General features: G+C 58.8%; 42 protein-coding genes and 3 pseudogenes (1 of these 45 only partly in view). 20 read left to right on the forward strand and 25 right to left on the reverse strand.

The genetic code is table 11. The features are described 5' to 3' along the window. Positions 1–2183, reverse strand: a pseudogene (locus FHT29_RS27315) (DUF5801 repeats-in-toxin domain-containing protein); the annotation flags it as partial. 410 nt (positions 2184–2593) lie between these two features. Here FHT29_RS27315 and FHT29_RS27320 point away from each other — a divergent pair. Together FHT29_RS27320 and FHT29_RS27325 are read left to right on the forward strand one after the other, a co-directional pair. Further along, positions 2594–3631 carry a hypothetical protein gene (locus FHT29_RS27320; protein ID WP_168600557.1) on the forward strand — a complete coding sequence of 346 codons (1038 nt, stop codon included), beginning with the start codon at positions 2594–2596 and terminating at the stop codon, positions 3629–3631. Positions 3632–3973: 342 nt separating this feature from the next. After that, positions 3974–4840, forward strand: coding sequence for a transglutaminase-like cysteine peptidase (locus FHT29_RS27325; protein ID WP_246703149.1), 867 nt, complete (start codon positions 3974–3976; stop codon positions 4838–4840). A gap of 59 nt (positions 4841–4899) precedes the next feature. On the opposite strand, the gene FHT29_RS27330 is transcribed toward FHT29_RS27325, so the two are convergent. The 4 genes from FHT29_RS27330 to FHT29_RS27345 are packed head-to-tail and all read right to left on the reverse strand — an operon-like array spanning position 4900 to position 10461. Continuing rightward, a complete protein-coding gene (locus FHT29_RS27330) occupies positions 4900–5520 on the reverse strand; it encodes a ribbon-helix-helix domain-containing protein (protein WP_234903929.1) in 621 nt (206 codons plus the stop codon). A gap of 41 nt (positions 5521–5561) precedes the next feature. Next, on the reverse strand, positions 5562–6863 hold the full coding sequence (locus FHT29_RS27335) for an HlyD family type I secretion periplasmic adaptor subunit (protein WP_168600559.1): 1302 nt from the start codon (positions 6861–6863) through the stop codon (positions 5562–5564). Then, entirely contained in the window at positions 6863–9016 is a 2154-nt protein-coding gene (locus tag FHT29_RS27340; RefSeq protein WP_037198133.1) for a type I secretion system permease/ATPase, read from the reverse strand. Before FHT29_RS27340 ends, FHT29_RS27335 begins: the two co-directional genes overlap by 1 nt. A gap of 29 nt (positions 9017–9045) precedes the next feature. Continuing rightward, positions 9046–10461, reverse strand: coding sequence for a TolC family outer membrane protein (locus FHT29_RS27345; RefSeq protein ID WP_092574556.1), 1416 nt, complete (start codon positions 10459–10461; stop codon positions 9046–9048). Positions 10462–11416: 955 nt separating this feature from the next. Here FHT29_RS27345 and FHT29_RS27350 point away from each other — a divergent pair. From FHT29_RS27350 to FHT29_RS27375, 5 genes are all read left to right on the forward strand, one after another. Beyond that, entirely contained in the window at positions 11417–12052 is a 636-nt protein-coding gene (locus FHT29_RS27350; RefSeq protein ID WP_168600560.1) for a DUF1684 domain-containing protein, read from the forward strand. Positions 12053–12076: 24 nt separating this feature from the next. Beyond that, positions 12077–12280 carry a hypothetical protein gene (locus FHT29_RS27355; RefSeq protein ID WP_168600561.1) on the forward strand — a complete coding sequence of 68 codons (204 nt, stop codon included), beginning with the start codon at positions 12077–12079 and terminating at the stop codon, positions 12278–12280. 360 nt (positions 12281–12640) lie between these two features. Beyond that, complete coding sequence (locus FHT29_RS34725; RefSeq protein ID WP_246703151.1) at positions 12641–12871, forward strand: DUF4167 domain-containing protein; 231 nt, start codon at positions 12641–12643, stop codon at positions 12869–12871. Continuing rightward, positions 12871–13908: a fatty acid desaturase gene (locus FHT29_RS27365; RefSeq protein ID WP_168600563.1), complete on the forward strand. Its 1038-nt coding sequence runs from the start codon at positions 12871–12873 to the stop codon at positions 13906–13908. Before FHT29_RS34725 ends, FHT29_RS27365 begins: the two co-directional genes overlap by 1 nt. Before the next feature lie 801 nt (positions 13909–14709). Then, complete coding sequence (locus FHT29_RS27375; protein WP_168600565.1) at positions 14710–15795, forward strand: PAS domain S-box protein; 1086 nt, start codon at positions 14710–14712, stop codon at positions 15793–15795. Positions 15796–15999: 204 nt separating this feature from the next. Here FHT29_RS27375 and FHT29_RS27380 read toward each other — a convergent pair whose 3' ends face one another. The 3 genes from FHT29_RS27380 to FHT29_RS27390 form a co-directional block, all read right to left on the reverse strand. Continuing rightward, positions 16000–16983, reverse strand: a complete 984-nt coding sequence (locus FHT29_RS27380; protein ID WP_168600566.1) for a lysylphosphatidylglycerol synthase transmembrane domain-containing protein — start codon at positions 16981–16983, stop codon at positions 16000–16002. A gap of 274 nt (positions 16984–17257) precedes the next feature. Next, positions 17258–18142: an SDR family oxidoreductase gene (locus tag FHT29_RS27385; protein ID WP_168600567.1), complete on the reverse strand. Its 885-nt coding sequence runs from the start codon at positions 18140–18142 to the stop codon at positions 17258–17260. Positions 18143–18203: 61 nt separating this feature from the next. Then, positions 18204–18755 carry a nitroreductase family protein gene (locus FHT29_RS27390; RefSeq protein ID WP_168600568.1) on the reverse strand — a complete coding sequence of 184 codons (552 nt, stop codon included), beginning with the start codon at positions 18753–18755 and terminating at the stop codon, positions 18204–18206. A gap of 173 nt (positions 18756–18928) precedes the next feature. Here FHT29_RS27390 and FHT29_RS27395 point away from each other — a divergent pair, with 173 nt between their 5' ends. Together FHT29_RS27395 and FHT29_RS27400 are read left to right on the forward strand one after the other, a co-directional pair. Next, a complete protein-coding gene (locus FHT29_RS27395) occupies positions 18929–20497 on the forward strand; it encodes a PLP-dependent aminotransferase family protein (RefSeq protein ID WP_348644899.1) in 1569 nt (522 codons plus the stop codon). A gap of 174 nt (positions 20498–20671) precedes the next feature. Beyond that, positions 20672–20908 carry a hypothetical protein gene (locus FHT29_RS27400; protein WP_037198109.1) on the forward strand — a complete coding sequence of 79 codons (237 nt, stop codon included), beginning with the start codon at positions 20672–20674 and terminating at the stop codon, positions 20906–20908. Positions 20909–21473: 565 nt separating this feature from the next. Here the strand turns inward: FHT29_RS27400 and FHT29_RS27405 are convergent. The 9 genes from FHT29_RS27405 to FHT29_RS27445 form a co-directional block, all read right to left on the reverse strand. Continuing rightward, positions 21474–21971 carry a GNAT family N-acetyltransferase gene (locus FHT29_RS27405; protein ID WP_168600569.1) on the reverse strand — a complete coding sequence of 166 codons (498 nt, stop codon included), beginning with the start codon at positions 21969–21971 and terminating at the stop codon, positions 21474–21476. Continuing rightward, positions 21968–22264 carry a DUF1778 domain-containing protein gene (locus tag FHT29_RS27410; protein ID WP_037198104.1) on the reverse strand — a complete coding sequence of 99 codons (297 nt, stop codon included), beginning with the start codon at positions 22262–22264 and terminating at the stop codon, positions 21968–21970. Before FHT29_RS27410 ends, FHT29_RS27405 begins: the two co-directional genes overlap by 4 nt. Before the next feature lie 306 nt (positions 22265–22570). Next, on the reverse strand, positions 22571–22789 hold the full coding sequence (locus tag FHT29_RS27415) for a DUF6500 family protein (RefSeq protein ID WP_037198180.1): 219 nt from the start codon (positions 22787–22789) through the stop codon (positions 22571–22573). Positions 22790–23050: 261 nt separating this feature from the next. Next, positions 23051–23596 carry a TetR/AcrR family transcriptional regulator gene (locus FHT29_RS27420; RefSeq protein WP_245297505.1) on the reverse strand — a complete coding sequence of 182 codons (546 nt, stop codon included), beginning with the start codon at positions 23594–23596 and terminating at the stop codon, positions 23051–23053. Between the two features lie 44 nt (positions 23597–23640). Then, positions 23641–24177 (reverse strand): dihydrofolate reductase family protein, encoded by a 537-nt coding sequence (locus FHT29_RS27425; RefSeq protein WP_037198100.1) that lies wholly within the window; start codon positions 24175–24177, stop codon positions 23641–23643. A 214-nt stretch (positions 24178–24391) separates the two neighbouring features. After that, positions 24392–25105: an SDR family oxidoreductase gene (locus tag FHT29_RS27430; protein WP_037198098.1), complete on the reverse strand. Its 714-nt coding sequence runs from the start codon at positions 25103–25105 to the stop codon at positions 24392–24394. A 55-nt stretch (positions 25106–25160) separates the two neighbouring features. Continuing rightward, positions 25161–25838 carry a peroxiredoxin-like family protein gene (locus tag FHT29_RS27435; protein ID WP_092574559.1) on the reverse strand — a complete coding sequence of 226 codons (678 nt, stop codon included), beginning with the start codon at positions 25836–25838 and terminating at the stop codon, positions 25161–25163. Between the two features lie 83 nt (positions 25839–25921). Continuing rightward, the gene (locus tag FHT29_RS27440; RefSeq protein WP_168600570.1) at positions 25922–26692 is read right to left on the reverse strand and encodes an enoyl-CoA hydratase/isomerase family protein; all 771 of its coding nucleotides are present in this window, start codon (positions 26690–26692) and stop codon (positions 25922–25924) included. Positions 26693–26761: 69 nt separating this feature from the next. Then, positions 26762–27394: a glutathione S-transferase family protein gene (locus FHT29_RS27445; RefSeq protein WP_037198179.1), complete on the reverse strand. Its 633-nt coding sequence runs from the start codon at positions 27392–27394 to the stop codon at positions 26762–26764. Positions 27395–27500: 106 nt separating this feature from the next. Here FHT29_RS27445 and FHT29_RS27450 point away from each other — a divergent pair, with 106 nt between their 5' ends. Together FHT29_RS27450 and FHT29_RS27455 are read left to right on the forward strand one after the other, a co-directional pair. Continuing rightward, the gene (locus FHT29_RS27450; RefSeq protein WP_037198089.1) at positions 27501–28376 is read left to right on the forward strand and encodes a LysR family transcriptional regulator; all 876 of its coding nucleotides are present in this window, start codon (positions 27501–27503) and stop codon (positions 28374–28376) included. A gap of 70 nt (positions 28377–28446) precedes the next feature. Further along, positions 28447–28931 (forward strand): annotated as a pseudogene (locus FHT29_RS27455) (DDE-type integrase/transposase/recombinase); the annotation flags it as partial. A gap of 97 nt (positions 28932–29028) precedes the next feature. On the opposite strand, the gene FHT29_RS27460 reads toward FHT29_RS27455, so the two are convergent. The 8 genes and pseudogenes from FHT29_RS27460 to FHT29_RS27495 form a co-directional block, all read right to left on the reverse strand. Next, positions 29029–29514: an Imm26 family immunity protein gene (locus FHT29_RS27460; protein WP_052212772.1), complete on the reverse strand. Its 486-nt coding sequence runs from the start codon at positions 29512–29514 to the stop codon at positions 29029–29031. Continuing rightward, entirely contained in the window at positions 29502–42899 is a 13398-nt protein-coding gene (locus tag FHT29_RS27465) for a hemagglutinin repeat-containing protein (RefSeq protein WP_168600571.1), read from the reverse strand. Before FHT29_RS27465 ends, FHT29_RS27460 begins: the two co-directional genes overlap by 13 nt. Before the next feature lie 88 nt (positions 42900–42987). After that, positions 42988–43593: a hypothetical protein gene (locus tag FHT29_RS27470; protein WP_051963754.1), complete on the reverse strand. Its 606-nt coding sequence runs from the start codon at positions 43591–43593 to the stop codon at positions 42988–42990. Positions 43594–43598: 5 nt separating this feature from the next. Next, entirely contained in the window at positions 43599–45377 is a 1779-nt protein-coding gene (locus FHT29_RS27475; RefSeq protein WP_168600572.1) for a ShlB/FhaC/HecB family hemolysin secretion/activation protein, read from the reverse strand. A 20-nt stretch (positions 45378–45397) separates the two neighbouring features. Continuing rightward, positions 45398–46075: an invasion associated locus B family protein gene (locus tag FHT29_RS27480; RefSeq protein ID WP_168600573.1), complete on the reverse strand. Its 678-nt coding sequence runs from the start codon at positions 46073–46075 to the stop codon at positions 45398–45400. 420 nt (positions 46076–46495) lie between these two features. Beyond that, a pseudogene (locus FHT29_RS27485) lies at positions 46496–46672 on the reverse strand (DUF1778 domain-containing protein); the annotation flags it as partial. A gap of 52 nt (positions 46673–46724) precedes the next feature. Then, the gene (locus FHT29_RS27490) at positions 46725–47933 is read right to left on the reverse strand and encodes an MFS transporter (RefSeq protein ID WP_047563200.1); all 1209 of its coding nucleotides are present in this window, start codon (positions 47931–47933) and stop codon (positions 46725–46727) included. A gap of 58 nt (positions 47934–47991) precedes the next feature. Beyond that, on the reverse strand, positions 47992–48981 hold the full coding sequence (locus tag FHT29_RS27495) for an AraC family transcriptional regulator (RefSeq protein ID WP_210255561.1): 990 nt from the start codon (positions 48979–48981) through the stop codon (positions 47992–47994). A 577-nt stretch (positions 48982–49558) separates the two neighbouring features. Here FHT29_RS27495 and FHT29_RS27500 point away from each other — a divergent pair. The 9 genes from FHT29_RS27500 to dhaM form a co-directional block, all read left to right on the forward strand. Beyond that, positions 49559–50884, forward strand: coding sequence for an ABC transporter substrate-binding protein (locus tag FHT29_RS27500; RefSeq protein WP_037198074.1), 1326 nt, complete (start codon positions 49559–49561; stop codon positions 50882–50884). Between the two features lie 101 nt (positions 50885–50985). Continuing rightward, complete coding sequence (locus FHT29_RS27505) at positions 50986–51954, forward strand: sugar ABC transporter permease (RefSeq protein WP_210255552.1); 969 nt, start codon at positions 50986–50988, stop codon at positions 51952–51954. Continuing rightward, positions 51951–52904 carry a carbohydrate ABC transporter permease gene (locus FHT29_RS27510; protein WP_037198072.1) on the forward strand — a complete coding sequence of 318 codons (954 nt, stop codon included), beginning with the start codon at positions 51951–51953 and terminating at the stop codon, positions 52902–52904. The genes FHT29_RS27505 and FHT29_RS27510 overlap by 4 nt, the downstream gene beginning before the upstream one ends. Then, a complete protein-coding gene (locus FHT29_RS27515; RefSeq protein WP_168597191.1) occupies positions 52901–53113 on the forward strand; it encodes a hypothetical protein in 213 nt (70 codons plus the stop codon). The genes FHT29_RS27510 and FHT29_RS27515 overlap by 4 nt, the downstream gene beginning before the upstream one ends. A 3-nt stretch (positions 53114–53116) precedes the next feature. Beyond that, complete coding sequence (locus FHT29_RS27520) at positions 53117–54205, forward strand: ABC transporter ATP-binding protein (protein ID WP_037198065.1); 1089 nt, start codon at positions 53117–53119, stop codon at positions 54203–54205. Between the two features lies 1 nt (position 54206). Further along, a complete protein-coding gene (locus tag FHT29_RS27525) occupies positions 54207–55214 on the forward strand; it encodes an ABC transporter ATP-binding protein (RefSeq protein ID WP_037198063.1) in 1008 nt (335 codons plus the stop codon). A 48-nt stretch (positions 55215–55262) separates the two neighbouring features. Beyond that, positions 55263–56900: a dihydroxyacetone kinase subunit DhaK gene (locus FHT29_RS27530; protein ID WP_168600575.1), complete on the forward strand. Its 1638-nt coding sequence runs from the start codon at positions 55263–55265 to the stop codon at positions 56898–56900. Positions 56901–56927: 27 nt separating this feature from the next. Beyond that, on the forward strand, positions 56928–57542 hold the full coding sequence (gene dhaL, locus FHT29_RS27535) for a dihydroxyacetone kinase subunit DhaL (protein WP_037198059.1): 615 nt from the start codon (positions 56928–56930) through the stop codon (positions 57540–57542). Then, positions 57539–57671: the 5' end (the start) of a dihydroxyacetone kinase phosphoryl donor subunit DhaM gene (gene dhaM / locus FHT29_RS27540; protein WP_037198058.1), read on the forward strand. It continues 266 nt past the right edge of the window; only the first 133 of its 399 coding nucleotides appear in the window; its start codon is at positions 57539–57541; the stop codon falls past the right edge of the window. Before dhaL ends, dhaM begins: the two co-directional genes overlap by 4 nt.

Raw genomic sequence — 57671 nt, forward strand, 5'->3', positions numbered from 1 at the left:
AGCGAGCCGGTGGCGACGGCGTCGGTCCCGACATGCGGGTTCTCGTTGCCGCTTGCCAACGCGCCTTCCGTGACCGAGCCTGCATCGCCGGTTGCGGCGACAGGCTTGTCGTCGGCGACAGTGACAGTGAAGGTGTTCGTGGCGCTATCGCCGTCAGAATCCGTTGCTGTGTAACCGAAAGTCAGCTTGATGGCGTCCGAGCCCTTGGCGTCGTCGAGCGACTGCACGAGGGTGAAGTTGTAGTGGCCGTTGTCGGTGTCCGACACCGTCGCGTAGAAGACGACGTTGGATGCGGAGGTCGCCGTCGGGGCGGCCTCACCAGTGTAACCAACCAGAGTGCCGTCGGCCAGCAGCGCCGTATGGACGGCAAGACCATGCGAGCTCAGCGCTTCACCGTCCTGGCCCTGCGCCGCGACCGTTGCACTGGTGAAGGCAACCGAACGATCGCCGGCGCCCGACTGGTCGGTGTTGGCATTGTCGGCACCCCAGGAGATGTTGAGCGAGCCGGTGGCGACGGCGTCGGTCCCGACATGCGGGTTCTCGTTGCCGCTTGCCAACGCGCCTTCCGTGACCGAGCCTGCATCGCCGGTTGCCGCGACAGGCTTGTCGTCGGCGACAGTGACGGTGAAGGTGTTCGTGGCGCTATCGCCGTCAGAATCCGTTGCTGTGTAACCGAAAGTCAGCTTGATGGCGTCCGAGCCCTTGGCGTCGTCGAGCGACTGCACGAGGGTGAAGTTGTAGTGGCCGTTGTCGGTGTCCGACACCGTCGCGTAGAAGACGACGTTGGATGCGGAGGTCGCCGTCGGAGCGGCCTCGCCGGTGTAACCAACCAGAGTGCCGTCGGCCAGCAGCGCCGTATGGACGGCAAGACCATGCGAGCTCAGCGCTTCACCGTCCTGGCCCTGCGCCGCGACCGCTGCACTGGTGAAGGCAACCGAACGATCGCCGAGGCCTGCCTGGTTGCTATTTGAGCTGTCTGCGCCCCAGGAAATGTTAAGCGAGCCGGTGGCCGCCGCTGCGCCTGTGTCATGGCTTAGGGCTGCGTTGCCAGAAGCCAGGGCCGCCTCGGTGACCGAACCCGCAGTCCCTGCGGCCGCAACCGGCACGCTGTCTGTAATGTCGACACTCGCGACTGACGCAACGGTATGGCCGCTCGTGTCGGAGACCGTGTACCGGAATTGAAGCTGAAGCACATCGCTCGACGCATTGGCACCCCGGGGATGGTCCAGGGCAGCGAGCTGGGTAAAAGTATAGTCGCCGGTCGAAGCGTTGAATACCAGCGTGAAGACGGTGAGGCCATTGGCGACGCCGGTGACGGTCTGTCCGCTCTGGGTGACGACAACGGGAATGCCGCCGGAGGTTAGACCCGACAGCTGCTGCGTGCCGCTGCCGGTGATTTCTGCCTCTCCGACCAGCGTGACGGTCGTGATCGCGGCATTATTGCCGCCGAAGCCGAAGCGGCCGGTACTGCTGGTCGTAAGGAAGGCGCCAGTGCTGCTGCCGCTTTCGATCAGCGAAGCCGTTTCGGTCGCCTGCTGATCGATGAACGGAACACGAGTCTGGGTGCCGGACAGATTGGCGCCGTTACCGCCGCCGATTATGTCGCCGGGACCGAGAAGGCCAATCAGGTTAAGCGGCGTACGGGCATTCCCAGCCTGGCTGTCCGTGAACTGGTGGCCGGAATCCGTGCTATTGCCGGCGTGAACCGAACCGTCGGGACCTTCAGCAACGTTGATACCCTGCTGCTGCAGTGCGGCGACGACGGCCTGCTGCGGCAGTGTGACTTCACCGATCAGGAAGGTTGGAACGTGCAGCGCTCCATTGATAATGATAATGCGCGTACCGTCAGCCTGGACGAGAACAAGATTACGTCCCTCGACATGAATGTCGTCGATGGAGGTATTCGGCGGCAGATGGACCACATTGCCATTGTCGGGCACGATCTGGACCGGCTGACGAGCGACGGCGTTTTGTGGGTCGTTGGCGCTCAGGCGCCCCGTCTTGCCATTCGCCTGCTGCTCCTCGGTTTGTGCCACCTCGAACGCAGCGACATCAGCATTCTGCGACAACGGCAGCAAATGATCGGAGCTGATATCGGCTGCAACGCTCGCATCCCGGCCACCTGATGCGAAATCATGCGAAGCAGCTTCGTGGTCTACGGTCGAAATGCGCAAGTCGTCCATGGATCTGGTTCCCGGTGTTTCGTAATGTGCCGCAATCAATTACGGGAACCGGTTGATTGCAATACTTCGTTAACCTCGCTGATATAGCCGGTTATGCACCGTCGCAGAATTATTTTACCGATGGTTAACTCACCTAAAGAACACCTTGTTAAGTGTACTGCTTGACTTTACGTCAGCCGCGGTGTGCTAATGCGACGTTATAGGCTGTTGCAGTCTGACGTTGAGAATCGGGGGGAGTAGTTGTGCCGTTTGCGATCAGCCTTTCGTTAAGTTTTTTGTCCGAGTGGCTGCAGCGAAGACCGCATGGGCGACCAGCACGCAGTGCAACCTTCATCCTCTGTGCCGGCCTCGCCGGCTGTCAGATGGACGGCGTCGGATTGGAGAACAACGGCAAGAAGGACGAGATAAAAATGCCGTCCACTGCCATTGAAGAGACCTATGGCGGCGACAGCGGCGCGGAAATCACGCTATTGCTGCGCAAGGGTGCCGCCGGTCTCTATGAAGGTCCGGCCCGCGATGTTCGCGACGGGGCAGTGCTTGGCGTCGGTGAACTCGGCAACAATCAAGTTCGGCTGCGCGTTAAGAATGTCGGCCCGGGACTTGCCGGCGTTGTCGCACAGGTCACGGCGGCCAAGGGTCGGAATGCAGCCCTGATCGTCAGTTATCTGCCGCCGGCCGAGACGGCTTCCATCGCTGCCATTCCACCCGCCCAGCGTCCCCCATTGCTTAACCTTGCGAGTGCAGCAACCGGCGGAGACGTCTTCAATTTGGCCTCGGATGAAATCGACAGCGCGACGGAGGGCGTGAAGGCGGCAGCACCTGCAGGCCACAAAAAGGTTTCGGCGCTGGTGCCTGCTGATTTTTCCCAATCCGACGCTACGAGATTGGGCAACGCCCTCTGGAACAGTGGCAACACCTTCATGGGCCTTGGCCGTTACGGCGCAAGTGATCAGTCCGCCGATATCTTCACCAAGAATCGACCGCTCATTCAGTCGGCCGAAATCGTGGTCATTCTCGGCAACACCCCGGAAATCGGCGCGGTGGCAAGCGCCGCGCGCAGCGCAGCCATTCCCGGCCAGGCGCTGGTCGGTACCAACAACTGGCCGCAATCGGTCTATGCGACGCCGGCTGTGACCGGCGCCTTTATCGCGACGGACGACACGCAAAGCAGCGGGCTCATCGCCGAGCGCTACCAGCGCCATTTCAATCGCCCGCTGACGACCTACGGCTCCTATGGTTACGACGCCATGGCGATCGCCTCGGGCCTCATCCGTTCCCAGGGGCCGCAAGCCATCACCGCAGGCAATTTGAGGAACAAGGTCGGCTTCCGTGGCACGACCGGGCTCTTCCGCTTCAATGCCACCGGTCAGGTGGAGCGCAGAATGGTGATCAATTCGATCAACGATGGCAAGCTGAAGGTTTCCACACAACCCTCACAGTCGTTCTGAAGCAGACAGGCTTCATTGAGCATAATAGATACTGAGACCCGCTGTCACCATGACGGCAGAGCTGCGTTATCCACTCTTGCGTCAGGGTGGATCACTTCGTTACCCCTGTCGAGATCATGCTTAATGATTTTCCATTGCATTCCGTACAATTTTATACTTATTTGATCCCTTAATTTATACTTAATTTATCCATGTATTCGAACGTCATATTCAGGAATATCGCGCAATATTCTCTCAATCAGGGAGAGTTGAGCGCTAATGGCACGCAAGAACAGGAAAAATATACTTTCAGTACTTACCGCAGCTTCCTTTGCCTTCGGTCTTTCGTCACCGACCATTAGCATGGCAGCGACCGACGATACCGTCAGCCCTGTTGTCAAGCTTTTCCAGGACCCGCTGGTCGATACTGCCATCGATCTCTTCGCGCCAACCTTCAGAAACGCGGCAAAGGCCATCAGCGGCATCGACGCCGCGGCATTGAACAAGAGCCTCGCGGTTGCGCCGGGCGGCCTTCCGCACAATGACCGGACTGCGTCTGAGCCGGTACCTCCCACAAAGCCGAGCAACGCTCCTTTGGGCAACTCAGTGTTCGGCACCGTCGCCATTCCGTTCAAACATCTTGCCGCGCTTGACAATTTCGCCGGCCCGCTTGCCGAAATCCGGTCCGGCAAGTCGCTCGATTGCGCTGCAGGTGGATGCAATGCAGCCGAAAGCGCCATCGCTGAGGCTGAAACAAGGATTGCCGGCGCGTCGATCCGCGACAAGATTAATACCGTCAATTACACGGTTAACCATGCCATCCGCTACGCCAGCGACATGGACACCTATCATATGGCAGATTACTGGGCGAAACCAAGTGAAGCACTGTCGCATCAGCAGGGCGACTGCGAGGACTACGCTATCTTGAAGATGGCCGCACTCTATGAGGCTGGCGTCGATCTCGACCAAATGACACTGGTCGTCCTATTCGACCAGCAGCGGCATTTCTACCACGCCGTCCTGTCGGTCTCCGTCAGCGGTAATAATCTTATCCTCGACAACATGCGCGACGAGGTCTTGTCCGACAAACGGATTGCAGGATATCTGCCTCTCTATTCGATCGTTACCGGTCGCGGCTATCTGCACGGCTCGCGCGATCCTCGTGCACAAGGGGTTGTCGCCGCAGTGCCGCTCACCAAGGTGGTCCCCGGCGAAGGCGAGGTTCACTAGCCGAACACGCTTCCAGGCCTTCCGAAGCAAGCTTCGCGCATAACAAAGCGATGGCATTCTCAGTAGACGGAAAGATAGCCGATCAGCATCAACGCCTCGTGCGTCGGCGCCAACGCCAGACTGATCTGGCCCTTCAGCGATTGCGAACCGAAGCCGATCTTGAAGCCGGTGTTCACCGTCTTGCCACGATTGACCGATAGGATGGAAAGGACCTCTTGGATCTGGGTGTCAATCGACAGGCGTAGCGTGCGCGCCGTCTGCTGAACATCATCGATCAGCGGCAGGCGATGACGCAGCATCTTCAAGAAGGCATCGTTGAAGAGCTTGATCCCTCGCTCTTGCGTCAGTACCACTGCGGGTGTCGGCGACGCCTGAAGGACGGCGTTGAGATTGGTTAGCGATGCGATATCTTCGACGGCATTGAGGCGACTTAACGCCCATTTAAAGCTCAGCACCCGCAGTAAGGACGTGAGATTGCCAGTCTCTGGCATTTCTGCCGCCGTGTTGGAAACCAGGTCACCGATGCTGATGCCGCCGGCCTCCGACATTCGTCCGAGGCCATCCCAATAGATTCCCTCCAGTCGAATGCCACGACGCTCGCCGCCACCGGTTATGGCGCGGAAGCGTGGCTCCAGTTCATCACCGTCGACCGATGGAAGGGCTTCCTCCCGGACTATCATAGCAGCGTCTTCCTTCCCGCCTCCTTTGCGCATGACTGTCCTCACCGTTCCGTCAGCGCTTCGGAGCGCGCCTTGTTAATCGGCTTCATCAGATAGGCCAGGATCGTTTTGCGGCCGGTCATGATCTCGGCCGAAGCCACCATGCCTGGGATAATCGGATAGTGCTTGCCGTCGCGTTCCAGCGCCGATTTGTCGGTCTTGATGCGCACGAGGTAATAGGTTTCGTTCTTGTCCTTTTCGACAAGGCTATCGGCGGAGATGTTGACGACCTTACCGTCCAGAGCGCCGAAGATCGAGAAATCATAGGCCGAGATCTTGATGACCGCCGGCTGGCCGATGCGCACGAAAGCAACGTCGCGTGGCGAAATCTTCGCCTCGATCAACAGAATGTCGGCTGTCGGGACGACGCCGGCGATGACCTTGCCGGCGTCGACATATGCGCCGATCGTGTTGACCTCCAACGTATTGACGATGCCGTCGACCGGAGAACGGATATCCGTATGCTTGACCCGATCGGACGCCCCGCGGATTGTCTCGTCGACGACGGAAAGTTCCGACAGTGCTTGTCCCTTGTCGGTAAGGGCCTGCTGTCGTAACTGCAACCCTAGATCGGCGACCTGTAATGTCGCCTCATTTATGGCCGCATGCAGACGATCGAGACTTTCGACATAGACTTTAAGCTGCCCTTGCAGGTCGACAAGGTCTCGCTGGACCTTGAGGACCTCCGTTTGAGCAACGAGCTTTTTCTCACCGAGCGGCCTCAGCAGATCATATTGCTTTTGGGCGCCGACAATATTCTGCGTCAAGCGGTCTATGTTGGCGCGGGCTTCGTCCAGCTCGTTCTGATGTTGCTTCAGACGCTGATGGAGAACATCAAGCTTGTTCTTGTAGGAAGCGCGATCTGCCTCGAAGAGCTTTTCTTCGTTATCGCAGACGGTTTTTGCGGTAGCAAGAATATCGGCCGGGCAGACGAACTGTGCGTCGAAGGCACCCGCCTCCTCCAGGGCCAGGCGCTCTACTTTGGCGCCAAGCGAGCGAGCCTTGGCAACCGATTCGCCGAGTGTCGATGCCGTCGTTGTATTGTCGAGCTGGACCAGCATATCGCCCTTGTGGACGACCTGTCCGAGATTGACATTGATCTGTTGGACGATACCGGGCTCAGAGGATTGTATAATCTGCGTCTTCGATACCGGTATCACCTTCCCCTCGCCGCGCGCGATCTCGTCGATGTCGGCAAAGGCCGCCCAGGCAACGAAAGCGACGATCATCAAGGCACAGAGGCCAAGGATCAGACGGGCAAAGAATGGGGGATTGTCATGGATATTGCGGGGAGAGGCACGCATCATTGCACTGCCTTGCGCTGCATCGCCTCGATGACTGCATTTTTGGGCCCATCGGCGATGATGCGGCCCTTGTCGATGACGATCAGCCTGTCGACCAGCTCCAACATGCTATGACGATGGGTCGCAACTAGCAGCGTCGTTTGCGGGCCGAACGCATTGCTCAGCTTGCTGATAAGGTGGCGTTCGCTCGCTAAGTCCATCGCGCCCGACGGCTCATCCAGGAAGACGATCCTCGGGCGGGTCAGGAGCAGGCGCGCGATAGTCAATGCCTGCTTCTGGCCGTTCGACAGGTTTGCACCGCGCTCGCCAACAGGCATATCGAAACCGCGGGGGTGTACGGAGACGAACTCCTCAACGCCGGTCATTCGTGATACCGCCAGAAGCTCGTCATCGGTGGCATCGGCCCGGCCGAGCAGCAGGTTCTCCTTTACGGTGCCGGAGAACAGGTCCGACGACTGGCCAGCGACAGCGACGGCGGCACGCACCTCCGCCACATGATATTGGCGTATATCGACCCCATCGATCAGCACGCGGCCGCTGACCGGCTGAAAAAGACCGTCAAGGAGCCTGCCCAGGGTCGTCTTGCCCGAACCGATGCGGCCAATGATCCCGATCTTTTCGCCAGGTGCAACCGTGAAGGACAGCTGGTTGAGGACCGCCTGGTCAGAGCCCGGATATTGGAAGGAAACATTCTGGAAGCTGAATCCGCCGCTACTGATCTGCCGGTTGACAAAGCCGGCGGTCGACGGACGGTCATCAGGCTGCTCCATGATCTTGTCGAGAATGCGCAGCGACATGGTGGCCTGGCGGAAGCGCGCCAGCGTCATGGCGATCTGCCCGAAGGGCGCGCCGGCGCGACTCGCCAGCATGACGGTTGCAACGATCGCGCCCATGGCGATTTTTCCGTCGGCAAATTCATACGTACCCGCAATGACGATAAACACACTGACCATTTGTTGCAAAAACATCGTCATGTTCATGGCATTCGACGAGATGTGCTTAATATCCTCGCTGGTCCGGCTCGAATATTTCGTCAGCTCCTGCCAGCGGCGCAGCATCGTCGCCTCGGCGCGGAGGCTCTTCAATGTCTCGATCGTCGAAATCGTCTCCACAAGCAGCGACTGGCGGCGTGAGGCTTCGTTCGTTGCCGTTGCCATGCGCTTGCCAATTTGGGCCTGTGCCACGAGACCGATTGCCACCGAAAGGATGAAAGCAACGGCCGGAATGATCACGAGCCAGCCGGCGATCAAATAGATGACGACAAGGAAGATCACGACGAAGAGGCTATCGATCAACACCCCGATCGTGTTCGAGGTGAAGAACTCGCGCACGAATTCATATTGCGTTACGCGATTGGCATATTCTCCGGTCGACAGCGGGCGGGACGCCAGCGTCGAGTTGAGAATCTTGTCGAAGATCAACTGCGACAGCCGCAGATCCGCCTTGCGGCCTGCATAGTCGATCAGCGACGCTCGGGCTGTCTTCAGCAGAAAATCGAAAAGATAGGCCAATGAGATGCCGGCGGTCAGGACCCAGAGCGTTGGAAATGCCTTGTTCGGCAGGACCCGGTCATAGACATTCATGGTGAAAAGCGGCGATGCCAGTGCGATGACGTTGATGAACAGTGCCGCTAACATGACGCGGGCATAGGTGCGCCAATAAGGTACCAGCGCCGTTGCCAACCAGTGCCGTTTCTCGATCTCCATAGCGTGGCCGACGCGCGCATCGTCCGAAGAGTTCTGATAGTAGAGTGTGAAGGCGAATGCCGATCGCGGGTTGAGCGCCGTGAGTTCGTCCTGCGTCAGGCAGGTCACTGTCCCGACGAGGGGTGTGAGTTCAGTAATGTAAGAACCACTTTCGGTCGTTTCGAGCAACGGCAGAACACCGCCGTCAGCAAAGATGACGATGGCCGGACACTCGAAATTGCCCAGCCGACAATCTCGCTCCGTATGCTTCAGGACCTGCAGACCGACGCGCTCAGACAGCCGTTCGATATCGTCCAAATCCATGGCTTCCAGAATTTCATCCGGGACGCCCGAAAACAGCACAGTATCCGAGTTCGGACGACCGTAAAATGCAGCGACAGATTTAAATGCCGATTTGAACGTCAGCAGCGATACGCTCGCAGATACGCCAGGTGCTACGTTCAACATGACGTACTATCCAATGCGGATTGTAACAATTAACGAATCGGCTCGAGCAGATCCATCGGCAGGCCGGGCTTCTGGTGCGAGTCGTATTTGGGATATCCAGGATCGGCCGTATTCGACGAAACAGCGAACTGATCACGGGCATAAGGCGTCGCCTGATCGACCGGCTTCAGCTTCATCGTCGACAGCAGGCTGCCCGATGCGGCAAGGATCTTGTATTCTGCAAAGAGTGACGCCACTTCCGCTGTCTTGGCCAAAACCTCGGTGTTGAAGCGGGTGTTCTGGGCATCCAGTAGATCAAGCAGCGAGCGCTGACCGACCTTGAATTGCTCGCGATAGGACGTGACGAGCTGAGCGTTTGTCTTTTCCTGCCCATCCAGGATATGCGCCAGCTGACCTTGGTTGGTACGCTCGTTCCAAGCGGAGCGGACGGACTCGTCGACCTCGCGGTAGGTCTGGCTCAGCGCAAAACGCTGTTCGGAGGCGCGACGAACCAGCTCCTGTTGATGGGCCGTATCTATGCCACCATGATACAGGTTCCATTTGGCCACGACCCCCACCTGGACGTCGCTTGTGTTACCTTTGTTGCCGTCGACATCGTCACCAATACGGGCGCTGCCGACAAGGTCCAGCCGCGGCAGGAATGCGGACTTGGAACCGCGCACGTCGGCGTCCGCAGCATTGACATCAGCTTTGGCCGATGAGATCTGTGGATTGTTCTTTTGAGCGATGAAGACCGCGTCATCCAACGTCTTGGGCAGGTATCGCGCGACGGAAGCCGGGCGATCCGCATTGCTGATCGACTCGCCGACAACCTGGAGAAAACGGATCTTCGTCGCGTCGAGCTCCTTCTTTGCTTCCTGAAGGCGAGCATCAGCTGCCTGCAGGCGTTCACGGCCCTGAAGACGATCGGCGTCGGTGAGGGCCCCGCCCTTGATGCTATCCTCGATATTGCCGACCATCTGCTTGTGGAAGGCGACGTTCTTTGCAGCAGCCGCGACGATCTCCGTCTGCAGCAGATATTCAAGATAATCCTGAGTTACTTCCAGCGCCAAAGCTTCCGACCGCTGTTGGACGCGGAAGGATGCACCGTCGACACGGGCCGCCTGCTTGTCCTTCTGCGCCTTGCGGTCGCCGCCGTCAAATAAAGTCTGCGTAATAGTTAAGCTTACGTCAGCAGGATTCAGGTACTCATTGGTGCGCGACAAAGCTCCTGATGTGACATCCGACAGTCTCCTCCGACCATAACCGGACTCGAGATCGACAGACGGCAAGTAAAGCCCCCTTGCCTGACGTAATTGAAACTCGGTTGCTTCCCGATTCTGCGCCGCTTGCATGATTTGTGGATTGGTTTTCATTGTCTTTTCAATTGCCTGCTGCAATGTCATAGCGCCAGCAGAACCACTTGATAAAGAAGTCACGGCCATCGAAATCCCGATTGCCGCCATCAATCGCATCTTATAAGCCAAAACCACGCCCTTCCCCAAATTATACTTCAAAGATACATTTTATAAATCTTATTCACCTACAAGCGTAGACGACATCACATCTACTTGTAAAATAGATTTCGATGCAATCTCCTGAAACAGTTAATGTCGGGGAGTGCAAGCCTTGATGGCATCAATCTATTGACTATTTTTGGTTATTAACACTGTTAACGCAATGTGTCGCATGATCGCAACAATACTAATATTCAGCCATACAGAGAATGTACATGGTTTCTAGCCAGCGATACGCGCGAAAAATCAATTTAAAACGATCTTAAGACTGGAAATATTAGAAACCGCTCATCGGCGCGCGAATGCTCCCAGGAGTTGGGATGTTCTGACGATTGTTACTTCGGGTCTCTCGCATCACTCGCTGCATGGTACGGTTCTGCAACCAGACCGCAACCGCAGACCGTCTACAGAGGGCCGAGGCGGGTCGATAAAGGGTAAATGGCAGCGCCAATAGATTCTTCTTGAGCTAATTTAGGCTTGAGCGAAGGATCGCCATGGCTTTTCAAAGCTGCAAATTCATCGTCCGTGTACCGGCTCTGAAAAATGACCCCGTCAAGGTCCCCCGCAACAATTTGAAATTATTAGGAAAATCGGAACATCCATGGCGCGATGGGCGAGGCCGATATGACCGCTAAATTCCGCAAGAACAAAATATTTTTCAATGGCTTAAATCCGGTATCCACGGGGTCACCCTTGGATGCTTTTTCACAGCCGTGGCCATCGTCGTTGAAGATATGGCCGAACTCGCCTTCAATATGCCGGAAGATTTTTAGCTGTGGTCTGGTCCTTGCTGACATGCCGCCCCAAATACGCGTCGTAAGTAGCCACAACAAACCGGCAAATAAATAGTTACGCCGAGATGGTCGGGCGTGCGCTTCGATAAACGAGCGACGTAATTTCCGACATGGGAGGAAATGATTTGAACGAGACACTACAACTGTGGGAGTGGCGCGAGAAGATCGCAAATCTCTACTACGAGGTCCGTTCCAGCCCAGACGCGGCTGCTGCCTGGCGGCTTTGGTGTGACACACGTTCGACCATGTTTCGCGACCATCCTCAGTCGCCAATTGAATCGGCGGACCGCAAGACGTTCGAAGGGCCCACTATATTTCCTTATGATCCCTCGTTGCGCCTGACGGTTCAGCTCGTTCCGGTAACGCCGGAACGGATAACCGTCGCAACAGGAGACGACGGTGACCTCTCGATGTATACGTTCGCCCGTACGAGCGGGCTGGGGGCCAGATTGGGCGGAGAATTGACGCTTTACTGGATTGAGGGGTACGGCGGTGGCGTGTTCCTGCCGTTTGCCGACGCGACCTCCGGGACCGAGACCTATGGCGGTGGCCGATATCTCCTCGACACCATCAAGGGAGCGGATCTCGGAGTTGTCGGTCCAGACGGCACACTAGTGCTCGATTTCAACTTTTGCTATTTTCCTTCGTGTGCCTATTCGTCCCGCTATGTCTGCCCATTGGCGCCATCGGGCAATCGACTGAAAGGCGCAGTCAGAGCCGGGGAACGGCTTCCTATCTCGACATGATAGGTGTCAGGGCCAGGAGCCTGAATGTTCGTATTCGGCCATTCCGAGGTCGCGAAGGAAGCCGGTGATTTTGGTAAGGGACGAAATCCACACCCCCGAACGGACGCGATTGATTTTCCCCTGGTGATCGGCAAGCGCCAGGTCAATGTTCTTCCAACATGCATGGAGGAAACAATCCGCGCATGTCCAGACCGACTGACCTTGCCCCCAAGTTTTATCCATTTTTGAGTTCGCTCCAGCGGTTTTGGGTTGCTGTATTCAGAGCGGTAGCGGCGGGTTGCGGTGCGGAGCCATTCCGGCTGCGCAGCACCGCATCGCGTCGCGCATCATCGATCAGGTTCCGAAGCAATAGCCGTTCCTGGTTGCCTGCGGCATTTGCGAGCAACCATCTTCGGCCCCACACCTCTCACGCGGATAGCTGCCTAGCGTGACTTGAAACGGCTCACCTGGCGACTTATGTATAATACAGGGCCGCGACGTCGCGCCACAGGCGGCGATATCATTGGCGAAAGCCGGCATCAGTCGCTGTCAATCCTTCCCGATTTACGACCTTTGAGGAGCAAGCCTTATCGAGGCTTGAACTGTTACTTGAATTCACCACGCTATAATTCCCGCGGCCCAGGACATAAGCCGGCCCGCGCGGTTGCCGCTCCCGCAGCGCACACGATCTCCGGGGATCTCAAACGCCGATATGAGCAATATATGCTCCTGGCGCGCGAAAGCGCCCAGGCCGGCGACCGGATCGAGGCCGAGAACCTCTACCAGCACGCCGAACATTACTACCGCGTGGCTGCCGCGCAGAAGGCAGGTCGCGGATAATGAGCACACCGTTATTACCCCAGTCTGCCGACGGTTCGGACGAAAAAGCCTGGCTGAAAATCCTCGCGAAATACCGCACGCCGCATACAGGCCGCAGCACCTTCGAACTGCTGATAACTGCCGTTCCCTTCGTCGCCTTCTGGATGCTGACCTGGTTGGCAGTGCATTATGACTTCTGGTGGGGCCTGATCCTGATTGTTCCTGCCGCAGCATTTTTGCTGCGCCTGTTCATGATCCAGCACGATTGTGGCCATGGCTCCTTCTTCGCGCGCCGTCGCTTCGACGATTGGACGGGGCGTGTTCTTGGCGTCCTCACTCTCACCCCTTACGATTACTGGCGCAAGGCACATGCAGCGCATCATGCCTCCGCCGGCAATCTCGACGAGCGCGGCGTCGGCGACATAACCACGCTCACCGTGGGCGAATACAACGCACGCTCCCGATGGGGGCGGATTCGATATCGTCTCTATCGACATCCCTTGGTGATGTTCGGCATTGGACCCGCCTGGCTCTTCCTGTTCCAACAACGCCTGCCAGTCGGTATGATGCGCGACGGTGTCCTCCCCTGGATGTCGACCATGGCCACCAACGTCGCAGTGGCGGCGATCGCAGCCCTGATGATCTGGGCAATCGGCCTCTGGTCCTTTCTCCTCATCCACCTGCCGATCGTTCTGTTGGCTGCGGCTGTCGGGATCTGGCTCTTCTACGTGCAACATCAGTTCGAGGAGACGCACTGGTCGAAAGAACCGGAATGGCAGTTTCCGAAAGCTGCCTTGCATGGCGCCTCCCACTATGATCTCCCGCTCATCCTTCGCTGGTTAACCGGCAATATCGGCATTCACCATGTGCACCATCTCTCCAGCCGGATCCCCTATTATCGGCTGCCGGAAGTCTTGCGAAACCATCCGGAACTCGGCGACATCGGCAGGATCACGCTGTGGCAAAGCCTGCGCTGCGTGAAGCTGGTTCTATGGGACGACCGCAGTCGAAGGCTGGTTTCATTTCGCGAGGCTGCCAGGATCACAGGCGCGGGTTAGCGACCTGCTTTCAAGATCAATGGACATTGGTGAACGACTTGGTTCGCTGAAAACGCGAAAAGGTTATGGAGATCAGCTTCACCAACGGATGGCGCACAGTGTTCCCTGATGGCGGTCGCAACAGTCGTTGGGCCTCATGCGGTGGGTCGATGAACGGTTATGCAGGTCACAGGGCATCGATGGGCGATCTTTGTCGACACGCTGCCAAGAATGAATTGCGAAAGGCTGGAGAGACCTCTTGCGCCGCAAACGACGACGTGGGGTCTCATCCTCAACTTCCTGTTGGTCGGGAGCTTCGCTACCTTACCCTCGGCTTGATTCGAAAAATCCGCCTTCGCGCCAGACAACTGCTCAACAACAAAGCGGAGGTACAGAAGGCAGCTCATTCCTGACTGCTACTCGTTTTCAAGCGGTCCTCGTCGTAGCGAAAAGGTGCCATCCCAGCCCGGCTAACGCCAAGCCGACCACTCCAGCCGGCACCCGTTAAATATAGTGCACTTGCACGCGGATTAGATTGATCTCCATCAATGCTGGTTTTCGGCAAATAAAAAATATCTCTTTCAGTTTGTGATTGTTTTGTGCGTAGCAAGACATCTTAACGTGGTCGCTGCGGGGATCGTCAAACGCCGGGATTAACGAGCTACGCTTCAGAGCAAAATATAGTCGAACACAGGCTCAACGCCCTATCCCATAGCCGGGGCCTCGAGAGGTGCTCAAGGCTTTCAGGCTGACTTCCAATCGATAGTCATGTTCTCGTGCCCGCTTGGGATTTCGGGGATCCAGAAAACGAGACGGAGAATCATGGGCGAAAAAGACACCCTTGGAGCTACGGAACCGCAAGTTGAACCAGATGTCACAGAGAGCAGCCTGGCGACTACCGGGTCCGGCAGGGAAGCCGCTCAGTATTCGGAGCCGACCACACTCGTGGCAAGAGCTATATTCGAGCACGCGCCGGCCGCGATGCTCATGGTCGATCAGGCCGGGAAGATACGCCACGTCAACAGCGCTGCTGAACAATTGTTCGGTTACACGAAAGAGACGTTGGTTGGCGAGCCGATCGAGATACTGGTGCCAAGGGATATCAGACAGCGCCACGAACGGCTCAGAATGGATTTCATGTCACATGCCAGGTCGCGCCCAATGGCAGAAGGACGAAGGCTGACCGCGCGAAAGCGCGATGGCACCGACGTATTGGTCGACATTGCGCTAAGTCCGATTTCGCTAGAAACATCTGAAACCGCCGTCCTCGTTTCGATCTTAGAAAATCCCGCCCGTTCACGGGCGGAGGTTGCCGAGCTTTTCGTCAACGAACTGACGCATCGCGCCAGGAACATGTTCGCGATTATCGGGGCCATTTCTCGCCAGATCGCCAAAAACACTGTTTCTGTTGCCGATTTCCAGGCATCTTTGGAGCGACGTCTTCGTTGCCTGTCTATATCATATCAGGTTTTCGAGAAGGAGAAGTGGAAGGCGGCCCTGATAAACGACCTCGTTCGATCTCAAATTTCATTCGTGGTAAGACAGGATACGCCTCAAATAGAGATTGCCGGCCCGGATGTCCGGCTGCAACCGGCGCCGGCTGAATATCTCGCATTGGCAATCCATGAACTTGCGACAAATGCGGTCAAACATGGAGCGCTTACTGTGCCGACCGGGAAGGTCTATATCCATTGGTCAGTGGACGAAGCGGCAGAGCTTTTTCAGTTCCATTGGGCCGAGCGCAACGGGCCGCCGGTCGCTCCGTCGGAGCGGCAGGGCTTCGGCTCCGTCATTCTCAAATCGATCGTTCCCGCAGCTTGCGGTGGGACTGCGGATCTCGCCTTCACTCCGATCGGCATGTCCTGGAACCTGAATGCCCCATCTTCTATTCTCTCTCACCCCGAATGAAGCACTTAAGTTGAGCTGGCCTCCGCATTCGGTTATTTATGCGATCAGGCATGGCGCTATTTCTTTCGATCGCGCAGCTCGGGCTCCACCGGATAACATATGCAGCAGCCGGAACGCCCACTCACTGAACGCGAAGTTGCGTTGCTGCATACCGCCGTCGAACGTCTTCGTTGATAGACGCTTTTAATGATTTGTTCCTGGGCTTTAGCCAATGGTCTGGACATGCGGTTCAGACGCCAACTTTGCCTCGTGTCGCATGAACCACAGGCCCGGCAGCATCGGGAGCCAGAGCGTGAAGCCGCGCAGGACCAGCGTGGCGGCGAGGCTAGCTTCGACCGTGCCGCCGAGAAAATGCAGCATTGCCGTGCAAGTCGCCTCAAAGGTTCCCAGCCCCATCGGCACAGGCGAGAGGGTTGATACGACCGAGCCCATCATGAAACTGATAAAGACTTTTGGCGGCTCGATGGAAAGACTGACCGCTTTCGCCGCACACCAGAGGGTGGCCGCATCGAGCAGGAATATCGCGGTCTGCAATGCGATGGTTTCGAAGATTAGGCGACCGTCGTAGAAAATGTCGGCGCGTATATTGACGAACATTGCCACCATCCGCGCCACCGGCTTCCATCCCAGCGCAGCCTTAGGGATGAAGCGGCCGCGCGATCGCGTCAACGCGATCACCGCGCCAGCCAACAGGATGATGACGCCGAGGAATATGGCGGAGATCGACATCAAGGCACGGCTGAGGTCGGCCATGTTCCACAGCAGCACAAAGGCGAGCAAACCGACGAGCAGATAGGCCGCGTAGTAGGAAAGCGCCGCAACCAGCAGGGCAGTAACGGCGACTGAGGATGCCACGCCACGATGGATCAGGCCACGAACGACGATAATGCTGCCGCTGAGGCCGCCTGTGGGTATCGCCTGATTGGCGAAAAGTTCGAGCAGCGCTAGTCTCAAGAGGCTTGGCATCCCGATAACAGATCCGGCGCGTTTGAGAACCCGCGCCCAAACGGCTGCGGCAGAGATGTAGGTCAGGACCTGACACAGGGCGGCGGCAACAAGCCAGATCGGGTCGGCGGCCATCAGCGTGGTTGTGAAGGCCCTGAAGTCGCTGAAATGAAGAACAAAGAGGATGAGCCCGCCCAGCGCCAGAAAACCGAGCCCCCAGCCGGTGAGGACGCCGAATTTCATACTTGCTCCGGGCGTCGCAGCCTTCAAAAGCTCGGCGGGTAATGAATCTTCCTTGATCGTCGATAATGACGCTTCCGCGCCTTTCGTGTCATCCATCCGATAAACCACCAACAAAGACACAGGCTCCATCTCGTGGGAGGCTGCCGTCATCCTTAAATTCATGGACGTTTATAAAAGCCGTCCAAAGAACCCCGGATCGGATTTGCTCTGATAAACCGGCAAGCAGCATCCGTAAGATCGAGAAACTCGCAGTCCGCTGCCACCTTCATCGGTTTCATCCTTTTGGGGTTGATGGTGCCCGGAATACGAATTTCCCGCGTAAACCATCATGCGAATGATGGAGATCCAACGTGCCGGCAGGCGCCTCACGGAGCGACGGCGGTACGTTCGTGAGGCCTTTGGCTGGCGTCACGCCGCCGTCGGCCAACCACAGTGCACCGGTGACGTAGCTTGCCTCTTCGGATACCAGAAAGGCGAAGATGTTCGCCATTTCTTCCGGCGTACCGCGGCGGCCGAGCGGTATTCCCATGCCGATCCCCTCCTGCGCAGTAAGCGGGATCGGGCTATCGGCACCGCGCGTCCAGGCAGTATCGATCGCGCCCGGGCAGACGCAATTGGCACGCACGCCGTAAGCCGCCTGTTCGAGCGCCACCCCCTTCGCAAAGGCATGCAGAAACCCCTTGCTGCCGCCATAGGGCGTGAAGTTCGGCGAACCGTTGAACCCCGCCTCGGAGCCGGTGAAGACGATGTTGCCGCGCGTCTTCTGCAGATGCGGCAGCGCGAACTTGGTTATCAGGAAGGCGGTACGGATGTTGTTTTTGTAGGTTCGGTCGAAATCCTCGATCCGATAGGCGTCGGTCTCGGCATTGGCAATGAAGACCCCGGCATTGTTGATGAGGATATCGAGCCGGCCATAGGTCTCAACGGCGAGAGCGACGCAAGCCGCCGCCTCGTCGGTTTCGGAAAGGTCGCCGAGATAGCTGACGGCCGAGCCGCCGTGTCCGACGATCGCCGCGGCGACGTCTTCCACCGGATCGCCCGGCAGGCCGGCGATGAAGAGTTTTGCGCCCTCGTGCGCGAACTTATGGCAAATGGCTTCGCCGATGCCCGTTCCGCCGCCGGTGACGATGGCAATCTTGTCCTTCAGGCGCATGGGCATGTCCCTTCCTGCTATTGCGACGATCGAACGCCCATCGTACCGATGGAGCGCAGGTTTGGTATCAATCCAGCCAGCGCACGTGTGCGGGACTGCGTGGCACCGGAGGCACAGGCGCGGCCGGATGGCCGACGATGATGGGCGCAACGGGCACGAAAGCCTCCGGCACCCCGATAGCTCTCTGGCCCTCCTCCGTCTCCAGCCAGCGCTGGGCAAAGCCGATCCAGCAGGAGCCGAGACCCTGGGCATAGGCCGCCAGCATCAGGTTTTCTGCCGCGAGTGCTGCATCTTCTACAGCCCAGTCGCGACTTCCGGCGGAAATGACGATCAGCGCCGGGGCCTGATAGAAGATATGAAACCCGGGATCTTCGAGGTGCTGGCGCAGATGGGACGGAATAGCGTCCCTTTTCTTCAGCGCATGAGCCTTGGCCGCGACCGAAATCCGGTCGAGCAGCGGCTTGTTGCGGACGACTGTAAAATCCCACGGCTGCTCGTTGATGGCGCTTGGCGCCTGGATAGCAGCTTCAACTAGTCGTTCGAGCACCGGCCTGTCGACCGGTTCCGCCGTGAAGGCTCGTGTGGCGCGCCGGCCAAAGATCGCTTCCATCAGTTCCATCGGGGTCGCTCCTACTGTTTGCCCATGGATCGCAGAGCTTGATGAGGACAGCATTGATTTGAGTCATCTTGGAACGAGCGCCCCAGACAACAGGCCGAGCCTTGTCGCGTGGATCCAGGCGGCCACCATGGGCGAACTTGTCGCCCCCAGCTTTCCATAGATTTACCGCTGAGGTGAAGGGATCTTGTCGATCGTGGAGCGACAGTATTGGGTACAAACGGGTCCGGAAACGCTTCAGAGCTTTGCTTGGGATCTGCCGCCGCCTGCGACATTTCGCGCGAGTTCCCGAATTAGGCTTCATTTTCGAATGTATGGATGGTATGCGAAATGTATGGATATACAGCCATACAATATCGGTTAGGTTTATGTGGAAAGCGCGAATTGTCGGCGGTGGCCGAATGAAATATATCGGCTTGGCGGATGCTCTGGAACAGGACATCCAGGCTGGTATCATTGCTGCGGGTGACCGGTTGCCACCGCAGCGATCCATTGCCGAAGCGCTTGGCGTCGACCTGACAACGGTGACCCGGGCCTTCAATGAAGCGCACCGCCGCGGGCTTATTGAAGCGCAAATCGGCAGGGGTACCTTCGTGAGGGACTATTCGAGCGAGCGTACCTCGAAGGCTCGCCCCGCGGCACTCGATCTCAGCATGAACATTCCATGCCAGCCGGAGGGCGTCGATTTTCGGCAGTTGATGCCCAAAGGGGTTGCTGCGGTGCTCGCGAACGGCAAGGGGCTGCTGAACTTGCACTATCAGGATAGCGCTGGTGCAGAGCCGGATAGGCAAGCGGCGACCCGATGGCTCAAGCAACGTATCGAGAACGCCGATTTCGATCGTATCGTTGTTGCGGCTGGCGCCCAGAGTGCACTTTTTTCCATTTGCGAGCTTTTGCTGTCTCGAGGTGACGTCATCGCCGCCGGCGAATTTACCTATCCCGGTTTGAAGGCTGTCGCAGCTCAAATGCGCTTGGTAATCGATCCAATCGCAATGGATGGCGAGGGACTGCTACCTGAGGATTTCGAGCGCAGTTGCCGGACCAGGCCGCCAAAGTTTCTGTATGTGATTCCCAATATCGACAACCCGACGGCCGCGACGATGCCCGAACCGCGACGTGCGGCTATTGTGGAAATTGCGCGCCGCTGCGGCGTGATGATCGTGGAGGATGATCCTTACGGTCCGCTGCTTGAGGGGCCGAGCCGCACCTTTGCGGATCTCATGCCGGAGGCGACCTGGCATATTTCGACACTTTCCAAGTGTGCGACACCGGCGTTGCGGGTTGCCTACGTCCTCGTGCCCAAGGCAGCACACGCCCTGCAACTCGCATCTGTTACCAGAGCCATGATATTGATGGCGCCTCCGCTCATGTCAGCACTCGCAAGCAGTTGGATAATAGATGGAACACTGGCGGAAGTGACCGCGGCCATCAGACGCGAAACGCTGACAAGGCAGATACTCGCATCGTCGCTGCTCAGCGCCTTCGATCGCTCCGCTAACATGTTTGGCCACCACCTCTGGCTTCGGTTGCCCAGCGGCCAGCGCGCTGACGACCTGGTTGAGGCTGCGGTACGCGCGGGCCTGCTCATCGTTCCAAGCTCTGCCTTTGCGGTCGGGAAGTGTACGACGGAAGCGGTGCGAATTTCCCTCGGCGTCGCGTCCGACCGCAGTGAGCTCGAGGACGGATTGAACCAACTTGCCGGTCTTGTCACCCAGCCGGCACTGCTTGCTCGGGTGATCGTCTAAACAACCTATCCGGAAACATGGGGCAAGCTGACTTATGCCGCGTGATGGGAGGGTTATGATCGACGTTAGATTCAACGATGGTTTGAACAAAATAACAAAGCTGCTGAAGCAGCAGTTTTGCGGTCGTGCTCCTCACGATAGATAGTGTCAAATAATAGCCTGGAAATATTCAAAATGATGGATTGGTTCCCTATAGTCTTCATTGCGTTCAAGGTTCTCGTGTTAGGCACGGGCATGTTCTTCGCCATCAAGTGGCATCACGATCAAGGGACCTCGTCCAACCCGACTGACATTATCAAAGTCACGTTGGAGTGCGCTTGCTATATCCTGGTGGTGGTGATCGTGTTGGCGCTGATCTACGGCTTACTAGACTATCTCGATTTCCTTCCTGCCGGTTTAAACTTTAATTGAAACGGAAGCAGAAGCTCGGAACCAACGTCATCAATCTCGACCTTTGCCTCTTTCGCAGGGTGAGGTCGACGGCATCTATGACGCGGCAAACATGCCATTGAAGATGTCGCCCGGCTCTGCGTAGTAGCGATCGGCCGCCAGGTTTTAACCTACTCAAGTTCGCACCAAGCGGCTTGCATGTATGCAACGCCTTGATGGGATGCGAACCAACGACCCGGTATTGGTTTATCCTAAGATAGTGAACTCGCTCGGATTTTATCGACACAAGGTCTGGACAGCTGCGAGCCTCGGATTAAGAGCTGCCAATGCGATACGCCGGCCCTTCAACAACCTTTCAGGCGCACGTCGGCTCTTTCGTATTTAAATCACTGCAGTCGCTGACATACAGTCCGAAAGACAAGCTTTGAACGCCCGCGGCCCGAATTCGTTCTCCATCTCGCAGCGCTTCCTTCGCCGGCTAATTGCGGCACATGTGCTGTTCAACCTGCTCCTTCCGCACGGAATGAACGCCACGCCGAACGATAGCGCTTAGCTTCTGCTGAAAACGAACGCTCGATGACACCGTCTACGCGCTCAGCGCGTTGCTGAGATCTTTCAATCCAATCATCAGCATCATCGGGTCGGACAGAGATGGCAGAAATCCAACAGCCTCATAGAAGGCACGTGCGTCATCGGAAATCGCATGCACCAGCACGCCACGGATACCGAGTATTTCGGCGGCATTGAGCAGGCGCAGACCGGCATCACGCACCAACGCCCGACCGATACCGCGGCCCTGATAGGTCCGGTCGATAGCCAGTCGACCAGGTACAGCGACTGGGATCGGATCTGGCATGTTTCGCTTAAAGCGGCCTGGTGCTTCTAGTATCCTCACCGCGCCGAAGGCGAGAGCGTAATAGGCAACTACACGATTTCGCTCGCAGACCACGAAAGTACGAGACGCACCGCCCGCCTGATTGGCTCGCGCTCGTCGACGCAGCCAATCATCCAGTTCTGGAACGCCGGAATCAAACTCGACAAGCTCATGATGCTCGGCCAAAGGAGCAGGGGAAGTGAGGGTCACACCTCATCCCATGGAGCTTTGGTCGACATTGTGCGTTTCAGACGCTCATTCGACTGCGCGGGCGCATCGAGCCGGGCAAGGTATTCGGCATACACCTCGGGGCTTACCGTGATGACGGTACGGTCAAGCAGCACTTCCTCGGCGCGGCGTTCCGAGGCCTCCAGCATGAAATCTGTGCGTGTCTTGCCAAGCAGTTCAGTTGCACGGTCGATAAGATTGCGCGTCGCGGGTTTGATATGGATATTCAGTGGAACGCTTGCGTCCACTTTTTTGCTCGTATGTGACGTCGGCATGGGTAACTCAAATGCGATATTGCTATATAACGTAACGATGGTGTCGTTACGGAGCTGTATGCTGACACGTTACACTGGTAACTGCTCTCGAAAGGATGCGAACCGCTGGCCCCGTTATTACAAAATCCATCTCTTTCAAATTCTCCAGAAGCGGATACCGGCTCGGCCTTGGCGAAATGACCGATCTGGGGCCGGGAGCCGAGGATGAAAAAGGGGCCATAAAGCCTAGGGTAGCCTCAATGACTGCTTCCGACCCCATTGCAGGTGTTTAACGCAGACAGGCACGATCCTGAAAGCGGTCGTCACCTACTGCCCAGATCTAATCATCTCACGAATTTTAGTCGCCTTCTCGAAATGATCGAGAGCATGGGTTTTGATCCACCACTCGGCGGCTTCCATAAGGAGGTCGGGGTCGTCGTTCTTGTTTGCAAAGAATGCATAGAATGACAGGCCAACGCCTTCACCCTTTTTTGCGATTTTGTCGTCGCAGACTGAAATGGCTTTCGCCCTTAGGGTTAGTCTCATGGTGTGCCTCATACTTCGCAACTCACCTTCGAGCTACCATGCCTTTCTCGCTACGGAAATACTGAGACCCGTGGACAGATCGAATTGCGAGAGCAATGCCTGCTCTCGACCCCATTGCGGTCGTTCGTGGCATTTGCGACACCCCTTAAAATCAGTCACCTCGATACAATGGAAAGGTCTGTGGTCTGCGCGCTTTTCGCTAGATAGATCGCCTTCTTTCTGTGCACGCAAAGGGACACCTTAAATGCTGAAAAACTTGATCTACACGCTCGGGTGATCGGAAGAACGCCTGAACGCCTCCAGTAGCTCGTCAAGTCCGCTTTCAAAATCATCCAGCATTGCTCCCCTTGGGGGCCGCCCTATGCTTCCATCCTGGGTAGCCACAGCCAAGGCGGCACCATGAGTGTAGTCAACAAGGATATGCGTCCAACGCAACGAGCGCTGTGAGGAGTGATTGCCTTCGCTCAAGAAGATCATCAACTCACGGGTTATCCTCATGGCGTGATCGGGGAAAACGGCTGGCCGGGCAAAGATCGCCAAGGTCAGAGCGGGATAGAGCACCACCTTGGCGTAGTAGGCTGTGAGGAGACTGCGGGCGCGTGCGTGTGCATCGCCCGTTTCAGGTGCCGCGACGTCCGCATATACCCACTCCGCTAGCGACTTGATCAGCCCATCCCGATCCTTGAAGTGGTGATAGATCGTCATGGGATTGATGCCCACACGTGTTGCCAAAGCGCGCATGCTCAAGCCGTCGAGGCCGTCGGCATTGAGGATGCTCAAAGCCTCGGAAAGAATGCTCTCCGGCAAAACGGCCTTTCCGCCGGCTGGTGGCCGACCTCGCCCCCTCGCTGTCATAGCAAGACTTCATAATGAGATTGGACCAATCCGGAAGGGAAAGACCTTGTGCCCTTGTGCGCAAGCGCCACATCCCGCTGACCGCCGCCAAAAAGAGGGCGGCCAGCACCGAGCAAGATTGGCACCCTCGTGATCACCATGTCGCTGATCATGTCGAGCGCGAGGAAAGATTGAATGATGCGTCCCCCATCCACATAGGCATGTCGTGCTCCCTCGTATTGAAGCGTCGCCATCGCTTGTTCAGGTGACTCTGCCGAAAAGCGCACTTTTCCTTCGAGCTCGGAGGGCACTGCCTGTCGTGCAAGCTGCGCCGACAAAACCAGGACCGGACGGGTATAGAACCAGTCTCCCATGCCTCGGACCGCCTCATAAGTGCCTCGCCCCATTACGATAACGTCGATATCGCTTATGAAATCGTTATACCCATGATCCTCGCCAGTTTGGTCGTGCTTTAGCAACCAATCGATGTCGCCACTTTCGCGGGCGATAAATCCATCAAGGCTTGTTGCGATAAATACGTGTCCGGTGACCATCGTCGCCTCCATAATTATACATCGTATAAATAATGGACCTCTGACCAATGTCAACGCGCTCGACGGTCCACTCTTGCCCGTACCGCCCGGAAAGCTGACCGACGGCTAACCACCCCCGACAACGACATCGCTATGACCTAAATAGAATGGCTCTCCTGGGATAACTCGAAACGCGGGCTGGTCCAGATGAGGCGCTGGACCGATTGCTGCTGCCCTACAGTGAAGACCTACCGATCGACGCCCCGCCATCGACATGCAGCGTCTGCCCAGTGATGAACGCGGCGTCGTCCGACAGCAGAAATTCAATCGCCGCGGCGAGCTCGTCAGGTTGGCCGAACCGCCCCATGGGAACACCGGATAGGTATCGCGCCTCACCTTCGCTGCCGATCGGATTGTTCGCCCGAAACAGTTCCGTTTCGGTCGGCCCGGGCGAGACGGCGTTGACCGTGATGCCGGTCTGGGCGAGTTCAAGCGCCCAGCTTCGCGTAAAGCTGACGAGTGCGGCCTTGGCAGCGGCATAGCTTGTCCGCTGTACGCTGCCGAGAACGGTGAGACTGGAAATATTGACGATGCGGCCCCAGCCGCGTGTGCGCATGCCGGGCAATGCGGACTGTATGGACATAAGAGCAGGATGCAGATTGACGCGCATCACCTCTTCAAGGGTTTCAATGGCGATGTCGCCAAGCGGAGCGGCCCTGACCAGCCCGACATTGTTGACCACGCCATCGACGTTGCTTTCCTTGACGATCCTGGCCAGTTCGCCGTTGGCACTGCGCTCGGAAAGATCGAGAGTATGCAGCGGGCCAGGAAAGGCGTCTGTCGGGTTGCGGGCAATGCCGATGACGGTGTGGCCACGGGTGGCAAGACGATGGGCCAGGGCGAGACCGATGCCCTTGCTGGCGCCGGTGATCAGAAAGGTTCTCTTCATCGGGAAAATCCTCTGACCCTGCCTCAAGGAAGCAGGGTGTCATGGGTCGAATGGATCAGGCGGCGGCGCGGCTGGCTGCGAGGCGGAGCGCCGGCAGCATGTCTTCCGGTTCCGGACGGCGGGTGTAGTCCGGGTTCACCTCCGCGTAGAGGATGACGCCATCTTGGCCGACGACGTAGCGGGCCGGCATCGGCAAGGTCCAGCTCGGATCACCGTTGAAGGCCGGAAGGTCGTTTTTCAGCGACTTGTAGAGCTCGACCAGGTAATCCTGCATTTCGAAGCGCAGGCCGAAGGCGGCGGCCACGTCGTTGTGTGGGTCCGACAGAATCGGGAAGGTCAGGTTGTTCTGGCGCATCGACTTGCGGCTGTTGACATGGTTCTGCGGCGAGATGGCGACGAGTTTCGCGCCGAGCGCCTCGAACTGTGGCAGCGTTTCCTGGAGCGCCTGGAGCTCCATGTTGCAATAAGGACACCAGACGCCGCGGTAGAAAGTGACCACGAGCGGGCCGCGCGCCAGAAGATCGGTCGAGGAAACGGTGTTGCCCTCGGGATCGGCGAGGCTGAAGGCCGGCAGCGTGTCGCCCGCCTTAAGGGCCTGCTCGGCCGCGCCGGAGGCGATTAGTTCGGCGGTGGCGCGGTGCATCGTCTCGATCACCGAATAGGGAACGTTGTAAGGCGGCTTGCCGGCTTCGAAGTCAGCCTTGAAGGCATCAAGCTTGGACTGCAGCGTCATCGTCATTCTCCAATGAGTTCTGAACTTTGAGCGTGCCGAGCTTCAGGGGTCGCCCTGAAGCTCGGCGATGGATGAGGGAGTGATCAGCTATTGGCGGCCACGGAGCGGGCGACCTCGGCAGCACTGATGCCTTCAAGCGCCAGACCATAGCCCGCGCCTTCGTCGATGATCCGGCGCAGCTTCTGCGTCAGGGCGATGCGGGTGTAGCGGCTGGTCAGCGGCGGCAGGGCGGCAAGACCCTCGGCGATCTCATGGGCACGGGCCAGAAGGCGATCGGCAGGAACGATCTCGTTGACTGCACCCCAGTCCTTCGCAGTCTGTGCATCAAGCACCTGGCGGGTGAGGATGAAATGGCGGCCGCGGATACTGCCGATCACTTCCGGCCAGAGCAGGTTGACGCCGTCCCCCGGCACGATGCCGAAGTCGAAATGCGGCTTGTCCTGGAAGACCGTTTCCGGTGTGGCGAGGATGATGTCCGTGAGCAGCGCATATTCCGAATGCAGGAGGACGGGACCGTTCAGCGCGGTGATCATCGGCACCTCGATGTCAAGGATGTTCATGAGGACCTTTTTGCCTTCGCGCAGGATCTTGTCGTAGCCGCGCGGCGAGAAGAAATCGAAGCCATCGGGATTGATCGCATCCATGAAGGCATCGCCCGAGCCGGTCAGGATGACGACGCAGTTGTCGGCGTCGGAACCGACCTGGTGGAAGAGATCGACGAACTGCTCATGGGTGTGGCCGTTGAAGACGAGCTTGCCGCCGTCGGTATGGAAGGCGATTTCGAGGACGCCGCTTGGCGAACGGGTCAGGCGGGCATTCGGGAAGCTGTTCTTGTAGGTGTCGAAACGGGACATGGGGATACTCCTTTGTGTTGGGGTCTTGCGGTCGGGGTTGAAGAAGAAGCGGGACAGGGAGCGCATGGGTCAGGCCACAGAAGTCGGGGCTTCGGCCAGCGCCTCGACGCGGGCTATGGCGCGCTGGACGGCGGGGCGGGCGGCCACGGTCTCGTACCAACGGGAAAGGTTCGGGCGCTCGTCGAGCGTCAGGCCGGGGAATTGCCGGCGCCACAGCCAGCCGAAATGGGCAATGTCGGCGATGGTGAAGGCGTCATCGGCCATGAAAGATTGACCCGCCAGCTTGCGGTCGAGGATGCCGAGGATGCGTTCGGCTTCCTTTGCGAAACGCGCTTCGGCGATCGGCTGCGGTGCCGGCGATGAGCGCATGAAGAAACCGGCATTGCCGAAAGCGGGGCTCAGGGCCGAGGCGTGAAAGAAGAGCTGTTCGAAGACACGGGCGCGGGCCTCGCCGTCGCTTGGCAGCAATTTGCCGGTCTTTTCCGCAAGGTGAACAAGGATCGCGGCGCTCTCCGTCAGCACGAAGCCATCGTCCACCAGAACAGGCACCTTGCCGTTCGGATTGAGCGAGAGAAATGCGTCTTCCTTCTGCTCACCCTTGCGGACATTGACCGCCTTCAGCTCATAGGGAAGGCCGAGTTCCTCAAGCACGATCGGCACCTTGACGCTGTTGGGGGTGGCAAAGGCGTAGACTTCAATCACGTTCGTCTCCATCGGATTGTGTTCGCTGGAGAGAGTTATGACCATTCCTGGATACTTGCGGCAGACTTCTTGAGGCGATAATGCTTATTCCAATGGAGAATGAGTGATGGACAGATTGCAGGCGATGACCGCTTTCGTGCGTGTCGTGGAAACGGGATCGTTCTCACAGGCCGCCCGCCAGATCGGCGTCGGCCAGCCCGCCATCTCGAAGACGATTGCGCAATTGGAGGAGCGACTTCAGGTTCGCCTGCTCATCCGGTCGACGCACGGCCTCTCGCCAACCGACGCCGGAGTTCGCTTCTATGAACGAGCGAAGGCGGCGATCCATGCAGCGGACGAGGCGGAGCTGGAAGCCAAGGGGGCCGGTGCCGGGCTGTCGGGCCGACTTCGCATCTGCGCCGCCACCACGTTTGCGAGGCTCATGGTCATTCCGCGCCTGCCGGAGTTCTTGGCGATGCATCCCGATCTCGACGTGGATATCGTTCTCGACGATCGGGTGATCGATCTCGTGTCCGAAGGCATCGACATCGCGCTGCGCATGGGTGATCTCGCAGACTCGTCGGCCGTAGCCCGCCGTCTGGCGACTGGTCGGCGGTCGGTGGTGGCGACACCTGCCTATCTTGAAAGACATGGCGTACCCCTGGTGCCTGCCGATATCTCCGCGCATCAGGCGGTGGTCTATACTCAGCTCGGCCGTAGCTGGACCTTCCGCAGGGCTGGAACCGAAGCGTCCGTCGCGGTCTCCGGGCGGGTTCAAGTCACCGCAGCCGAAGGTATTCGCGCCGCGGTTAAGGCCGACATGGGGCTCGCCGTCACTTCGGACTGGATGTTCTGGCCCGAACTGCTAAGCGGCGAGGTCGCGCGCGTGCTTGAAGATTGGGAGCTTCCGAACATTCACCTCTGGGCGGTCTTCCCAACGGGACGCCTCGCCAGCGCCAAGGCGCGGGCGTTCGCTGACTTCGTGGAGCAGGTGGTCGGGTAAGTTGAATCCCCATCGGGGCGGATTTGCCGTGCGAACCTTCGCCAACGAGATCCTCCAGCCCTTATCTGGGCGGCTAGGCGACAAATCGCATCTCGACGAAGCCGTCGTTTCGATCCGTGGGAAGAGGCACTGGCCGTGGCACGCCGTTGATCAGGACGGTTTCGTTCTCGATGTTCTGGTGCAAAGCCGCCGCAACGCCAGGGCGGCCAAACGTCTGATGCGCAAGCTGTCGAAGGGGCAAGGCCGTTCGCCACGGGTGATGATCACCGACAAGCTTCGCTCTTATGACGCTGCAAAGACCGAGATCATGCCAGGTGTCGAACACCGATCTCACAAAGGCCTCGACAATCGGCAGAGAATTCTCACCAGCCGGTCCGGCGAGGAGAGCGGACCATGCCGCGCTTCAAGTCACGAGGCAACCTGCAACGCTTCGACTCTACCCACGATCCGATAGCCAACCTGTTCCATATCCCATGCCATGACATCACCTCCAGCCGTCATCGCGAGCTGCGCGCCGGCACAATGGACCTATGGGTTAAAATCACCCCGGCATGATGGACCACAGAAACCCGTCATCCGCTCTTGTCTTGTGACCCTTAAGTTTACGATACCGCTCAAGCGGCAGGGAAATATTAGCTATATGTCTCTGAGACTAAATGTAGTCGCGCTCAACTCGATAATTCTTCTCGATCATCTCAATTAAGAGCGGCGCACTTGGTAATGACGGCCCTCTTGGGTACTTCTTCTCTCCTTTGGTCAACGGGCGGTGCACCTTCCATTGCGTTCCGCCAGCCCAGAAAAACCACATCGTTTCATCACCCTTAAGATTGTTCGTCGACCGAAAGGTTGGAAACGCAGCTAGGTGCTCAGAAACGGCGACGTTCGCAACAAGCTGGAATAACCCTTGCCGAACTGCATCCTGTATCAGAAAGGTCGTAATGAACTGCGGCTCCTTGGCGACAATTTCTGTGAAATCCTTCGGAGGTTTAGGAAAGAATTCCCGAAAAATGGCTACGACGAATTTCCATTTTGGATGTGTGTGAGTCACTTGGCCGTAACAAATTCCTTCGGATGTCAAAATTTGAAATATATCGCCGATCTTTACAGTTTTCCGATTCAACATAGCTATTTCGCCCATTGGTAGTCGACACTATCGAGCAACTCTTTGCCACGAATAAGCGATTGTTCATAGGTTGTTGGGTTTTTCGTCGCGGATATCGAATTGATCTTATTCAGCAACGTTCCACCGTCTTTGCCTAGTCCGTAGTAATTGATCAGGGTTTGCTCAACGGCTCTCGCATCCGAACGCGACAGATTATCGAGGCCATCGATTTGCTCAATGCGGATTCCTTTCGTCCGTAGATGCTCGGCGCCTCTACGGGCTACATCATCGGTAATTCCAACGTACCGCGTGGTTCCGTCAACAACACAGCTATAAACGCAGGTTTTGCCGCCTATCGTTACTGTATTTATGGCATCAGTGCCGATAGACGCTCGCTGTGCGGCGGCAATATCGCGATAGATTTCACCATTTGGACCAACGATGACGACGTTGCCCGCATTGTCGATGACACGAACATATTTTTCAGGCAGGCCAGCGACGCTATCCGGCAAGATGCCCGCAATGTCTCCAATAATGGTCTTGGCATTGCCCCAGCCACCCCAGGCGATGGCGCCGAGCATGATCGGATCGCGAATGATGCTGGCTATTTGAGCTTTCGAACCTGTCAGCAGGGCTTTGGCTGCATCGCTCTTCAGCGTGGACTCTATATCACCGAAGTCCTGACCGTTTTGCGCATCATTGCTGTCTGCGTATTTCCAGGCGTCCAGGAACACCATATGTCGATCGAGAAGCGACATCTCATCGGGCTCGCCATTCCCTGCGAGGGCGGCGTCGAGATACTCGGCCGCAGCTATCCGCAGATCGGTGCGAGCCTTGACGCAGTCGGCCGAGGAATTTCCGACGCAATCGGACAGCTTCTTGTCACGATTAACCGATAGAGTTTGGAGCTCTTCTTTGTGCTTACAAGCTGGAGAGCCAGGATCACCGGACTCCTCACAAGCGGCCAGTGTGCGAGCGAACTCCTCACGCTCTTTATGCGTCAGATAATTGTACTGATACTGTGCAGCCCCATAGGAGGCACCTTCGCCGCCGCCGACAGCGCCTGCCGCCAGGGCAGACAGGCTCTCGCCGAGCAGGGCGGCAAGCGTCTGCTTGTCCTGAGCGGACAAGGTGCTGTCCTTCAGCATGCCCTTGACGAGATCGGCTATAGCCGGTGTCAGCAAGGCTGAGGTTGCAGCACCGGCAGCCCCCTTGAGCGCACCCTCCCAGCCATTGACGCCGCCGAGAATGCCGGCGCCGATCGTGTGCAGCAGCACGCGGCCGGCTCCACCCTCCTTCCAATAATCCATTCCAGCCTGGTCGCGGCCCTCCGCAGCCTGCCGGTAGAATTCACTGGCAATATCGCCCACCAGCCCTGCCATGGTGGCCTGCGCCGCCTGCAGATCGGCCTGGGTCTTGTACTGCTGGCGCAGGATATTCTGCAGATCCGGCAGGCCGGGCAGCGAGGTGTTGGTGTTCTCGGTATCGCGGCGGATCGTGCCGATGTCCTGCGTCTGATGCGCGGGATCGGTAATCGTGATGCCGATATTGCCGCCGATGGCCGAATAGGCCTTGCCGGTCTCCTTCTCGCCGGCCTTGACGGGTGGAGCGATGGTGAGCCCGCCGGTGCCGATTCCGCCGCCATAGGTTTCGGCCTTCCAGGTCGAATGCGTGTCGATATCCGCAACCGTCAGGGTGCCGGTGGAGAAGGAGTTCTTGTCCGCCGTCGCTTGGCTGGTAATCAGCCCGCCGACAAGCGAGGTCTGGCCGCCGACATCGATGTTGAGGCCGCCGGTGCCTGCATGAATGCCTGACTGTTCGGAGACGAGCACCGCGTCGCCCTTGGCCTTCTGCACGGTGCCGGAGGCGCCGGTATTGCCAAACCCGATCTGCCCGGAGACATTGAACTGATCGGCCTCGGCCTTCTGCGTATCCAGCTGGCTTTCGATCGTCAGGTTCTTGACGTCGATCGCAACCGAATTGCCGACAACCGTCGCCCCCTTCAGCGCGAGATCGTTGGTGACGATGGTGACATCGCCAGTGCCATTCACATGCGTGTTCGTATGGCTGGTGCCGGAGGTTTCCGAACCGCCCTTGCCATAGGAAGCGTTGACCCCGATGCCGGTCTCCGCGCAGCCATTTTTTGTAGTGCAGCCGAAGTTGACGCCGACGCCGGCGCTCCAAGATTTGTTCGAGCTGGTCGAATCCGACGTGCCCGTGGCGGCATTGAGGTTGATGTCGCCATTCGCTGCCGACAGGAAGATATCGCCGGTCAGCGGGTCGCCCGAGATCGTCGGGATGCCGTTCTTGTCGTAGCCGGCGAGGATCTGCGCGCCATCGCTGGTGATGGAGCCCTTCTCGGCCTCCATGGTAATGGAGCGACCCGCGCGAATATTCGTCACGACCGGGGTCGAGGACGACGAGGACCAGCTGTTTTCCTGATGGCTGACGCCGGCGTTGATGCCGATGCTGAAGGAAAGACCGGTTCCAACCTTCGGATCCGCGCTGGTAAGCCCCTCATATGCGCCCTTCAGCCCCTTGAAGCCCTCGTAGAAACCGAGGCCGGCAATGGCGGTATTGGTCACCGCATTGACTCCGCCGCTGTCCGAAAGGCGCTCGGCCGAGTTCATGATGCTCTCAGCCGCCTTGCCGATCTGGCTTGTCACCGAGATGGTCACACCGGCAAAGGTCTTCTCATGCACCTCCTCGTAATTGGTGACGTCGTTGGCCGAGAGCAGATTGATATCGTTCTTGGCAAAGAGATTGACGTCGCGCTCGCCAGAAGCGCTGGTCGCCTGCAGGTTAACATTGTTGCCTGCCGAGATGTTGAGATCGCGGCCCGCCACCAATGTCGATACCGCATTGGTATCGGACTGCTGCGCCTTGCTGTCCTTGGTCGACTGCGCGCCAATCCCGATCGAGAAGCCGCCATTGCCGGCGGAAAGTGCAAGACCGAAGCCGGACTTCTTCTGCTGTTCGGACTGTGACGAGCTTTCAGCGCCCGGGGTGACATTGACGTCTCGCGCCGCCGAGAGATTGATGTCGCGATCGGCATTGACCGACGATCCCATGATGTTGAGATCAGTTGCCCTCGCAGTCAGGTTAACGTCCTTCCCGGCCGTAAGCTGTGAGCCGACGTTATCCGTGGAAGATTGCTGGCCCTGCTTTTCGTTCTTGCCGTAGAGCGAGATAAAGCCGCCGCCCGAGCCAACGAAGAGGCCGGAATCCTTGCGCTTACTGTCGGACTGGTGGTTTTCCTGCGCGCCGATGATGCTGACGCTCTCGCCGGAGACATTCAGCGAGCCATCGGCATTGACCTTCGAGCCGACAATGGCTGCCGCCTTGCCGGCATCCAGATTGACATCGCCCGAGGCTGAAAGCTGCGACCCGATGGTCGTCTCGTTATAGCCGTCATAGCTCGAGCTGCCGCTGCGCAGGAAACCCTTGCGCTTGGCGCTATCATGCTCGGTCTCGGTGTCCTTACCAGCGGTGACGATCAGATTGCCGCCGGTCTGGACATTCAGGTCTGCGACATGCGTATCGTCGCCCGCCGTCACCTTCGAGGCGGAGACCGTAGTGTCGCCGCCGGAAATGATCGTCACGCCGTCCTTGCCGGAGAGGGACGAGCCAGCCGCCGTCGTGGTTTCCAGATGGCCGGAGGCATTCTCCTTCGTCGAACCAAAGAACCCGCTCTTCTTGCTGGAGCTCTTGACGTCGAGGGTAGCGCTATCGGTCGCTTCAGCGATCGTGACGTTCTTACCGGCCTGCAAGCCAAGCTTTCCGTCGGCATCCATCGTCGAACCGATGACGTTGATATCGTTCTTGGATTTCGCGACGAGATCGCCACCGGCCGTAATGGTCGAGCCATTATGCGTCAGCTCGGATGAGGCGTTTTTACCGAAGCTCGACTTCGACTGGTCCTGCGATGTGGTGACGTTAATATCACCGTTCGAAGTGAGGCCGACATCACCCTTGGCTGTCAGATCCGAGCCTGAGATCAGAACACCGGTATTGGCATTGACCTGAAGGTTGCCGTCGGCCGAGAGCTGCGACGCCTGCTGATCGGTACCTGATGTCTTGGTGTAGCCGTCATCGGTGCGTCGGGCGACATCGGTGGAGACGATGTTGACCGCGCCATCCGTGGCCTTGACCTTGAGATCGCCGCCCGACTTTGCGGAGGAGCCGATGATGTTGACGTCGTTGTTGGCGGCAATGGTAAGATTGCCGCCGGCGGTGACGCGCGTGCCAGTCGCATTCTGCTGGCCGCCATTGTCGACCTTGACAGCAGCAAGAGTGACATTGTTGCCGGAAAGCTGGGCTGAGCCGCCGGCGGCGATCTTGGCGCCCTGTGAACTCAACGTGCCGCCCGCGGCGATCTGCAGGTTGCCGCCAGCCGACACGCCGGCATTGGTGTTGACGACATTCTGACCGCCGATGGTCATCGTCTGTGCGGCAAGTGTAATGCCATTGGTGGCATTGAGATTCATGTTGCCACCGGCCAGGAAGGTGCCGCCATTGGCTTTGATCTCGGTCGCATTGATGGTCATGCCATCCGCTGCGGCAATCGCACCGGAATTGTTGACGGAGCCGGCATCGATGCTGACGCTGTTGCCGGCGATGACGGCGCCGCCTGCGTTGACCTTCGCCTTATCGGCGGCCGAGAGATAGACGACCGGCACCAGCACCTGCGCGCCGTCGACGATCTCGATTTGGTAGATCACCATCGACTGGGTCAGCGATGCGGCCTGCTCGGGCGTCAGTGCCTGCCCGAGAGCAAGCCCGTTCGCCTCAGCATAGGCAACGCCATTGTCGAGCAGCGTCTTCATCTGGTCGGTGGCGTTGTTGCCGGGGATGAAGGATCCCGCGCCAAGACCATCGCCCACCAGTTGCCGCATCTGCTCGTCGACCATCTGGTTGTCGAAATAGGCGTCGCCGAGGAAGGGAACCTTGGTCTCCGGCGTATAGCCGACACGGTCGATGAAATAACTCGAGCCGTAGAACTTCGATACGTCGAGGAAAGCCGCCCGTGTCTCGAACAGGAAGACCTGGCCCGGCACCGTGCCACCGACACCGCCCGATTGCGGCTTGGCAAGCGAGGCGAGCTCCGCGCCGTTGACCTGCAGCACCTGGGCAAGATTGCCGCTGTTGCCGAGAGCTGCGGTGAGCTTGCCCATCAAGCTGTTCGGGTTGATCACGGCGCCGCCGGTAGTCAGGGTATTCGAGCTGATCGAAGGGCCGCTGGCGAGCGTCACGCCGTTGCCGCTCACCGAAGCGCCGACGGCTGCCGATAAATTATTGCCGCTGATCGACGTGCCGCCACTTGCCGTCAGGCCGTTGCCGTTGATCGTTGGTCCGTTGCCGATAGTTGTGGTGCCATCTGCGATCGCCAGGCCGTTTGCGACGCTGGCACCGCCATTGGCCGCGACCCCCGCCAGCGCGGCATTGACGTCGAACAGGGCGCCGCCCGCCGTCATGCCATTGAGTGCCGAAAGCGGATTCCCAGGATTGCTGAGGGCGGCAAAGCCCGCCCCTCCCGACACCGACCCCGATGCGGAGCTGTTGTTGATTGCACCGAACGCGAGACTGAGTGCACCGGCCGCCTTGATATTGCCCGACGCGCCGCCAATCACCTGCGAACTTGAGACGATCGAGGTGCCATTGGCAATATTGCGCGATGGATCGGCGGAGCCATTGGCATTGTAGGCGGTGCACGCGCTTTCGGCGCTGCAGGTCAGCGTGGTCGTGCGATAAAGCGCAACGCCCTCGTTGGTAAGCGTCGATCCCTTCAGTGTTGCATTACCGCCGGCCTCGATCGAGCTGTAGGAATTCGTGAGGTTCGTGGCATCGATTGTGAGATTGCCGCCGGCCCGGATCACGGCCTCCGCGCTCAGCGGTGCCGTGAACCGATCCTCATATACAGATTGGCTAATATTGGCGCCGCCGTCCCAGCTGTAGGTAGTGCTGGCATCGGAGCCGCCGTTGATTACTTCGTCGACAATGAAATAGCGCGAGGGATTGTTGGGATCGAGAATAGGATTGCCGTTGGCATCCTTGGGTACGCGAGCCTTGATCCAGTCAAAGATCGGCCGCACCTCTGTCGGGCCATTGCCGCTGACCCAGGTCCAGGCGTGATAGGAGGTGCCGTCGGCAAGGGTTGCGACCGAATACAACAGCGGCTGGTAGTCGGAAAACTGCCCCGGATCGACGCCCGCATAGAGCTGGAACATATTCTGATCGGTCGATTCCAGATAGGCGAAGGGCTGGCCGGCGATCGCTGGATTCAGCACGAAGGTGCCGACAACCGCGCCGGAGGAAACCAACTGGCCTGTCACCCAGCTTGGCGTGGCCGACCGCCGGTTGGTGAGATTCGCGGTGAGGATCGACATGTCACCACCGGATTGAATGAGACCGGACACATTGGTGACCGCAGCATTGCGCTGACCGGCGGTGGCTCCCTGGATGGTCAACCCACCATTGGCGACAATAGCGCCCTGGTCGTTGGTGAGTATGCCGCCGACGAAGAGGTTGGCGTTGTTGCCGGCGAAGACGAGGCCGGAAGGGCTGTTGTAGAAATCGCCTGATATGTTGAAGGTAAGGCTGTTGCCGGCAGCGAGCTGACCGGTATTGGCAAGCGACGGCAGGCTGAGCGTCAGGTCGTGCGCGGCAAGTAATGCGGTATTGGCGTTTGTCGTCAAACCTGCGGCGGAGATCGAGATATCGCCGGAACCACCCGCATTGGTAACAGTGCTGACTTGCGCGTTGGAGAGATCGGCACTGCCGGAGAGGTTGAGCGCCAGGCCGCCGAAGACGAGATTGCTGCCCGACAGGTTGGCCGAGGATGCGTTGACGATCAGCGTGCCGCCGCCCGCTATGCGGCTGCCTCTGGTGCCGGACAGATCCAGCGCACCGGTGTTAAGCGTCAGATTGCCGCCGACGCGGGTAGTGCTCGTGTAAGCAATGGCGCCAGGCGCCGTGAGCGTGGCGTTGCCAAGGCTCTGCAGGCTGGAATAGCCGATGTTCTGCGTTGCACTGGCAGCAAGACTGCCACCTGACAGCAACGAGTTGGCGTTGATGCTGCCGTTCGAGGCGGCAAGCGTCATCGTGCCCGAGCGCTGCAGCATCAGGCTTCCGCCAGCCGCGGCATTGGTGGCGGCAAAGTCGACGCCGGAAACCAGCGTATCGATCGTCATCGACCGGGCGGACAGATTGGCATTTCGGCTGGCAAGCGACTGGCCGGTAAGCGTGATCGCATTGCCGGCGGCGATCGTCAGGTCGCCATGGGCGACCGCATTGGCGCTGACATTGTTGGCAGCATTGGCCGTGATGCTGCCGGCCGCCATCAGGCTGTTGACGGCCACGTTGCCGGAGGTGGCTGTGAGAGAGAGATCGCCTGACTGACCGAGGACGATACTACCAGTGGCGGACTGGCTGGTCGCGGCAAAATCGACGCCGCCGACAATGACATTGCCACTGATGCCCGATCCGGTGATCGAGACATTGCTTGCGCCGAGAAGCTGGCCGTTGATCGCAACCGCGCCGGGATTTGCGGACGAGCCGATCGAAACGGCGCCGTGGCCCGTAATATTGCCCGCTGTGAACGCACTTGCCAGCACATCGAGATTGCCGGCGACGATCAAAGTGCTGGCAGTGGCACTTCCTGCATTGATGTCGAGATCGCCGCTTGCTCGAAGGGCGATGGCGCCGTTTGATGATTGCGCGGTGGCAGCAAAGTCGACACCGGCAATGACTTGACCCACCTGGACGGTCTGGCCGGAGATCGAGACGTCGTTGGCGCCGAGGAGCTGGCCCGTGACGTTGACGCTGCTGCTGCCGGCTAGGGTGATATCGCCATGTGCTGTAACGGCGTTGGCTGCGATGGTCGCGGCTTGCGCATCGATGCTGCCGGCAGACAATAGGGTCTGCGTGGCAATTTCTGCAGTGGCGGCAAGGTTCATGCCGCCGGACGATCCGAGCACGATGCTGCCACCGGCGGCATTGGTCGCGGCAAAGTCGATGCCGGAGATCAGGACAGGCGCACTGATGCTGCCGCCGTTTATCGTGAGATTGCCTGCGGCAAGGATCTGATTGTTCACATCGACATTGCCGATAATGCCGACTTTGCCATGCCCAGTGAGGCTGTCAGCCTTCAGACTAGCCGCGCGGATCGCAACATCGCCGGCCGAAAGCATCGTCTGAGAGACGATATTGCCGGAGGCGGTCAGGTTGAGGGCGGCGGTCCGGCCGAGCACGATATTGCCGCCCGCGGCATTGGTGGCGGCAAAGTCGATGCCCGAGATCAGAACAGGTGCGCTGATGCTGGCGCCATTGAGAGTAAGGTCGCCTGCAGCCAGGATCTGGCTCGTCACATCGACGTCGCCGGTAATGCCGACGTTACCGTGACTGGTGATGCTATCGGCCGTGAGATTGGCCGCCTTCGCCGTGACATCGCCCGCCGACAGTATCGTGCCGGCAGTGGTGTTGCCGGAGATGGTGAGATACGTGTCGCCGGAGCTGGCAAGCTTGATATTGCCGCCATTCGCCTCGGTCGCCGCAAAATCAACGCCGGAAACGAGAAGGCCGGCATTGAGGCTGTTTGCGTTGATCGCGAGATCGCCGGCCGAAAGCACCTGGCCGCTGATATCAACTCGACCGCTTGCGCCAGGGCCGCTGGCCTTGAGATCAGTTGCGCCATGGGCGGTCAAGCTGGCCGCCTTGAGATTGGCGCCCTCGGCGGTGAGACCACCGGCCGACAGCAGTGTGCCGACGGTGATATCGCCCGTGGAGATCAGCGAGACGTCACCGCTTACCGTCTGGACGATGTTGCCATTGGCAGCTGCTGTTCTGGCAAAGTCGACACCGGAGACGATGGTGCCGGCGGTGATGCTTTGGCCCGAAATGGCAATATCGTTACCGCCAAGAATCTGGCCGCTCACATCTACGCCGCCGGCATCCGTGCTGGAAAGCGTGATCTTCTTATGGCCGGTGACTGCATCTGCGGCGATCGATGTCCCGCTGGCATTGAGATTGCCGGCCGCCTGCAAGCTTGAAGCCGCCGCACCGCCACTGACTGATACCGTCAAATCGCCAGCCTGACCGAGAACAATATTGCCTCCGGCGGCATTGGTGGCGGCAAAGTCGATGCCGGAGACGACCGTCTGGGCGGACAGGCTCTGACCGGTGATCAGGACATTCCCCGCACCGAGAATTTGACCGGCAACGGTGGTCGCGCCATCGAGCGTGACAGCGCCGTGCGCCGTGACGCTGTCAGCGCTAATAGTCGAACCGGCGGCACTGAGATCGCCAGCCGAGAGCAGCGTGCCAGCATCGACCTTGCCGGAAGAGGTCAACGAAACATTGCCGCTTGTCGTCTGTAAGATGTTGCCGTTGGCTGCGGCTGTTCTTGCAAAATCGACGCCGGAGACGACGGCGCCGGCCTTGATGCTCGAGCCGGAGATGCTGACGTCATTTGCACCGAGAATTTGACCGTCAACTGCGGTGGTGCCGGAAAGTGCAATATTCTTGTGGCCGGAAATGGTGTTGGCAGAGATATTCCCGGCCTTTACATCGATGGCACCAGCTGCCTGCAGGGTCGACGCCGCAACAGCGCCATTGACTGACACAGTCAAGTCGCCGGCCTGGCCGAGAACGATATTGCCACTGGCCGCGTTGGTGGCGTCGAAGTCGATGCCACCAACGACCGTCTGGGCGGACAGGCTCTGGCCCGTGATAAGAACATTCCGGGCCCCAAGGATTTGGCCGCTGACGTTGGTTGCACCATCAAGGCTGACGTCGCCATGGGCCGTGACGCCATCAGCGCTGATGGTCGAACCGGCGGCACTGAGATCGTCGGCCGACAAAAGCGTACCGACGGTAATATTACCCGAAGACGTCAACGAAACATCGCCGCTTGTCGTCTGGACGATGTTGCCGTTGGCGGCGGCCGTGCCGAGGAAATCGACGCCGGAGACGATCGTCCCAGCCTTGATGCTTGGTCCGGAGATGTTGACATCCCCTCCACCAAGGATCTGGCGATCAATTGTCGTGGCACCGGCAAGGGTGACATCCTTATGGCCGGTAATGGCATCGGCAGTGATGGTCGCGCCACTGATATCAATGGCGCCGGCCGCCTGTATGGTCGGCGCCGTAACCGCACCGTTCACTGACACAGTCAGATCCCCGGATTGGCCGAGAACAATATTGCCGTCGGCCCCATTGGTGGCGTCGAAGTCGATGCCGGAGACGATCGTCTGGGCGGACAGGCTTTGACCAGTGATCAGCACATTGCCAGCGCCGAGAATCTGGCCGCTGACATCCACGCGACCGCTTGCGGTCGTCGTGCCGGTCGCACCGTCAAGGGTGACATCGCCATGGGACGTGACAGTGTTGGCGGCCACGGTCGCACCGCTGGCAGAGAGATCGCCAGCCGACAGCAGCGTGCGGGCGTCGATGGATCCGCTTGAAGCAAGTGTCAGATCGCCACTTAACGCCTGAACGATGGTTCCGTTCGCCGCTGCCATTCTGTCGAAATCGACACCGGAGACGATGGTACCGGCCTTGATGCTGGAGCCGGAAACACTGATATCGCCGCCACCAAGGACTTGACTATCGATGTCCACGCCACTGGTTGCGCCGGAAAGGGCAATGTTCTTGTGACCGGTGACCGCGTTGGCGGAGATCGATGCCGCATGGGCGTCGATGATACCGGCTGCCTGTATGGTCGGCACAGCAAGGGCGCCATTGACCGCGATGGTCAAGTCACCGGACTGACCAAGAACGATATTGCCCCCTGCCGCATTGGTGGCATCAAAGTCGAGGCCGGCGACGACCGTCTGGGCCGACAGGCTCTGGCCGCTGATCAACACATTGCCAGCGCCAAGGATCTGGCCACTGACATCCACGCGACCGCTCGCGGTCGTCGTGCCGGAGGCGCCTTTAAGCGTCAGATCACCATGCGACGAGACATTGCCGGCGGTGATGGTCGCGCCGCTGGCATCTAGATTGCCTGCCGACAGCAGCGTGCCGGCGCTGAGCAGGCCAGAGGCGGCGAGCGTCAGATTGCCGGTTCCTGTTGCCGCCGGGCCAAGGGCAATGCGGCCGCCCGCCGCATCGGTGGCAGCGATGTCGACACCCGAGACGATGGCGTCGGCCGCGATAGTCGAGCCGGAGACGCTGACGTTGCCGGCGCCGAGGATCTGGCCGGTAACGGCAGTGGCGCCGGAAAGCGTGATGTTCTTATGGCCGATGATGCTATCGGCGGTGATGGTCTGGCCGGTGGAATTGATCGCGCCGGCCGCCAAGATGGTGCCTGCCTGAATCGCGCCAGCGCTGTCGTTGATCCTCAGATCGCCGCTACTCGCCACCACGATATTGCCGCCAGCCGCCTTGGTCGCTGCAAAGTCAACGCCGGACGCAAGAAGACCGGCACTGACGCCATTGGCGTTGCCGTTGATGGTGATGTTGCCGGCTCCGAGCAATTGGTTGGCGACACGGACGCCACCATCTACGCCGACATTCCCGTGACCTGTCAGAGTGTTTGCCTGTAGCAGTGCTGCCCGAACATTCAGATCACCGGCCGACAGGAGCGTGCCGACGACGATATTGCCGGTCGTGGCGGTCAAATCGAGCGTGCCGACCGGACCGACAGCGAGGGTACCGCCAGCCGCATTGGTGGCGGCGAAGTCAACGCCGGAGGCGATGGCGCTTGCCTGAATGGCAGCCCCAGAGATCAGGATATTGCCGGCGCCGAGGATCTGGCCGCTCGCGTTGGTCGATGCGTTGACAGTGATCGCCCCATGCGACGTGATGTTGCTTGATGTCAGCGAGGCTGCGGTCGCCGTGAAATCACCGGTAGTCTGGATGTTACCGGCCACCATATTGCCGGTCGCACTCGTGTTGAGTCTTTCAGCCGACAGCAGATTACCGGTAGTAATATTGCCGCCCGTCGCCGTCAGGCTGAGATTCCCGGCCGAGCCGAGCACGACATTGCCGCTCGGGTCGGCGCTGGTGGCAGCAATATTGATGCCCGCGACGACCATGCCGGTGGACACCGACCGGCCGCTGGCGCTGACATTGCCTTGCGCCAGTACGTTACCGGCAACAGCAATGTCGAGGCCGGCATTCAAGGCGATCGTCTGGTTGCTTAGCAGCGAAGCAGCCGAGATCGAACCGGCCGTGGCGGTCAGAGTGAGGTCGCCGGTGCTGTTGGCCGCGCCCGCTATCGCGATATCACCGGAGGTGGCGACAAGCGCCGCTGCACCGTTACCAGCCGTCACGCTGCCAGCCGCAATGCCGCCGCCCGAACTCATCTGCACGGTGGTGCCGCTGTTGATGTCGCCTGACACGCTCAAGAGACCAGCACCACTTGTCAGAACAATGTCACTGTCGGCAGCAACTGATTGCAGCGTTATGCCTTGATCGGCCTGGACCGCCGCCTTTTGCTTCGACGTCACCTTGGCAGCAGTAACCATGCGCTTCGAGGTGATGCTCACGCCATCGCGACCGGACGCATTCCCGATCGAGATCTTGCCATCCGCCGATAGCGTCAATTCCCCGGCATTGGCGGCCATGTCGCCGCTCATCTTGACGCCGGCACCCTTCTCGGTGACGACGACCTTGATACGATCTGCCTGCATAGCACCGAGGGCTGAGCCGTCGATCGCATATTCCGGTGTGCCAGAGGTCGCGGTCAGCGCGGTGGCCTCGCCGGTGGCATAGTTATATTGGCTGGCGCCACCCGTCAGCCGGATGGTTTTGCCGTAGATCGGCGCATTCACATGAATGTTGCGCGAGACGACGTCGAAGAGGTCGACAGCACCCGGAGCGGCTGCAAAATTCCCCCCTGCCCCCTCGAACGTTACATCGCCGCCGTTGACGGTAAAGCCGGTCAGGCTGCCATCGGCGCCGATATTGGGGACGCCCGTCGTCAGCGTCGCATGCGGCGTGTTGATGAAGCCGCAGCCGGCGCATGTGATTCCGTTGGGGTTCGCTATGATGACGTCGGCTTTTCCCCCGAAGACTTCGGTGGGGCCGTTCAGCGCCGAGCGATTGCCGCTGGTGACCTCGTTCAGGATCACTGAGGCCGGGTTGGAGTTGTTGAGGTTTGGGTTTCCGGGCGTGGCCCCGCCGAGGTTCGACGTGCCAACTTCACCGTTGAAATTATTTAGGATTAGGCCCGGCGCACCGACATTAAAGTTGTCATACTTGTTGTGCGACAGGCCCGCCGCGTTCGGCGCGACGATATCGACCAGCGGCACGCCATTCGGCGCCGCGCCGACGCTCGGCTGATTGGCTAATGGTGCCGATCCAGCCGCAGAGACAGACTGGGCATTCGCCAGTATCGGCTGGAAGACAAGCAACGCACTCAGCACCGTCGCAAGCGATTGCTGGGTGAGTCTACCCGGTTGATCAATCTTTTTCGACAATCCGTGTCTTCCGTTGCTCATCTTCTCGTCCACTTCCTGGCACTGTGGTCTTGCCCTTATCGGGTGTCCCTTGCGACGACAGAATTTCCTACTTCTGCATGAGCCACGTCTTTACGCTGCTGACGAACTTGTCGGAGAGCTCATGGGCGAGAGCATCCTTCTGCCGGGAAACCTGTGCCGCGTTAATTGCCATGGCGACAAAGACGCCGATGTTCCCTTCGCCACGCACGCCCTTCTCCGAAACATAGACAGTCGTTTCGGCTATGAGACGTCCAGTCTTTGCATCCTGAAGGCGGACTGATCCCGACATACTGCTGTGGTTATCCAGGATGATACGGCCGGCATTGCTGGCGAGATCGACCATGCCCAATGTCACGATAAGCTTCCCGGGTGTTTTTCCACCGGGCAGACCTTTAAGTTCACGATTTAGCGAAGCCTCGAGGGTCTGCACCACTTTCGACAGCTGCGGATCGGGCTTCTTCTTGTCAAAGAATCCGCCCATGTTGACGTCTGGAGCAGTCTCGAGCTGAATCTGCGTGATGGACGAACTCCGCAATGCCGTCACCAGCCGAGGATCCGCGGTCTGGCAGGCGCTGACGATCGCCGCCAGCGCGAAAACCGCAAGCAGCTTCACGTTGTGCACAAACCGCTTTGGGGTATTTTTGAATACAATTATTGACACGTGACTCACCATCTCCTTCACCACCTCACTGACGTACTGACAAACAGAAGCCCGGAGTCGCGGCGGTTAACCGTGCCGCCAAAGACATCCGAATAACCCATATCGAAGTTGACATTGCCGCCGGCGAGCTTGGCGCCGACCGTCCAACCGAACATGTCGCCACCCGCGATCTGGTAGCGAGCTTGCCGTGCGATCCGCCCATAATCGAGACCCAGATAGGGGCGGAACTCGCCGAGGATCTTCGCAAGCTCAGCATTCTCGGAAAAAGGTTGCGTGCGCCAGACGAGATCGTTGCGGACGAAGAAGCCGTTATTGCCGTAAAGCATGGTCTCGCGCGTGCCGCGCACAGAGGAATAGCCACCGACCGAGATCTGCTCGGCCCCGAACATATTATCGGGCGAATATTGCCCGGTGACGATCGAGTTGATCTCGAAGCGCTGGCTGGCGAGCTCGAACGGCCGGGTCATGGTGATCGTGCCGGTGAACTTGGAGAAGCGAGGATCGGCGTCTCCAGCCCCGACATCGCCGGGCGCGACCGCATCAAAGAGATCGAGCCCCTGGCTATAGGAGAGATCGAAGACCCAAAGCCCGCCCAGCATGCGGCGGGAATGGGAGATGCCGAGATCGCCGACCGTGTACTTGCGGCTGCCGACCTCTATTCTGTTGCCGAGCAGGAAATTGTTGGTTTCCTTGTAGGTCAAGCCTGTGTTCAGGGTGGTGATCGAATCCTTGTCACGGAAGATCACGCGATCGGCGCCGATGCCAACCTGTTTGCTGGTACCAGACGTTTTCAGCGGCCCGAAATTGCCGGGAACCGAACTGTCATAGCCATACCAGGAACCATTCAGCGACAATGTCCAGTAGCCATAGGGCACGCTGACATTGCCGGAATAGCTGTTGCTCTTGCCCACGCCATCGTTCCGCCAGGGATAATCCGGGCCGCTATGCTCGTACGAAAAGTTCCATTGATCGTTGATGCCGAACAGATTGTCATAGCCAACCGTGGCCGAGGACTTGGAATACCCCGTTTGTTCCTGCCCGAGATTGCTGTTGCCGAAGGAGAGATGCCACCGGTGGTCCGGCTTGTTCTCGACATTGAGGATCGAGGTGCCGTCGGTCTTGCCCGGCAGCATCGCGGTCTTGGCGTTGTTGGACGAGAGGCGGTTGATCTGGTCGAGACCCTGTTCGATGTCGCGCAGATTGGTGATCGCACCCTTCATGCCGGGAAAGGCCGTTGCCAGCACGCCGGAACCGGGGGCCGGTTTGCCGTTGATGTAGATGTCGGACAGCGTGCCTTCGACGGCGACCAGGCGCAGCGTCTTGGTTTTGGCAATGTCCTGCGCCGGCACGTAGACACGCGAGCTCACGAATCCCTTGTCGAGGTAGAGATGCGTCAGGTCGCGCAGCAGCCCGTTGATCTCACTGAGCCCGACGCAACGGTTCGCATAACCTGCGGTCACCTTGTCGATGGTGGCGGCCGGAAACTGCTTCATCCCCTCGACCTCGACATCGGTGATCTCAAAGCATGGACCGGCCTTCTGGCCGCCTGATGTTGCCGGTTGTTGAGCTTCGGCCTGTGTGGGCCTCGGCGTCATTCGGCCCAAGGTCTCCAACCGCTGTTGTTCGGCTTCCTGCGCCTGACGGCGCGCGAAGTCGTCATTCGGCGATTGCTGCGCGACAGCCCGGGACGAAGCCAGGACTACCGACAGCAATGCGCCGGCAAACGGCACAACGAAAGACGACTTCGAAAAGCCTTGGCCGCTCTGCAGAGGAGACGGCCTTAAAGCCAGTGTCATGAGCGATTCCCGCCGTCCGCTTACTTCGAGGCGGGCTTCTGCAATGCGTCCAACGCCGCAGACAATCCCTTCAACGAGAATTTGATGTTGACCTTCTGGCCATTCATCATCTGCACGTGACCGGTGCCATCAGTCGCTTTGGCAAGTGCTGACACCATCTTGCCGTCCAGCTTCTGTTGCGCCCAACAGCCAGCCTGGTTGCAGTTGCGGTAAGCTAGTTGCACGATCGGCTTGTCACTTGCATCGATACCGATGCCGGCAGGCAGATACATGTTGAGCGGTACAAGCGTCGTCAGAAACAGCTCATTTGGAGGCTGCTTCGCTGTCTTCTTGTCTGCGGCGGCGGGAGCCGGCGCCTTGGCGACCGCCAGCGTCAATATGTTGACGTCCTGGTCGCCCTGCTTGACCGTCGCAATTTGCGCGACTTCGCAGCTCGTCGTTGCCGAGCCGTCCGCAGCTTTTCCATCGATGCAACGATAATACCAGTCGTCGAATTTCTGAACCCGCGCTTGAGGTGCCGGCTGTTGTTCGCTCGCCGCGGCAGCGGTCCCTTCAGCGGAACCAGTACTTGAAGGCGTATTGGCAGCCGCGGGTGTAGGCTGTTCTTGCGCGATTGCGGAAAATGCAAACAGCGGCGAGGAAAGGAACACAACAGATGTCAGGGTCTTGAAGGAGAGGGACTTATTCGCGCGGGACATACAAAACTACCCAAAGTCAAAGCCATTCGCTTGAGCAAGGCGCGCCCTGCTCAATCGGCATGTCGGTCAAAATTCATGAAGATGCACCTGAAAGCGGTGTAGCCGATCATGGGCCTAATCCGCTCAATAGCATATTCCTAAAAAAGTACAGCGAAAAGTAGCGTCCACATAGGCTCTTCACACGCTCGTTTTTCGATATGAGTGTAGAATCTGCAACACGAACGTTCAGTAATTGAATAAATTTGAGTGCGTAATACGCGATGACGCGGCTTCCCCCACACCCGACAAAGGTACGCGACGTGCCACCTGCCCGATTGGTGCGAGCGCGGCGACGCAGCCGGTCATCCAGGTCAGGGACGTTGGAATTGAACTCTGCCAACTCGTGATGACCGGCCAGTGGGATGGGTGCGTTGAGAGGCACGCCTCATCCCACGGCGCTTTGGTTGACATGGTGCGTCTCAAGCGCTCATTGGGCTGCGTGGGCGCATCCAGTCGGGCAAGGTATTCGGCATAGATTTCGGCGCTGACCGTGAATATGGTAGGATTAAGCAGCGCCTCCTCGCTGCGGCGCCCTGAAGCCTCTAGCATGAAGTCCGTTTATCGCATCGACATGCAGATTGACGTCTGGTTTCTCCGCCGGAAGCTAAGCTCAACTGCGGGGTTGTAGCAGCGCCAGCGCTAGGGTCGATGCGCCAAGCGCAGCAGTTAGAGCCAAGGGTCCAGTGGCGCCATAAGTGTCTACGACATAACCGCCGACAACGGCGCCGATGGTGATAGCGACTTGGAAGGAAACGACCATCAGACTGCCCGCTGCTTCCAGCGCATCAGTCGCTGCGCGGGATAAGTTGGTTGGCAGCACCACAGGAGCCATGCCAAAGGCAAAACCCCAAAGCGTAGCGAAGCCGAACGCAACGCCGATGTGGGAACCCCAAAGTACCAATGCGAGCGCCGCAAATGCCATCAATGCGGACGTGACTGCGAGAGCCATGTGGATATTGGCGTCGGCCATGCGACCGCCTGCGATGTTACCGATGACCGCAGCGATGCCAAATCCGAGCAACGCCAGAGCAATTGGGCCAGTTGTGAGGAGGGTCACATGTTCGAGGAAGGGGCGGACATAAACCGAGCCGGCAAAATGCCCTGTCATCAGCACAAGAATAGCAAGCATACCGAGCTGAACCCCACGACGCCGAGTTAGCCTGAAGACATCGGCAAGACTGTTGCTTGTCGTTGCAGGCAAAGTCGGCAGGCTGAGTAGCTGCAGCAGCATGGCAATCGCGGCCAGTCCTGCGGTAATCGCCATGGCACTGCGCCAGCCCAACCAGTCACTGATCAACGCCCCCATCGACGGTGCAGCGATGGTAGCGAGTGAGACGCCGAGGGTGACGATAGCCATGCCCCGACCTGTTGCATTGGCGCCCACCAGTCTCGCGACGACTGCAACTGAAAGTGCCCAGAAAGAGCTGATAGCGATACCCAGCCCCGCTCTGGCCAACAATAGTATCCAGAAATCGGTCGCCACCGTCGCCAGGATATTGGAGCCGATTGCCAGGGCGCTGAGACCAACCAGCACTGTCTTGCGATTCAATCTTCCGATAAGAACATTACTCAACAAGGCCGTCACGGCGCCTACGGAGGCCGTCGCGGTGACGACCTGCCCGGCGGTTCCCTCGCTGATGCCGAGATCGCGTGCCATCGGTGTCAACAGGCCTGCCGGCAGAAATTCGGCTGACACCAGCGCAAAGCTGGTTGCTGCCAGCGAAAGAACCGCGAACCAGGTATTCGCGCTCCATGCGACCGGCGCGATAGCATCAACGTCCTGCGCCGCGCCATCAAGCTGTATTGTTGTATCCGTCATTGAAGATCTCCAAGGTTTGGATACCCTCATAGACCAATCCGTTCGGATGAAATGTATCTTATAATCCGAAATTAATGTCTATTCGTCCGGAATTTGTGCGACGCACAACACCCGGCGAGACGTTCGTGATGCGCTTGAACGCGCGAGCGAAGGATGCTTCGGATTCATAACCCAAACGGGCCGCGACCTCGGCAACCGACATACCATTTTGGCCCAACAACTCACCGGCAAGCTGCATGCGAAGACGCGCGAGATAACGTGCCGGTCCTTCCCCCAATATAGCGCTGAAGCGCTCGGCGAAAATCGAGCGTGATTGACCTGCCAAGCCGGCGAGGCTTTCGAGGGTCCAGTTATGGCCAGGGTCTCGGTGCATGGCCGCGAGGACGCGGCCGATATGAGGGTCGCGGATGGCGGCAAGCCAGCCTGTGGTCGAGGCACCAGTGCAATGGACCCAACAGCGAATGAGCCGGGCTGTCAGCAGGTCGGCCATTCGTGACAAGATAGTGGCACTGCCCATTTGTGGCTGCGCCGCCTCCGCCGTCATAGCCGCTAGCAAGGGTCCCACAATTGGGTCATTGCCGGCCACGTCGCAGCCCTTGATGATCGCTGGCATCAGCGTGATCAGAGGGTTTAGCGCACAAGCTCCTAGGGCCATGGAGCCGCAGAAAAGAGTGCTTGCCGCGCCAGTTCCTTCTCTCACCACTTCGCACACGTTGCTCCCCAGATTGGTCACCTGGCAACCATCGAGCGAGTCCCCGACAACATCCGGCGCACTAGCAAGCCGATGAGCGGTGCCTTGCGGAAGCAGCACCAGATCGCCCTCGCGCAACTCTTGCCAACCCTCTGCTTCGGTATGGATCCAACATGGACCTTGGCTGACAAAGTGAAAGCGAAGAAACGCTTGTTGCGGAAAAGCGATGCTCCACGGATGTCGCAGCTCGCAGCGACCATAGCTGACTCCGCTTAGGCGAAAGTCTTGCAAAACTTCGCTCAGCGCATCCATCGGAATGTGTGAATGTGAAGATGCTTCGGATGAATTGATAGGCATTTCACCAATATATATGCCGAACGTCCGGCAGGCAAGGGAAACAATCACTTTGCACCACCGCCTTGCTGTTGAACTCCATATGAAACTCGTCCGATTTCTGTTTCACGGCAGCCCGTAATTGATTCGAAATAGCGAAACACTTCAGGCGCATTTCTGCCTGCGACCGTCAGCACCAAATGGAAACCCAGCTCCTGACTTCGCAACGTTAAGTTTACGATGCCGAATTCGCTCTTATTCGTCGTTTATCTGGCGCCGGGATGAGAACCGCACCGCTCGATTGTTCTCAGGCGGAGCGTACGGTTGCAGGCGCACGCGCCGGTAGGGCCGGAAGCAATCCAAGCGGGAGAGAGACGCCCCCGGCAACGACAATTGGGATCCGGCCGAAGAAGACGACCGGGTGCGTCCCGTACACATGTGCACTGCAACAACGATTGTCACTTGCAATGTTTATAAAAATGTCTATCACTAAACATATTGCTAAACATGAAGATTGGGGAGCTCATGTAGGCATTCTCTGAAAGTGGTGAGCTTGCACGTCGGCAGGGAACCGGCCGGCCTTTAGTTCTGGGAGGAACTTATGCAAAGGAAATCGAAAGCTCTTATCGGGTTGGCCTCGGCATTCATCATGTCGTCAGCGCTGCCCAATCTCGCAAAAGCCGACCAACTGACACTCTGCTGGGCTGCTTGGGACCCGGCGAACGCGCTTGTCGAACTCTCAAAAGATTTCACTGCCAAGACCGGCACCGAAATGAAATTCGAGTTCGTGCCCTGGACGAGTTACGCGGACCGCTTCCTCAACGAATTGAACTCCCACGGAAAACTCTGCGACCTGATCATCGGTGACAGCCAGTGGATCGGCGGATCAGCGGAAAACGGTCACTACGTCAAGCTCAATGACTTCTTCGACAAGGAAGGCATCAAGATGGATGACTTCGTGCCGGCGACGGTGGTGGGCTACTCAGAATGGCCGAAGAATACGCCGAACTACTGGGCGCTGCCTGCCATGGGCGACGTGGTCGGCTGGACCTACCGCAAGGACTGGTTCGAGCGGCCGGAACTGAAGAAGGAATTCAAGGAAAAGTATGGCTGGGATCTCTCGGCGCCGAAGACCTACGACGAGCTGAAGCAGATTGCCGAATTTTTCCAGAAGCGTCAAATCGACGGCAAAACCGTCTATGGGGCGTCGATCTACACCGAACGCGGCTCTGAGGGCATCACCATGGGCGTGACGAACGTGCTGTACGACTGGGGTTTCCAGTACGACAACCCGGACAAGCCCTATCAAATGCAAGGCTTCGTCAATTCGCCCGATGCGGTGAAAGGTCTGGAATTCTACAAGGCACTCTATGATTGCTGCACCCCGCCCGGTAGCTCCAACGTCTACATGGTCGAGTCCGCCGATGCCTTCAAATCCGGCCAAGTCGCAATGCAGATGAACTTCGCCTTTACATGGCCAGGCCTCTATAAGGACGAGAAGGTCGGCGGCGACAAGATCGGCTTCTTCCCCAATCCTGCCGAAAAGAAGCATTTCGCTCAGCTTGGCGGACAGGGCATCTCCGTCGTCTCCTATTCCGACAAGAGGGACGCCGCTCTGCAGTACATCAAGTGGTTCGCCCAGCCTGAAGTCCAGGCTAAATGGTGGAAACTTGGCGGCTACTCCTGCCTGAAATCGGTTGTGAACGCGCCGGACTTTGCCTCCAGCCAGCCCTATGCCCAGGCGTTCCTGGACTCGATGGCAATCGTCAAGGATTTCTGGGCCGAGCCGAGCTACGCAACTCTCCTCCAGGATATGCAGAAGCGCGTGCATAATTATGTCGTGGCCGGCAACGGCACCGCTCAGGAAGCGCTTGATGGGCTGGTGAAGGACTGGTCGGAAGTCTTCAAGGACGACGGCAAGATCTAGTGTTCAAGTTGACGCGGAACATCCTTGCCAGAACGGCGGCCCGGCTCGCCAAGACTGCCGGGCCGCCTGATGTCTCACATACGCAAACACCAGGTGACATCTTGAACATTTCCTCTTCATCCGTGGTCGAGAATGCAGCTGACGCGACCGCAAGGGCGACGCCGACTTCGGTCGCTCACCGCGTCCGCGGCCTGTCCGATCGAGCGATCGCCTGGGTGTTCATCGCCCCCACCATTATCCTTCTTCTCGCTATCAACATCTTCCCGCTCATATGGGCTATCTATCTCTCGTTTACGAACTATCGCGCCAATCGTCCAAATGCGCCGGTCCAGAACGTCGGATTGAACAATTACGAGCGTGTCCTGACCGACCCCGACATCTGGCAGGCGATGCAGACGACGGCGCACTTCGTCTTCTGGACGATCATGCTGCAGACGGTGATTGGCTTCACGCTCGCCTATCTCATCGACCGCAAGTTTCGCGGCCACGCGTTCTGGACAACGCTGATCCTGATCCCGATGATGCTGTCTCCGGCCGTCGTCGGCAACTTCTGGCGCTTCCTCTACGAGCCACAGATCGGCCTCTTCGCCTACGCCGTCTCTCTCCTCACCGGCATCCCGACAGCCAACATCCAGATGCTCGGCAGCGTCTCGCTGGCACCCTGGGCGATCATCATCGTCGATACCTGGATGTGGACCCCCTACGTGATGCTGATATGCCTTGCAGGTCTGCGCTCTATTCCGGACTACATTTATGAGGCTGCCGAGGTCGATCGCGCCTCCGCATGGCGTCAGTTCTGGTCGATCACCGTGCCAATGGCCCTCCCCTTCATCATGCTCGCCGTGCTTTTCCGCGGCATCGAAAACTTCAAGATGTTTGACATGGTCACGCTGTTAACCGGCGGTGGCCCGGGTTCAACCACCGAAGTCGCCTCCATCACGCTGAAGCGTGCTGCCTTCGAGAGCTGGGCAACAGGTCGGGCCTCTGCCTTCGCCATTGTCCTCTTCGTGGCCGTGTTCGGCCTCGCCAACATCTACGTCAAAGCACTCAACAGGGTGAAGCAACGATGAGCTCCGTTACCTCAGCCCATTCGGTCGTAGAACCGAGCCCAACCAGCAAACGCATCGCCGGCGTTATCGTGATCCTTTACGCCTTGATTACCCTGATCCCGCTCGTCTGGATTTTCCTGACCAGCATCAAGTCGCCGCCGGATTCCATCAGCTACCCTCCCAAGATCGTTTTTACACCGACGCTGGAAGGCTATTGCAACCTTCTGACGACCAGGACACGGCAGACGCCGGAATACATCGCCTCCCTACCCGTGCCGACCGGTACATGCGACGAGGTGACACGCAAGCGAAACATGGTGATCGCCGGCCCCTCGAACTTCCTGCCGCGTTTCGTCAACTCGCTGGTGATTGCCTTCGGCTCGACGTTCCTGGCGGTCTTTCTGGGAACGCTCGCCGCCTACGGCTTCTCCCGCTTTAGAGTGCCGCTTGCCGACGACTTGCTATTCTTCATCCTGTCGACGCGAATGATGCCGCCCATCGCCGTCGCCATCCCGATCTATCTCATGTACCGCGAGCTTGGCCTTTCAGATACGGCGCTGGGCATGATCCTGCTCTACACGGCTGTCAACGTCTCGCTTGCAGTCTGGCTGCTCAAGGGCTTCATCGACGAGATCCCGAGGGAATACGAGGAAGCCGCAATGATCGACGGCTATACCCGGCTGCAGGCCTTCTGGAAGGTTGTCCTGCCGCAGGCGACCACGGGCATCGCCGCCACCGCGATCTTCTGTCTGATCTTCGCCTGGAACGAGTATGCCTTCGCTGCCCTGCTGACATCGGGCGAAGCTCAGACGGCGCCACCCTTCATTCCGACCATCATCGGCGAGGGCGGTCAGGACTGGCCGGCAGTCGCGGCGGGAACGACGATCTTTCTCATTCCGATCCTCGTCTTCACTATTCTCCTGCGCAAGCAGCTCTTGCGTGGCATTACCTTCGGAGCGGTCCGCAAATGACGCATCTCATCGAAACACCGCGCCCTTCCCGCGCTAAGCGTCCCTTCTTCCTGCGCCGCGGTCCGATGGAAAACATCGCAACCACACTGATTGCGATCGGTTTTCTCATGCTCTTCCAACCGTTCCTGCTGGTTCTCTATACCTATTCACTGGTAACGCTGCTCGCAGGCACGGCCATGTTCATCATCGTCTCGAAGTTCCCGGAGTGAGCCATGGCGGACATCAGAATCGAAAACCTCCGCAAGCAATTCGGCAGCTTCGTCGCGGTGCAGGATTCGACCTTCCACGTTCAGGATGGCGAATTCCTGGCATTGCTCGGCCCGTCTGGCTGCGGCAAGACGACGACACTTCGTATGATTGCCGGACTTGAACTTCCGACCAGCGGCAAGATCCATCTTGCCAACGAAGACGTCACCTTCAATCGCGCCAGTGCCCGGGACATAGCCTTCGTGTTCCAGCTTTTTGCGCTCTATCCGCATATGAACGTGCGCAAGAACATCGGCTTTCCCTTGCTCTCCCAAGGCATGCCGAAGCGGGAAATCCGCCAGCGCGTCGAGGAAACTGCGCGATTGCTGCAGATCGATCATATCCTCGACCGATCCGTTTCCGGACTTGCCGGCGGCGACCGTCAGCGCGTGGCTCTCGGCCGGGCGATCGTGCGCCGCCCGAAGTGCTTCCTGATGGACGAACCCCTCGGCACGCTCGACGCCGAATTCCGCGAAGTCATGGTCCACGAACTGCGCGAACTGCACAACCGCATCCATGCGACGACGGTTTACGTGACGCATGATCAACACGAAGCCATGGCGATGGCCGACAAGATCGCGGTCATGAACCATGGTGTCATCGAGCAATTCGGCACACCCCAGGAAATCTACAGCAAGCCAGCCAGCATGTATGTCGCGGATTTCATCGGCTCACCGCCGATGAATTTCATGCGCTTCACCTCAGGCCTTCGGACGGGGGCGCGGTCGATATCGCTTCAAGGCGTCGATGTCAGCGTTCCCGAGGTACACCAGGACTTGGCGGAAGCCGAACTGGCGCTTGGGATCAGGCCCGAACATATTCGCTTCAGCGACGCCTCACCTTTGCGTGGAGCGGTCTACGGCAGCGAATATCTCGGGACCAATCAGGTTGTAGCAATCGAGACGTCGAGCGGCGTCATCAAGGCTCGCGTCCCGGCAAATCGCAACTTTCGTATCGGCGAGACGGTTGGTCTTGAGTTCAACCCGGCCAAGCTCGCGCTGTTCGAGTGCAAGTCGGGTCGCGCCATTGCTTCGGCACTTTATTCGGAGGCATGACATGGCTGACGTCGTTCTTAAAGGCCTCAACAAGCGGTTTGGCGACACACAGGCTCTCGCTGATTTGGACCTCTCGATCCGTGACGGTGAGTTCGTCGTCCTGCTCGGGCCAACGGGTGCCGGGAAGACGACGACACTGCGCCTGATTGCCGGGTTGGAGCGCCCCGACAGCGGCCGCATCGAGATAGGCAGTCGCAACGTCACAAGCGAAGCTCCAGCCGACAGGGACGTCGCATTCGTCTTCCAGCAATATTCGCTCTATCCGCACATGACGGTCTACGACAACCTTGCCTTCCCGTTACGAGCGCCAGTGCGCAAGCTCAGCAGCGAAGAAATCGACCGACGCGTGCGGGAAATTGCGCGCATGGTCAGGATCGACCATAAGCTGGAGAACCGTTCGACACGACTGTCGGGTGGCGAAATGCAACGCGTTGCGATCGGGCGGGCGCTGGTGCGCCGTCCCGCCATCTATCTCATGGACGAGCCACTCTCGTCGCTCGATGCAAAGCTGCGTGCGGAACTTCGCCTCGAACTCAAGCGGATCCAGAAAGAGCTCGGCTCGACGTTGCTCTATGTAACCCACGACCAGGTCGAAGCCATGACGATGGCGGATCGGATCGGTATTGTTGCGGGAGGAAGGCTGTTGCAGGTCGGGACGCCCCGCGAAATCTACGGCAATCCTGCCAGTCTTCATGTCGCTGCTCGTCTTGGCCAGCCGCACATCAACCTATTGCCCGCCGATCTTTTGCCTGGCGCCAATCCGCCCCCCGGGACTAAGACGATCGGCGCAAGAACAGAGCATCTCGATATCATTGTCGACGCGAACGCCAATGCCAAAGTCGACTGGATCGAACACCTGGGAGACCAGAACCACCTGCACATCCAGGTGCATGACCATAAACTCGTCACGCTCGCCGATCCACATCTTACGATCCGGCCAGGTGATCGAATAAGCCTGACGCTGCGCGATCCGCTCTATTTCGACGCCAGCGGCCAACGCCTCGGATAAGCAACGGAACGAACGAAAGCACTGGCACGAAAAGACGGGTATCACTCCATGAAACATTTCTTCAATCGCCGCGAAACCATCGTTACCGAAGCTCTGGACGGCCTGCTCCTGACAAGCAGCGCCGGTCGACTTGCCCGCTTGGATACCTTCCCCGAGATCAAGGTGATCCTGCGCGCGGACTGGGATAAGTCAAAGGTCGCAATCATCTCCGGCGGCGGAGCCGGTCACGAGCCTTCGCACGCCGGTTTCGTCGGCAAGGGCATGCTCACTGCGGCTGTATCAGGCGAGATTTTTGCCTCGCCCACCGTCGATGCGGTGCTGACAGCCATCCGCGCGGTCACCGGCCCCAAGGGCGCTCTCCTGATCGTCAAGAACTATACGGGTGATCGTCTGAACTTCGGCCTTGCCGCCGAAAAAGCGCGTGCCGAAGGGTTCGGCGTCGAGATGGTGATTGTTGCCGATGACATCGCAATTCCTGGCATCAACCAGCCGCGTGGCGTTGCGGGTACGCTGTTCGTGCACAAGATCGCCGGCTATCACGCAGAAGCCGGCGCTGACCTAGAGACCGTTGCAGCCCAGGCGGCGGCCACAGCACGCGACATCGTTTCGCTCGGCATGTCGCTTTCGACCTGCAGCGTGCCCGGCCAGGCGCATGAAGATCGGCTTGGCGCCGAGGAAGGAGAGCTCGGCCTTGGCATCCACGGCGAGCCAGGGGTAGAACGCATTGTGCTACAGCCGGTTGCCGATCTGGTGACCACGATGACCAATCGGTTGGCGGCCAAGGTTAGCGAGGCAGAAAATTATGCACTGCTGATCAACAACCTTGGCGCGGTGCCACCGCTTGAGATGGGCGTTATCGCCAATGCCGTGCTGTCCTCACCTCTTTCCGGCCGTGTTCGACTGATTGTCGGCCCGGGACCGATGATGACCGCGCTCAATATGAACGGCTTCTCACTTTCATTGATCCGGTTGGATGCTGCTCGCGAAGCCGCACTGAAGGCTGCGGTCGAGCCGCATGCCTGGCTACCGGCCACCGAACGGCACGAGATCGCTATTGTTCCTGCACCGCGAGTATCCGCGCGGCATGCAGCGACGTCTCCCAGCGACGACGATCGGATACGTCGCCTATTGACGGCGCTGTGCGAGCATCTGATTTCCCTCGAGAGTGAGCTCAATCGCCTGGACAGCCGCGTCGGCGACGGCGATACGGGTTCCACCGTGGCGACGGGAGCGCGCAGCATTCTTTCCCGCATCGACACGCTGCAGCTGAAGGATCCTGCTGCCACCATGGCGTCGATCGGTGAGATCTTGAGTACGAGCATGGGCGGCTCGAGCGGCGTGCTGCTCTCGATCTTCTTTACGGCCGCGTCCAAGGCCATGGCGGACAAGGCTGATTTAGCTGTCGCTCTACTTGCCGGGCTCGATCGGATGACGTTTTATGGAGGCGCGGGCGTCGGCGACCGCACGATGGTCGATGCACTGGCGCCAGCGCTCTCTGCCTTGACGTCAGGTGACATCGCGGCCGCGGCAAGGGCTGCAGCGGATGGCGCCGAGTCGACGAAGGCAATGCGAAAGGCAAAGGCCGGCCGCGCCTCATACGTTGGAGAGAAGGATCTGGAGGGAGTGCCGGATCCAGGCGCGGTGGCTGTGGCAAACGTATTTAAAGTTGCGGCATCGCTGACATAGCTGGCGCTGCTGTAGGGAGGACAACAGGTGCAGGCAGAACCGGTTCTTCTTGCGGGATTGATTGAAGTTTGCCGTGCGACGATTGCGGCAAATAGCGATCATCTCTGCGCGCTGGATCGCGCAATCGGTGACGGCGATCATGGAACCAATATGCGGCGCGGCTGTGAAGCGGTTAGCGCCGAAGAGGCAGCGGTTTCAAGTCTTCCCCTGCCTGACGCGCTGGAAAGGATAGGCCTGACACTGGTGATGAGCATAGGCGGTGCGGCCGGCCCGCTTTACGGAACGCTGCTAATGGAAATGGGGCGCGAGCTTCGCAAATCAGATGCAGGACAGGACTTTTCCTTGGCGTTAAAGCAGGCCATTGATGCCGTTGCCCGTCGCGGGCGTTCGCACCCGGGAGACAAGACCCTGCTCGACGTGCTGTACCCTGTGCAAGATGCGCTTGCGCACCATTCGCCATTGACCGATATCGTGCGTCAGGCGGAGCTTTCCGCAGGGTTTACCGCCGCCATGAAGGCCATGCGCGGCCGGGCAGCCTATCTTGGAGAGCGTTCGATCGGCCACGTTGATCCGGGCGCATCGAGCTGCGCTCTTCTGACAATTGCTATCTGCCGTTACCTTGAGGAGCATGGCCCGGCATGAGTGAGAAGACCCCAAACGTCGGGATTGTGATCGTCTCCCACTCGCCGCTGGTCGCGCGAGGCACGGCCGACATGGTGCGGCAGATGGTGGGCGACAGCGTGCCGCTCGCCTGGTCGGGCGGCAATAGTC

This window comes from Rhizobium sp. SG741 (assembly GCF_012275435.1).
Lineage (GTDB): Bacteria > Pseudomonadota > Alphaproteobacteria > Rhizobiales > Rhizobiaceae > Rhizobium > Rhizobium lusitanum.

Excerpts from the sequence above, each read along its gene's own strand:
- FHT29_RS27425 (WP_037198100.1), bottom strand. The coding sequence starts at position 24,177 with ATGGTCACCGGACACGTATTTATCGCAACAAGCCTTGATGGATTTATC.
- FHT29_RS27435 (WP_092574559.1), bottom strand. The coding sequence starts at position 25,838 with ATGACGCTGCAGTCCAAGCTTGATGCCTTCAAGGCTGACTTCGAAGCC.
- FHT29_RS27475 (WP_168600572.1), bottom strand. The coding sequence starts at position 45,377 with ATGACACTGGCTTTAAGGCCGTCTCCTCTGCAGAGCGGCCAAGGCTTT.
- FHT29_RS27495 (WP_210255561.1), bottom strand. The coding sequence starts at position 48,981 with ATGCCTATCAATTCATCCGAAGCATCTTCACATTCACACATTCCGATG.
- FHT29_RS27530 (WP_168600575.1), top strand. The coding sequence starts at position 55,263 with ATGAAACATTTCTTCAATCGCCGCGAAACCATCGTTACCGAAGCTCTG.
- FHT29_RS27390 (WP_168600568.1), bottom strand. The coding sequence starts at position 18,755 with ATGGAACTGATGGAAGCGATCTTTGGCCGGCGCGCCACACGAGCCTTC.
- FHT29_RS27325 (WP_246703149.1), top strand. The coding sequence starts at position 3,974 with ATGGCAGCGACCGACGATACCGTCAGCCCTGTTGTCAAGCTTTTCCAG.
- FHT29_RS27415 (WP_037198180.1), bottom strand. The coding sequence starts at position 22,789 with ATGAGACTAACCCTAAGGGCGAAAGCCATTTCAGTCTGCGACGACAAA.
- FHT29_RS27380 (WP_168600566.1), bottom strand. The coding sequence starts at position 16,983 with ATGAAATTCGGCGTCCTCACCGGCTGGGGGCTCGGTTTTCTGGCGCTG.
- FHT29_RS27330 (WP_234903929.1), bottom strand. The coding sequence starts at position 5,520 with ATGATAGTCCGGGAGGAAGCCCTTCCATCGGTCGACGGTGATGAACTG.
- FHT29_RS27430 (WP_037198098.1), bottom strand. The coding sequence starts at position 25,105 with ATGAAGAGAACCTTTCTGATCACCGGCGCCAGCAAGGGCATCGGTCTC.
- FHT29_RS27410 (WP_037198104.1), bottom strand. The coding sequence starts at position 22,264 with ATGCCGACGTCACATACGAGCAAAAAAGTGGACGCAAGCGTTCCACTG.
- FHT29_RS27510 (WP_037198072.1), top strand. The coding sequence starts at position 51,951 with ATGAGCTCCGTTACCTCAGCCCATTCGGTCGTAGAACCGAGCCCAACC.
- FHT29_RS27450 (WP_037198089.1), top strand. The coding sequence starts at position 27,501 with ATGGACAGATTGCAGGCGATGACCGCTTTCGTGCGTGTCGTGGAAACG.
- FHT29_RS27335 (WP_168600559.1), bottom strand. The coding sequence starts at position 6,863 with ATGCGTGCCTCTCCCCGCAATATCCATGACAATCCCCCATTCTTTGCC.
- FHT29_RS27520 (WP_037198065.1), top strand. The coding sequence starts at position 53,117 with ATGGCGGACATCAGAATCGAAAACCTCCGCAAGCAATTCGGCAGCTTC.
- FHT29_RS27345 (WP_092574556.1), bottom strand. The coding sequence starts at position 10,461 with ATGGCGGCAATCGGGATTTCGATGGCCGTGACTTCTTTATCAAGTGGT.
- FHT29_RS27340 (WP_037198133.1), bottom strand. The coding sequence starts at position 9,016 with ATGTTGAACGTAGCACCTGGCGTATCTGCGAGCGTATCGCTGCTGACG.
- FHT29_RS27525 (WP_037198063.1), top strand. The coding sequence starts at position 54,207 with ATGGCTGACGTCGTTCTTAAAGGCCTCAACAAGCGGTTTGGCGACACA.
- FHT29_RS27490 (WP_047563200.1), bottom strand. The coding sequence starts at position 47,933 with ATGACGGATACAACAATACAGCTTGATGGCGCGGCGCAGGACGTTGAT.
- FHT29_RS27375 (WP_168600565.1), top strand. The coding sequence starts at position 14,710 with ATGGGCGAAAAAGACACCCTTGGAGCTACGGAACCGCAAGTTGAACCA.
- FHT29_RS27320 (WP_168600557.1), top strand. The coding sequence starts at position 2,594 with ATGCCGTCCACTGCCATTGAAGAGACCTATGGCGGCGACAGCGGCGCG.
- FHT29_RS27355 (WP_168600561.1), top strand. The coding sequence starts at position 12,077 with ATGTTCGTATTCGGCCATTCCGAGGTCGCGAAGGAAGCCGGTGATTTT.
- FHT29_RS27500 (WP_037198074.1), top strand. The coding sequence starts at position 49,559 with ATGCAAAGGAAATCGAAAGCTCTTATCGGGTTGGCCTCGGCATTCATC.
- FHT29_RS27460 (WP_052212772.1), bottom strand. The coding sequence starts at position 29,514 with ATGGGCGAAATAGCTATGTTGAATCGGAAAACTGTAAAGATCGGCGAT.
- FHT29_RS27470 (WP_051963754.1), bottom strand. The coding sequence starts at position 43,593 with ATGGTGAGTCACGTGTCAATAATTGTATTCAAAAATACCCCAAAGCGG.
- FHT29_RS27440 (WP_168600570.1), bottom strand. The coding sequence starts at position 26,692 with ATGTCCCGTTTCGACACCTACAAGAACAGCTTCCCGAATGCCCGCCTG.
- FHT29_RS27350 (WP_168600560.1), top strand. The coding sequence starts at position 11,417 with ATGGGAGGAAATGATTTGAACGAGACACTACAACTGTGGGAGTGGCGC.
- FHT29_RS27385 (WP_168600567.1), bottom strand. The coding sequence starts at position 18,142 with ATGCCCATGCGCCTGAAGGACAAGATTGCCATCGTCACCGGCGGCGGA.
- FHT29_RS27480 (WP_168600573.1), bottom strand. The coding sequence starts at position 46,075 with ATGTCCCGCGCGAATAAGTCCCTCTCCTTCAAGACCCTGACATCTGTT.
- FHT29_RS27365 (WP_168600563.1), top strand. The coding sequence starts at position 12,871 with ATGAGCACACCGTTATTACCCCAGTCTGCCGACGGTTCGGACGAAAAA.
- FHT29_RS27515 (WP_168597191.1), top strand. The coding sequence starts at position 52,901 with ATGACGCATCTCATCGAAACACCGCGCCCTTCCCGCGCTAAGCGTCCC.
- FHT29_RS27400 (WP_037198109.1), top strand. The coding sequence starts at position 20,672 with ATGATGGATTGGTTCCCTATAGTCTTCATTGCGTTCAAGGTTCTCGTG.